Here is a 57,131-nt window from a genome sequence, read left to right as displayed (position 1 = left end):
GCCTGCTGGCGGTGCTGCTGCCAGAAGCGAGTCTTGTCCAGTACCCGGTCGATGCGTGACATCGCCTGCTGCAGGCTGCTGAGCAGGGTTTGCAGGAACCACTCCAGCCAGGCACTGATATCCATCCCGCCGCGCTGGCTGTTTTCCAGTATCCGGTAGTAGCCCGCGCGGTCCTTGAGGATGCTGGAGGACATGGCATAGAAGCGAATAGCCTGGTGTTCGGCCTGGGCCAGAGCCAGGTCAGTGATGGCCCGGGCCAAACGGCCGTTGCCGTCATCAAAGGGGTGCAGGGTGACGAACCAGAAATGCGCGACCCCGGCCCGCAGCAGCGGGTCGAGCCCGGGCAGATGACGGCTGGACTCGAACCATTCCAGGAAGCTCTGCAACTGTTGCTCAAGGCCGGCTCTGGGCGGCGCCTCGAAGTGTACGGTGGGACGATCGAGGCGACCTGACACCACTTGCATCGGTGCCTCCCCGCGCAGTTCGCCGACCCGGATCGGCAGGCTCATCAGGTGCTGCTCTTGCGTGGGAAACAGCCACTGATGCCAACGCATCAGTCGTGCAGGGCTCAGGGGTTGGGCAAAGTGCTGGGTGGCATCCAGGGTCAGCTCCGCCAGGCCTTCGCTGCGTGGGCTGGTGCGGCTTTCCAGAGGGAGCTCCAGGCCCAGTCGCCGCGCCAGGGATGAGCGCACCGAGCCGACATTCAGATGTTCACCTTCGATGGCAGATGAAGTGAGGATGTTCTGCAGCAATGCGTCCAGTTCACTTTGGACGCTCAGTTCCTGGTCCACCACGCCCGACATGCCCAACAAACGGCCTTGAGCCTGAGCGCATTCGCGCAATAGCGGCGCAAGACGCTCGGCCTGCCAGTCGAAGCTGTGCCAGGTAGGGTGTTGCCAGATCCAACGTGGGTGGTCCATGGACGGGCTCTCTGGGGATGAGCCGAATACATGCTCTATTCAGCTCTTGCAGTGAGCCGAATAGAGCATGTATTCGGCTCAGCGTCCAATTAAACCCTGCCTGAATCAGGCGGATGCAGCGTCGGTCTTGAGCGTGCTGCGCCCTGGTTCACCGGGCGGCGGCGCCTGGATCAGCCACTCCCCGGGCACAGCCTCGATGCGTGGATCAAGGGTCGAGGCCTGCACGCTTGGCGGATGCTCGGGCATGGCCACGTGCTGCAACGGCGCGTCGTCGACCCGGAACTCCCCGCTGACCTTGCTCGGTTGTACCCGCCAGGCCAGCAGCAGGGCGAACAGCGAAAACACCATGTACAAGGCGTTGTGGCCATAGAGGTTCATCAGCGCGCCGCTGAGCAGCGGCCCCAGACAGGCGCCGACGCCGTGGGTGGCCAGGAGCATGGCGCTCAGGGCCACACGTTGGGGTTGCTCAATGTGGTCGTTGGCCAGGGCGACCGCCAGCGGGTAGAGGCTGAACAGCAGCAGGCCGCTGAGGCAGGCGAACAGCAGCAAGAAGGTAAACGACAGGCCGAACAGCCCCCACAAAGGCACAGTCACCAGGCACAGGAGCAGCGCGCAGGCGCGGATCAGTCGCGCGCGGTCGAGGCGATCCGAAAGCCAGCCGAGCGGCCACTGGCCGCACAGCCCGGCCAGGATCGCCACGGCGACGAAAGTGCCGGCCTGGGCTGTGTCCAGGCCGCTCAAGGTGATGAACACCGGTGCCAGGGCATAGAACGAACCGACCAGCAGTCCGGTGATGAACACCGTGCTCAGGGCTTGCGGCACCCGGCGCCAGAAAAAGCCGATCTGCAGGGGGGCTGCCACCAGCTTGGCCGGGTGCAGGCGTCGGGTCAGGGCGACGGGTATCAGGCAGGCGGCGAAACACAGGGCGACGATCAGCAAAGGCTTGAAGTCCAGCTCGGGACGCCAGATCAGCACGCTCTGACCCAGCATCAGGCCCAGGGAGACCGCCACCATGTAGCCGGCGAACACTGCGCCGCGCTGCTGGTTGCCCGCCTGCTCGTTGAGCCAGCTTTCGATCACCATGTACTGGTTCATCATCACCAGGCCGGTGATGAAGCGCAGCACCAGCCACAACCACAGATCTTCGAACAGCAGGTGCAGGAGCACGATCATGGTCGCGGCACCCGCGCAGGCGACGTAGGAGCGGATATGGCCCACGGCGGCAATCATCCGATGGCCGAACTTGGCGCCGCAGACCATGCCGGCGTAATAGGCGGCGGTCAGGCCACCGATCCACAGTTCGCCGACCCCGTCGCTGGTCAGGCGCAGGCCGATAAAGCTGAAGAACAGCCCGTTGCCGGCAAGCATCAGGAGGGTGGCGCAGTAGAGCGCGGGGAATGTCAGCAGGTTCAGGTTCATGAGTCGTCAGGTCGGGGCGGTCAAGGACCGGTGTCGTGGGCAAGGTGGGTGTGTTCCAGCAGCCATTGGCGAAAGCGGCGTACGGCGGATGGCGGATTGCGGTGGTGCGGTTGCATCAGGTTCAGGCGCCCGCGGCTGGGCATGCGCTGCGGCAGTGCGCGTTGCAGGCGTCCGGCGGCGAGTTCGTCCTGCAGCAGGCTTTCCCAGCCCAGGGCTACCCCCTGGCCCATCACTGCCGACTGCATCAGCAACTGGTAGCTGTTGGTGCGCAGGGCATGTTGCGGGGAGTGATAGGTCGCGCCCACGGCACTGAACCAGTCGGACCAGGTCAGCCAGTCGTGATAGTGGTCTTCGACAATCAGCAGCCGGTGTTCCTGCAGCAGGTGTTGCGGATCACGAATCGGCCCCTTGCGGCTCAGGTAGTCCGGGCTGCAGACGCAGATCACCTGCTCCCCGGCAAAGACCGGGGTCAGCTCCAGGCCCAGGGGCGCCGGCAACTCGTCCAGGTGATAGAACAGTCCCAGGTCGTACTCGCTGACATCCAGGTGCAGGGGGCTTTCACTGCAGAGGATGCGGATGTCCAGCTCCGGATACAGGCTCTGGAACGCTGGCAGCAGGCGCGCCAGCCAGATCGAGCTGATGGTCGGGGTGCTGGCCAGGGTCAGCTGGCGCTCGGCGCCGCGCCGGCGCAGTTCCGCCGACTCGCGGTCCAGCTCGCGCAGCAGGCGCTGGATGGTGCGAAAGTAGCGCTCGCCCGCCGGGGTCAGGCTGATGCCCAGGTTGTGGCGGTGGAACAGCGGCCGGGCGAGGTTTGCCTCCAGACGCTTGATCTGGCGGCTCACCGCGCTCTGGGTCAGGTTCAGCTCCTGGGCGGCCCGGGTAAAGCTCAAATGACGGGCCACGGCCTCGAAAGGCTGCAGGCAGTTGAGAGGGGGCAGATCGACGTTTCGATGCGACATGCGGGTACCAGTCTACAGGGGCGGGCGCTGTGTCCTGCGTCCCGCCGAGTCTCGGAGATTGGGCATCCTGCCACGCTTTACAGCGTGGATCGGGCGATCCGTTTGTGCCACTGGCGTTGATGAATCTGCCGGCCATCGAGTCGCGCAACCTGGGTGGCGCGCAGGTAGAACCATTGCGCGTCGGCGTGCAGGCCCAGGGAGCTGTCCACTTCCACCGACCAGGTGCCGCGACCGGCCCGGTACTGCCATTGGATATCGGCCCGGGTCGACAGCGGGTCCCAGGGCAGGGTGCGGTACTGCTCGGTGCAGCGCTGGTCGACCCACAGGCCGTGATCGAGCAAGCGCATGGCGCCCAGGTCGTCGTCGATACGCACGCAGACTTCGCCGCTGGCCACGTCTTCGCTGAGGCTGCGCTTGGGGGCGGCGGCGCGGATGATTTCCAGGTTGGCCGGCGGGGCGCTTTGCGGGGCTTCGAACGGACACGCCACGGGTTCGCCGATGAACACCGGCAACTGCACGCTCTGTACCTCGGGCAGCAGGGTCAGGGTGGTCAGCTCCCGGGCCGGCCACAGCAACGGGAAGCTGGCGGTGCTCAACGCCAGGCGCAGGCGATAACCGGCCGGCAGGCGATAACCGACATGGTCGAGGTTGAAGCGAACCTGCAGGGGCGCGCCGGGCTCGGGTGGGCTGGCCACGGCGAAGTCGTCGCGCAGCGACAGGTTCAGGGTGCCATAGGTGATCTGCGCCACCTGACCGTCCGGGGCCACGGCATTGAGCCGGGCGACGATCTGCCCGCAAGGCCGGTCCGAGGTCAGGCGCAGGTCCAGGCGCACATCACCCAGCAAGGCCAGGGGCTCGCTCAAGGGCTGGCTGTCGAAGCACAGCGAGTGGGCGTCATCCCGGCGCTGGTCGGTGGGACCGTCCGGGCCGAACCAGATGGCGCAGTACTCGCCCTGATGCAGGCCGGTGGTTAGGGGCGAGCAGATGCTGCGACTTGCGCTCAGCGCTTGCGCTCCCGCGCTGAGTCCGCTGTCGCTAAGGCTGAAGGTCTGCCACTGGATCTGTGGATCGGGCCAGCCGGCGGTCTGCACCCAGACACCCGGGCGTTCGGCGTAGCTGGCCTTGGGCGGCACGGCGTCCTGCAGGTAGAAGGTGCAGGCGGGCTCGTCCATCACCCCGTTGTCGATGCCCTTGAGCCAGTGGTCCCACCAGCGCTTGGCCTCCTGGAGAAAACCAATGGCCGGGTTGGGCACGGCAAAGTGCGGGTACTTGTGAATCCAGGGGCCGAGCAGGGCTTTCTTCGGGCCATTCAGGTGCTGCATCAGGCGCGGCACGCTGTTCTTGTAGGCATCGCCCCAACCGCCGATGCAGTACACCGCGGCCTTGATCGCCGCGTAGTCCTCGCACACCGAGCCCTGGCGCCAGTAGTCGTCACGGGTCTGATGCTGCAGCCAGGTTTCGGCCAGCATCGGCATGGCGTCCAGGCGTTGCTGCCATTGCGCCTGCCAGTCCGGCACCAGCAGCGGGTCCGGCACGGCGGCGCTGAAGTTGAGCATGGTGGCGGCCCAGCCCTGGTTTTCCATCAACAGGTTGCCACCCTTGTAATGAATGTCGTCGGCGTAGCGGTCGTCAGTGGAGCACAGGGTAATGATGGCTTTCAGTGCTGCGGGTTGATGGGCCGCCACTTGCAGGCCGTTGAAGCCGCCCCAGGAGATGCCCATCATCCCCAGGTTGCCGTCGCACCAGGGTTGGGCGCAGAGCCAGTCGAGCACCTCCAGGGCGTCCTGCTGCTCCTGGGGCAGGTACTCGTCGGCCATCAAGCCCTGGGACTCGCCGTTACCGCGCATGTCCACGCGCACGCAGGCGTAACCCTGGCCCGCCATCCAGGGATGGGTCAGGGCATCGCGCACTGCGGTGCCATCGCGCTTGCGATAGGGCAGGTATTCGAGAATTGCCGGGTAACGCCGGGTGCCGGCATCGGCCGGCAGCCAGATACGCGCAGCCAGTTGGGTGCCGTCACGCAGAGGGATCAGGCAGTGCTCGATCTCGCGGATCGGATGGGGAAAGTCGCGGATGACGTCCATGGGCTACTCCAGTCGATAAAGGGGCCGGCACCGGGCCGAGCGCGGTGGATCACAGCAGGCTGAAGGGGTACTCGGTGACCAGGCGGATGTGGTCGACATCGCCGTTCGAGGTTCCGTTAATGCGGTAGGTGCCCTGGCGCAGGCTCAGGGACAGGTCCTTGGCGACGCCGCTCTGCACCCGGTAGCTCAGGTCGATGTCCCGCTCCCATTGGCGCTCCTTGTCGGCGTAGTAGCGGTAGGGGCTGTCTTTGGGGATCCGCCGGCCGTCGACATGGCTGCCACGGATGTAGCGGGTGCCGAAGGACAGGCCGGGCAGGCCCAGGTGCTCCAGGTCGAGTCGGTAGCCCAGGCTCCAGGAGCGTTCGCCGGGGCCGTTGAAGTCGGCGATCAGCGAGGCGTTGGCCAGGTAGATCGAGCCGTGGAAGCCGCCGCCGCTCAGGGCCAGGTAGTCGAAGGGCTGCTGGCCATGGATGCGTTGGTGGGCCAGGGTCACGGTGTGCGGGCCCTGGTTCAGGGCCAGCGCCGCCGACCAGGCCGTTACGGCGATATCCCCGGCCAGGGCCTTGCCGTCGTCCAGGGAGCGGTAGAGTCGCAGGTCCAGGTTCAGGCTGCGCCGCTCCTCGGCGTCCAGGGGCTGGTCGAGGTTGAGGTTGACGTAGTGCTGGCGCCACAGGTCCTGGTAGCGCGAGCTGTAGAGCCCCAGCTCGACCTGCGGATGCAACTGGTAGGTGCCGCCCAGATAGCTGGCGTCGCCGCCCTCGACCCTGGCGTAGCCGGCGTGGAAGCCGCCCCGATGACCGGTCTGGTTGAAGTCCCGGGAGGCGGTGAAGTGTCCGCCCTCCAGCAACAGGCCTTCCACCTCGCGGCTGCTGAAGGCCAGGCCGGTGGCGGTGGCCGGCATCAGCCGGTTGTCGGCCAGGGCCAGCACCGGGGTCTGTGGCCGCAGGTCGCCGTACTTGAACTCGGTATTGGACAGGCGCATTTTCAGCGCCGCCCCGGCGGTAGCCGATTCCCGGCGGCTGCTGCCGTCGCTGTCGCTGACCAGCATCATGGTGCGCGCCCGGCCACCGCCGCTGTCGAGTCGGGTGGCGAAATAGGCATGGGCATCCAGGCCCCAGCCCAGGGTGCCCTGGGTGTAGCCGGAGGCATAGTCCAGCTGCAGGCCCTGGCCCCACTCGCGGGCATCCAGGTCCAACTGACGATGGTCGTTGTTGCGGTAGTTGTTGCGCACCAGGCCGTTGATTCGGCTGTCTTCGACAAAGCCCCGGGATTGCGCCTGACTGGCGTGGGCCAGCGCGGGGCAGAGCAGCGTCAGGCCCAGGCCGCCAAGGATCAGGAGACGGACGTTCATGGGGTAGGCCCTCGTGGCGAGTGGCTTTCCCCGAGCTCGTCCGCTGGCAGCGGCGGTGTCAGCAAGGACGGGTTTTTCATCCAGATGATCAGTGCGCTGCTGGAGAGCAGGACAATCAGCATGCCCGGCAGGCCGCCCAGGTTGGAGAGCATCTTGACCCCGTCGATGCCGACGTAGGCCACCATCACCCAGGACACGCAGCCGATGATCGCGCCCCAGATCACCTTGAGCAGCGGGCTGCCGTCCAGATCGGAGTCGGCGGTGACCCCGCGACTGCACAGATTGCCGATGACATCGGTGCTGGAGTCGGCAGCAGTAACGAAGGAGATGAAGGCAATGAACAGCAGGAAGGCAATGATCAGGCCGCTCGCCGGCAGCTGCTGGAACACCTGGTACAGCACATGCTCCACCCCTTGCTCGTTGAGCACGCGGTTGAGTACCCCATCACCCTGGGCGTCGAAGTACAGGCTGCTGCCGGAGAAGATGCAGATCCACAGGGCGGTGAACAGCGCCGGGTAGAGCATGGAGATGTGGATGAATTCGCGCACGGTATAGCCACGGCCGATCTTGCCCAGGAACATGGCGCTCACCGGGGCCCAGGCGAACCACACCGACCAGTAGAACACCGTCCAGCTCTGGGGCCAGTTGTCGCCACTGGCCGCGCCGGTGAACAGGCTGCGGCCGAAGAAAGTCTGCAGGTAGGTGCCGAAGGACTCGATGCCGAGGCTGAAGATGTACAGGGTCGGTCCGCAGATCAGGACGAACAGCCCCAGGGCCAGCATGATCCAGGTGTTGAAGGTGGAGAACTTGACGATGCCCTTCTGCAAGCCGCTGGCGGCGGAGAACACGAAGGTGGCGACGATCACCGCGATGATCAGTCCCAGGCGCAGCGGCGTGGTGTCACCGCCGATGTACTGGCTCAGGCCACCGGACAGGGTCAGGGCGCCGGTGCCCAGGGAAGAGGCCATGCCCGCCACCAGGGCGAACATCGCCAGGGGGTCGATCAGTCCGGCATGGCGCTTGACCCATGCCTGGCCGAGCAGAGGTTGCAGCATGGCGCCGATGGAGAAGTGGCCGCGCAGGTTGTAGAAAACCAGGGCGAACACCAGTGAGGGCACCAGATAGATGGCGTAGGGCGTCAGGGTCCAGTGCAGGAACATGCTGGACATGGCGAAGTGCTTGGCCTCGCTGCTGCCGGCTTCGATGTTCAGGCTCGAGGGCGGGCCATACAGGTGATAGAGCGGCTCGGCGGTGGTCCAGAACAGCACGCCGACCGCCAGGGTGGTGCACAGTGCCACCATGAACCAGCGCGGCTTGCTCAGCAGGGGCTTGGCGTCTTCGCCACCGATGCGCACCCGCCCCAGGGGCGAAAAGTAGACGATGGCGGTCAGTACCAGGAGAAAGAAGCTGCCGGCACTGAACAGCCAGGAAAAGTTGTCGAGGATGATCCGGTTGAGCTGCCTGCTCACCGCCAGGAAACCCTGCAGATCAAGGTAGCTGGCGATCACCGCTGCCAGCAGAATCAGAAAGGTGGGCCAGAAGACCCAGGCTCTTAACGGATACTTCATCAGTGAGGCACTCCCGTTGCTTATCTTTTTTATGGCCAGGCGAGGCCGCAATCACAGGGCGCCGCGGTGCAACGCTGCGGCGTTCTTAGATAAGCGTTGAGTGGTGCGCTGTAGCAATCGACTAATGGGTATGGGGTCATTCCCTGAGGGAATGCGCGATGGCCCCTGGCTGCCATGGGCGATGGCCGGGCCGATTGGTGCAACAGGCATTCCAGAGCGCTTGCCGCAGGGTCGATCGGCAGCCGTCGGTGGTTGGCGGCCGGACGCTTGCGAGTGCTGGAGAGAGGGGGCCTCTGGGGCAGATTCGTACTTGAACTAAGGGTTTTTCTTGTCGACTGATGAGGTGCGCAATTAATGGCGTATGGCCACCTTTCTCGGCGCGGATAATGTCGCCGTAGTGGCACCTGCGGGGCGGACTTCAGCAGGGTGTCGATTGCCTTGCAAAATCCCTTTGCGCCAATTGTGCAACAGGCGCCAAGTCGCTAATCTGCGGCCTTTCCAGCGCCCTTTGTCGCCGGGCACTCTTTCTGAATATTTGCAGCCGCGCCGAGGATCTGGCGCCAGGGTTTTCCCATGCATGGCAGGACGCATTACATGCGCGTTTTATCCTCCCTCCTGCTGACCTTGCTGGTGGCCGGGGCGGTGTTCGCCGAACCTTCCGCCGAACTTCAGGAACCCCTGGCCGGCTGGCGCTATTCCGGACTGCTGGACCGTACCGAGCAGGACCGGGTGGCCTATCCGACGCCACCCATCGACCGCGGCATTCAACGCAACCGCACCCTGATCGAGGGCCAGCTCAAGGCGATCGGTCACTTGCGCCAGCCCCATAGCCTGTCGGTCAACGGCAATCCGCTGAACCTCTACACCGACGAACAGGGCCGCTTCGCTCGCCCTTATGCGTTTGGCGCCGGCTCCAACAGCGTCGAAGTGCGCAGCTCCGAGGGCAAGTCCCTCAAGCGCGTGCAATTCTACGAAGCCAATCAGAACAAGACGCCCCCACGCATTCGCGTGGTGCTGGGCTGGGATGATCCCAAGGCCGAGCTGGACATGCACATCATCACCCCCGACGGTCAGCACGCGTTCTTCGGTCATCCCGGTTTGACCAACGGCGGCGGCCTGGACCCGGACGGCGTCGACGGGCCGGGCCCGGAAATGTTCACCATGACCGCGCCGCTGCGGGGCACCTATCTGATCTACGTCAACTACTGGGGCAACTTCGGCGGTGGCGGGTACAACTTCGACGAAGGCAGCAATCAGAACGAGGTGATCACCTCGCAGATCAACCTGATCCTTAACGAAAACACCGTCGATGAGAAACGCGAGACCTTTATCGTGCCCATGCGGGCCATCGGCGACCTGTTGCTGGTCAAGTCTTTCAACTATTGAACATCCCGCACCACGGATGAATTGGGCTTTGTGAATCATGAGCGAAAACACAGCATCCCCGGCGGCCGGCGTTCCCGGCCCTGTTCAACCCGGTAGCAAACGGCGCTGGCCAGCACTGGTCGCGGGCCTGTGTCTGGTCGCCGCCGCAGTCGCGGGTGTGGGCTGCAAGCCCAAGACCCCGGTGGCCGAACTGGCCGGCGACAAGCTGGGCCTGAGTCGCCCCGACGGACTACTGGAAACCCACTCCCTGACGCAACTGCCCAAGGACCTGCTGGCGGTGCCTTTCCTCAAGGAAACCCTGACCGAAGACTTCGTCTTCTATTACCAGGCCCACGCCGACCGCCTGGGCCTGATCGGCAGCCTGCGGCGGATCATCTACGAGCATGACCTGAAATTGCAGGACAACCTGATCGAGCAACTGTTCGACCAGCCGGCGGATGTGGCGCTGTGGCGCGGTGTCGATGGGCGCCTCAAGGATTTCCTGCTGGTGATGGATCGTGGCGGGCTGGCCAAGCTGCTGGAGCCCCTGGCCAAGGTTGCCCTGGACGACACGCAACTGAGCAAGCTGGCTGAGCTGAAGGTCGGCGGCGATGCGGTGACCCTCTACCAGTTGAACTACAACGCCGGTAAATCCCTGGCGTTCGCTTCCCACGGCGACAAACTGGTGGTGCTGTCCAACCCGGCCAAGCTGTATGACCTGAGCAGCGGTGCCGACGATGAGCACGGCGCCGTCTCCACCGCTGCCCTGGAAGCCCTGCTCAACGGTGACAAACTGTTCCCCGAAGCCTTTGGCCTGGAGGCGCGCAAGCCTGAAGTGCAGCAGCGGTTGGCGGTCAACTCCAGTGTCCTGGCCATGGGTTACCAGCGTTTCATCCCCAACTTCGCCGGCCTGCGTTTCGATATGGACGCCCAGGGCTGGCACAGCTACCTGGCCATGCAAGAGCAGGACAACCAGCCGGCCTTCGACTTCAAGCCGATCTGGCAGGCCATGCCCATGGGCGCCAGTGCCTGCGTGGCGTTGCCCCTGGCAGCGGAGCAGCAGAAACCGCTGCTGGTCAAGCTCGGTGCCGAAGAGGCGGTGGCCAGCAGCCTGACTGAATACATGGCCGGCACCGCCGGCCTGTGCTGGTACGCCGACTCGCGGCTGTACACGCCGCTGCTGGTGGCCAGCCTCAAGGACAAGGACAACACCCAGCTCGATGGGGAACTGGGCAAACTGTTCGGTTCCATGGTCGGGGCTCGGGAAAGCAAGGTGCCGGAGCGCATCTTCCCCGTGGTCGAGCAGCAGAACGGCGAGGTACACCAGTGGCAGCGCCAGGTCAGTTCCAACTTCGGCCAGTACCCGGCCAAGGAAGCCAAGGACCCGCAAGCCATCACCGGCCGCGCCTTCATGCAGGTCAGCCTGGCTCGCCATGGCTCGACCCTGGTGTTCTCCCTGGACGACAAGCTGGTGAGCAAGGCCCTGGACACTTTGGATAAGCGCTTCCCGCCCCTGGCCGATGTGGTACCCAAGGATGCACTGATGCCGGTGTACCTGGGCCCGCAATCCCTGGCGCAGTTGATCCAGCAGGAAACCTTCGACAGCTTGCCCCAGGACATGGAGCCGGTGTTCAACAACGCTGCGCAAACCTACCTGGTGCCCAAGCTGCGCACCCTTGGCGGTTACGGCAAGTACGCCCTGACTCTGCCCGAAGGCAGCGAGCCCAACGGTCACTGGCAATGGCTGCCCCTGCAATGGCGCGCACTGTGAGTGCATGGCGCAAAAGCCTGGGCAGTCTCGGCCTGCTGGCCCTGTTGCTGAGCAACGCCGTGGGCGCGACCCAGGCGCCGCCGTTGGACGTGCAGCAGTCCCAGGTGTTTCGCGCCTGGTTCGTGCGCATCGCCCAGGAGCAACTGAGTCAAGGGCCGAGCCCGCGCTGGTACCAGCAGGACTGCGCCGGCCTGGTGCGCTTTGCCGCCAACGAAGCGCTCAAGGCCCACGACAGCAAATGGCTGCGGGCCAATGGCCTGTCCAATCGCTACCTGCCGCCGGAGCTGCAACTGAGCGAAGGCCAGCGTGGCCTGGCCCAGCAGTGGCAGCAGGGCGGCGGCCAGACCGGGCCCTACGTCAACGCCATCAAGCTGATCCAGTTCAACAGCCATCTGGTCAGCCGTGACCTGGGCCAGGCGCGCCCCGGCGACCTGCTGTTCTTCGACCAGGGCGACGACCAGCACCTGATGATCTGGATGGGCCGCAACATCGCCTATCACACCGGCACCACCACCCCCACCGACAACGGCATGCGCTCGGCCAGCGTGCAGCAACTGATGACATGGAAGGACACTCGATGGATACCCGACCCCGCCAACCCCAACTTCATCGGCATCTATCGACTGAACTTCCTCACCCAATGAGCGAATCGCGTATGTGGCGTTTTCTGTTTCGACTGACTGTTGTTCTGACCCTCGCGGCCCCCGCGAGCCTGGTCAATGCCGAAGACTCGGTGCCGTCCAGCGATTACGCGGCGGTCTCCGGCGAGAGTTTCTTCCTCCTGGCCGACAGCAGCTTTGCCAGCGACGAGCAGGCCATGGTGCGCCTTGAGGCCCCGGGTCGGGATTACCGGCGCTTTCGCATGGAGCCCTACGGCGGCGCGGACATCCGGGTGTACCGGATCAACCAGCCGCTGGACTTCCTCAAGCGCCAGAAGAACCTGCACCGGGTGGTCAGTGACGGCCAGTTCAAGGGCGAGGGCCTGTCCAACACCTTGGCCTACCTGTGGGACAACTGGTATCGCAAGTCGCGCCGGGTGATGCAGCGCGCCTTCTCCTACGAGTCACGCAAGCAGGTGACCGAGGAGGTGCCGGAATTGAAGGTCGGCAACTCCATGCTGGCGCCCACGCCCTATGACGCCCAGCCGCAATTCGCCCTGATTCCGGGGCTGCCGCTGGTGACCCAGTTCCGTTATCCGCTGTGGCAGGCCAAGCCGATCCAGCCGCCGGCCGGGGTTGACCTGTCCGGTTCCTCCAGCCAGTTCATCAACGTCGCGCCGGGCAACGTCTACATCCCGCTGGGGCAACTCAAGCCGGGCCTGTACCTGGTGGAAGCCCTGGTGGGCAAGTACCGTGCGACCACGATGGTCTTCGTCTCCAACACCGTGGCGGTGAGCAAGATTGCCGGCGATGAGCTGCTGGTCTGGGCCGCGGGCAAGCATGAAGGCAACTCCGTGCCCAAGGTCAACGTGCTATGGACCGACGGCCTGGGCGTGATGAACAGCGGCGCCACTGACGAACAGGGCCTGGTGCGCCTGAAACACGTCAGCCCCGAGCGCTCCTACGTGATCGGCGAGGACCAGGAAGGCGGGGTATTCGTCTCCGAGAACTTCTATTACGACAGCGAAATCTACGACACCAAACTCTATGCGTTCACCGACCGGCCGCTGTATCGCCCGGGGGATTGGGTATCGCTGAAAATCGTCGGCCGCGAGTTCAAGAACGCCCGGGATTCGGTGCAGCCGGGTGCCGGCACGGTGAATGTCAGCGTGCTGGATGCCGCCGGCACCGCGCTGCAGAACCTGACCCTGAATCTGGATTCCAAGTCCGGCACCCAAGGCCGTTTCCAACTGCCGGAAAATGCCGTGGCCGGTGGTTATGAGTTGCGTTTTGCCTACAAGGACCAGGTCTACAGCAGCGCCTTCCGCGTGGCCGAATACATCAAGCCGCACTTCGAGATTGCCCTGAGCCTGGCCAAGCCGGACTTCAAGACCGGCGAGCCGGTGAAGGGCAACCTGGTGCTGCTCTATCCGGACGGCAAGCCGGTGGCCAATGCGCGCTTGCAACTGAGCCTGCGGGCCCAGCAGCTGTCCATGGTGGACAACGAACTGCAGTACATGGGCCAGTTCCCGGTGGAACTGACCAGTGCCGAGCTGACCACTGACGCCAAGGGCAGTGCCACCCTCGATCTGCCGGCGGCCAGCAAGCCGAGCCGCTACATGCTCACCGTGTTCGCCAGCGACGGCGCGGCCTATCGGGTCAAGACCACCAAGGAAATCCTCATCGAGCGGGGCGCGGCGAGCTTCAGCCTGAGTGCGCCGCAGCGTTTCAGCGCTGCTGGCGACAAGGTGCAATTCAGCTACGTCAACCAGAACGCCGGTGAGCAGAGCCAGAAGGTTTCCCCCAGCCGCTACAGTTGGGTGCGCCTGGAAGACCAGTCCACCGGCGAGGGCAAGCTGGGCGAGGCCGACAAGGGCTTTGCCCTGGCCTTCGAACGTCCCGGCACCTACAACCTGACCCTGAAGGACGAGCACGACCGAGTACTGGGCGGCACCAGCCACTCGGTCACCGGCGAAGGCGTTAAAGCGGTGCCGGGCACCGTGGAAATCGTTCTCGACAAGGCCGAATACAAGACCGGTGACGAAGCCCTGGCGCTGATTACCTTCCCCGAGCCGATCAACGATGCGCTGCTGTCGCTGGAGCGCGACAAGGTCGAAGCCACGGCGCTGCTGTCCAAGGGCGGCGACTGGCTGAAAGTGGAAAAACTCAGCCCGACCCAATACCGCGCCCGGGTGCCGGTGAAGGACAACTTCGCACCGAACCTGACGTTCTCTGTGCTCTACACCAAGGGCGGCGAGTACAGCTTCCAGAATGCCGGGATCAAGGTGCTGACACCGCAGATCGATGTGGCCATCCACACCGACAAGGACAAGTACCAGCCGGGTGACCTGGTCACCGTGGACCTGTCCACCCAGTTCGCCGGCAAGCCGGTGCCGGCGCACCTGACCGTCAGCGTGGTGGACGAGATGGTCTACGCGCTGCAGCCGGAAGTAGCGCCGAGCATCGACCAGTTCTTCTACCACCCTCGGCGCAATAACGTGCGCACCAGCGCCAGCCTGTCGTTCATCAGCTACGACGTGGCCCTGCCGGGCAGCCCGACGGCCCCGGGCAAGGCCAATCGCAGCGAGCGTGGGGTCAAGGTGCTGGAGCGGCCACGTCGTGAAGACGTCGACACCGCCGCCTGGCAGCCGGAGCTGGTGACCGATGGCAGCGGCAAGGCGCGTTTCACCTTCCGCATGCCGGATTCCCTGACCCGCTGGCGCATTACCGCTCGGGCCATCGCCGATGACGGCCAAGTGGGGCAGAAGAAACAGTTCGTTCGTTCCGACAAGGCTCTGTACCTGAAGTGGAGCGGCCCGACCCGCTTCCGCAGTGGCGACAAGCCGGACCTGGGGGTGTTTGCCTTCAGCCAGTCCGAACAACCGGTCAAGGCCGAGCTGGTGATTCATTACGCCGGGGAATCCCAGCGCCTGCCGCTGACCTTGAACAGTGGCATCAACTATGTGGCGCTGCCGGCCATTGCCCCGGGCAATGGCGAGTGGAGCGCCGAGCTGGTGCAGGGCGGCAAGACTGTGGACGCCCTGGCTGTGCGTCTGGTGAGCAGCGCGGCCGGCTGGCAGACGGTGCAAACCCAGAGCCTGGACGTGGTCAGCACCACGACGCCGTTGGGCCTGCCGGCCGATGCCGCAGAGATTCGCCTGCGTCTGGACGACAGCCCGCAAGCGCTGTTCCGTTCGGCCCTGGATGGGTTGCTGGAATACCCCTATGGCGGCGTCGAGCAGACCGCCAGCCAGTTGCTGCCGTTGAGCGTTGCCTACCCGGCGCTGGCCAGTAACCCGCAGATCCGTGATCGGTTGCGCCTGATCATGCAGAACAGCCGCCTGCGCCTGGTGCATATGGCCGGGCCGCAAGCAGCCTTCACCTGGTGGGGCGAAGACGCCGAACCGGATGCGTTCCTCACCGCCTATGCCTATTACGCTGACTGGAATGCCAGCAAGGTCATGGACCTGAACCTGCCGCCGGAACACTGGCAGCGGGTGCTGGAGGTCTATGCCAAGCAGGCCGGCAGCACGCCATTGCTGCAACGGGCGCTGATCCTGTCCTTCGCCCGTGAGATGAACCTGCCGATCAATACCCTGGTCAGGGGACTGATGGACGACCTGGCCAAGGTGGGGGCCGGTCCGGCTGCCAGCATGGATGACGACAGCAGCGACAGCCTGGTGATGGTGGACCCGGATTCGGCCCTCGGCCTGGCCAGCGCCCGGGTGCTGACAGCCGCCCTGGCGCGGAACGCCAAGGTCACGCCGCCACCTGCCTTCGTGGCGCAGTTGGAGGCGGCACAGCAGCAGGTCGACATCAGTTCGCAGCCTTTCGCTCAGGCAATGAATCTGTCCTTGAAGCCTTTCGATCAAGCGACGGCGCGCGCATTGCTGCAACGTCTGCTGCCATCGCAACCGACCCTGGACCGTGCTCTGGCCCTGACCTGGCTGCAGCGTAGCGTGGCCCAGTCGGCACCGGCCGAGGCCCTGAATCCGGGGCAGGGCTGGCAACAGCAGCAGGGCGCCAGCGGCGAACGCTACTGGCAGTGGCAAGGGCCGCAGGTGCCGGCCGTGCTGACCCTGGACAAGGTGCCGGAGCGTCCGCTGCAGGCCTCGGTCAGCTACCTGAGCAAGCTGGACATGGGCACGCCGTCGCCGGTGAACATTACCCGTCGCCTGTTGCGCCTGGTGCCCGGGGATCAAGCCTTCACCTTCAAGCTGGAGCCGGTGGGCAACAAGCCGATCGCCAGTGACGGCCTGTATCTGGACGAAGTGATCATTGCCAACGAGGGCAACCGTCCGCTGCTGTACGGCATGCTGGAAGTGCCGTTGCCGCCGGGCGCCGATGTCGAACGCACCACCTGGGGTATCAAGCTGGCCGGTCCTGCGGGCACTGAAGCGGCATCCCTGGAAAAAGCGCGTTTCGAACCCGGGCAGATGAGTTACGCGGTGCCGCTGGATGCGTTGAACGACAACAGCGAAGTGCGTCTGCGGCATTTGATCCGCTTCTCCCAGAAGGGCCAGTTCAACCTGCCTGCGGCACGTTTCTACCAGGTGTATGCGCCAGAGCATCAGGCCCAGGAACGTACGCCGGCACTGGGTCAGGTCACGGTCAAATAACATGACGCGGTGTTGGGCCTGGTTGTGCCTGTGTCTACTCCCTGGGCTGGTGACAGCCCAGGACGAGCCTCTGCGTCTGGCCTGGAAAACCGCCCCGGACAGCGAGCTGGTGAGCCTGAGCAAGACTCAGGTGCTGGCTCGTGAGCCGTTGCCGCAGGACCTGCAGGCGCCCTTGGGCAGCATCTGGAAACTCTTCGTCTACGCCTGGCTGGTGGATACCGGCGCACAAGAACCGGCCTATGCCTGCCAGGGCAAGTCCAAGGACGAGGTCTATTGCTGCACGGCAGGCGGCAGCATTGCTCGGGATCAGGCCCTGGTTCGCTCCTGTGGTCTGTACTTCGAGCCTCAGCGCTTGCAGCTGTCCAGTGCTGACTGGCGCGCCTACTGGCAAGCGCGCAATGCTCCGAACTGGCTGCAGGACCTGGACCAGTTGCAACCCCAGACCCGGGTTCCGGTGACGCAGCTGTTGCAGGTGCTGGCGCTGCTGCCGGCACGGGATACGGCGCGGCGTGTGCTGCTGGATGTGGTGCTCAATGCCGGTGACGGTGCCGTAGTGGGCGAGGTGGGTGGGCGCCTGCGGGTCAAGACCTGGAGCTGGCTGGCGGATCAGGACCCGCAGTCGCGCCAGGGCGGCTTTGCCGGTTGGCTGGTGGATGGTACGCCGCTGTGGGTGGGCGGGCGCGGTACTAGCCAGCGGGTGCTGAAGGACTACGCCCAGGCCCTGAACCAAGTGCTGCCGGACAATCCGCCTGTGGATAAAGGCCGCTGTGTGGAAGTCAGCCTGTTTTCTCGCTACCCGCTCAAAAGCGTCAGCCAGAAGGGTCAGCCAGCCAGGCCGGGCGCTCTGCAAGGGGATTATCGGGTGGAATTTGCCAACGGCAACCGGCTGGATATCCACAGCGCCGGCGAGTTGTTCCTGCAGCAAGACCCTGCGGCCCAGCGACTGGTGGCGCGCCTGGACCGTGAAGAATATGTGGCCCGTGTGCTGCAACGCGAAGCCAGCAGTGAACCGGCGGAGGCCGCCAAGGCCCTGGCCGTGGCGATCCGCACCTACCTGCTGCAGAACGCCGGACGCAGCGGCGAATGCCTGAGCATCGACGACAGCAGCAATCGCCAGCGGGTCGCGCCGCGCCCGGCGACCGCCCAGGCCCGGGCCATTGCCGCCTGGACCAGCGATCTGGTGCTGGCCGGCACGCAAGTCACCTACCACTCGGACCTGAGTGCGCCGGACAAACTGTCCTGGCAGCAGGCCGTTGAACAGGCGCGCGCTGGCCAGCGTTACGACGCCATCCTGCTGCATGCCTACCCTCGGGCCAGCCTCAGCCGCTGGGACAACCCGGTGGCGTCTTGCGAACCCTTGCCCGCAGCTCAGGAGTGGCTGTTGAACCAGCGTCGGCGCTGGCGCCAGCCGCTGGAGCAAGAGATCGGCTACAACGAAATCAGCCAGTTCGCCGTGTGCCGCCTGAGCTTCGGTCGGCCCTACGTCGACCGCGAACGACAACGCATCTACGTGCGTGGCGTGCTCTCGCTGCAAGACCGCCTCGACCTGACTCACGAATACCTGCACCTGGCCTTTGAAGCTCATCCCAACGGCCAGGATGAAACCTACATCGAAGGGCTCGCCCGTCATCTTTTATTGGAATAGGCCATGAAACTTCCTGCTCCCCCGGTCCTCCTGTTCCTTTGCGGAATGTTCAGCCTGCCCATGGCCCTGGCCGACAGCGGCATCCAGCTCGACACCCCCAAAGGCGGCTGGCGTACCCGCGCTGTCGATGGCGAGCAATACATTCAGGAGGTCAACTACCCGGCCTCTTCGGTGAACACGCCCCAGGGCCAGGCCAATACCGCGCGTATCAGCGGGCAGATCAAAGGCACGCCCAAAGCGAGCAAGGAGCCGGGCCAACTGATCGTCAATGGCGTCAGCATGCCGCTCAAGTTCAATGAACAAGGTGGTTTCGACCGGCCGTATTCCTTCCCCAATGGCAGCAACAGCGTTGAAGTGCGCAGCCCGGACGGCCAGCAGCGCAAGCGCGTGCAGTTCCTCAATACCGGCGGTGGCGTGACTCCGCCCAAGTTGCGGGTGCTACTGTCCTGGGACAGCGACAACACCGACCTCGACCTGCACCTGGTGACCCCAGACGGCGCGCACATCTGGTATGGCGAGCGCGTGGCCCCCAACGGCGCGGCCCTGGATGTGGACGTGACCACCGGCTACGGCCCGGAGATCTTCTCCATGCCGGCGCCGCTCAAGGGCCAGTACCTGGTGTATGTGAACTACTACGGTGGCGGCTATCGCAGTGACGATGAAGACGGCGGCCAGGAAAACGCCGTGCAGCCCCTGACCACGGCCCAGGTCACGGTGATTACCGAGGAGGGCACACCGGATGAGAAGAGCGAATCCTTCATCGTGCCGATGCGCGCCCCCGGAGAGCTGACCCTGGTACGCAGTTTCAGCTATCCATGATCGGGCTCAATCTATCCGCCTGCCCGAGCATTGGTTCATTGCCCTGAGACAATACGATTGCCCGGTGTTTGCCTTGCAATGAATCACCATTCATTGGCAGGGAAATGCGCAACATGGGTAGGTTTCAATCGTGGTTGAAGTGTTGTGTGGTGGCTGGCAGCTGCGCCTGCGGCGTGGTGTTGGCCGCAGGGGCCGACGGGCTGCAGAGGGTCAAGGTTGACCTGGTGGCGCCGCCCCAGGTGCACGCCCATGAACAAGTGGTCAGCGGGCCGCCGAAGGTCGTGCAGTTTCGCATGACTGTGGAAGAGAAAAAGATGCAGGTGGATGACCAGGGCACCACCTTGCAAGCAATGACCTTCAACGGCTCCATGCCCGGCCCGACGCTGGTGGTGCATGAGGGCGACTACGTCGAGCTGACCCTCAGCAACCCGGCCAGCAACAGCATGCCCCACAACATCGACTTCCATGCGGCCACCGGCGCCTTGGGCGGCGCGGCCCTGAATCAGGTACTGCCGGGACAGGAGGTGGTGCTGCGCTTCAAGGCCGATCGCAGCGGCACCTTTGTCTACCATTGTGCGCCGCCGGGCATGGTGCCCTGGCACGTGGTGTCGGGCATGAGCGGGACCTTGATGGTGTTGCCTCGCGAGGGCTTGAAAGACTCCGCCGGCAAGCCCTTGCGCTATGACCGGGCCTACACCATCGGTGAGTTTGACCTGTATATCCCCAAGGATAAGGACGGGCACTACAAGGACTACCCGGACCTGGCCTCCAGCTACCAGGACACCCGTGAAGTGATGCGCACGCTGACGCCGAGCCATGTGGTGTTCAACGGTCGGGTTGGTGCTCTGACCGGGGCCAACGCCCTGACTGCCAAGGTCGGCGAAAGCGTGCTGTTCATCCATTCCCAGGCCAACCGCGACAGCCGTCCGCACCTGATCGGCGGTCATGGCGATTGGGTCTGGACCACCGGCAAGTTCGCCAACGCTCCGCAACGCAACCTGGAGACCTGGTTCATTCCTGGCGGTTCGGCGCTGGCGGCGCTCTACACCTTCAAGCAGCCGGGCACCTACGTGTACCTCAACCACAACCTGATCGAGGCCATGGAGCTGGGGGCGCTGGCGCAGGTCAAGGTCGAGGGGCAGTGGGATGACGACCTGATGACTCTGGTAAAAGCCCCCGGGCCCATCACTTCGGGCAAGTGATAGCAGCCGGTGCTCAAGCCCCGGCACCTGGCATCAGAGGTTCAGGGCGAACTTCAGGTAGTCCGGATACACCTGGCGCCAGTCGTTCTGGAAGGTGTGGCCTTCGGCATGTTCATGGCTCTGGACCTGGTTGCCGGGCTCCAGGGCCTGTTGCGTGGTGGCGGTGAGCTTCTGGTTGCTCTCGTGCTCCTGGGCGCCATGGACAATGACGATGCGCTTGTCCCGGGCCCGGGTTTCGCCGAACGGAATCCGGTAGCCGCCGGGGGACAGCAGCAACGCGCCGCTGTACTGCTGCGGGTATTCGGCGATCAGGTGCGAGGCGTGCTCGGCGCCTTGGGAGAAGCCCATCAGGGCAATGCGCGAGCGGTCGATGCGAGTCTGTTTTTCCAGCTTCTTCAGGGCGGCGTTGACCGCCTCCTGGGTGGTGTCCACCGAATGCTGCTGCCACATGAACTGGTGCTCGTCGCGCTTGAGGGTGCCGTTGATGCCCACCAGCACGGCCTGCTCGCCCACAAGGTCGGTGCGCATATCGACGCCGTCGCTGCCCTCGGTGCCGAATCCCGATAGCCAGACCACCACCGGCCAGCCTGCGGCCGGGGCCTTGCCCTGGGGAACACTGAAGGCCGCAAGGCCGGCATCCTTGGCCTTGGCCGGGTAGTTCTGTTCCGCGGCTCGCAGCAGCTTCTGGTAGGCCGGGGTCTGCTGCAGGGATTGCAGTTCGTCGTCTTCCTTGAGAATCACCAACTGCCAGAAGCCTCGCTCGCGGGCCTGATCGAGGAATTCGGCGGCGCGCTTGTTCTTGTCCATGGCGGCCAGGCTGCCAGCCGCCTGGTAAGAGGCGTAGGCATTCTTCGGGTCGAGGCGGGCGGCGGTCAGGTAGTAGGCGAGGGCACCGGCGTAGTTGTCGTGCTGGCTCTTTTCGTTGTCCCCGGCCTCAATGAAATCCGCCGGCGTGGCCTCGTCCAGGTACAGGTTGGCCATACCGGCCAGGCCTTGCCAACGACCCTTGGCGACGTCCTGTTGCGCATCGGCGTGGGCCCAGGAACCGCTGAGGCTCAGAGCCCCGAACAACGAGAGGAATGACAGGGGCAGGCGTACTGCGGCCGGCAACGACATGACTGAGCGTCCTTTTTCAGTGAAGGAAGTCCCGGGCCGTTGCCCGAAACGGCGCGCAGCTTAGCATGGTGGATCGCCCTGGCGGACGACCCGTGCACTGGCTGGATTCAACGCCCAAACGCCAGAATCAGTCGCTCTGATCGGCGGTGGAAAGCACCTCGTCGATCTTCCAGCAGCCCTTGTCCTTGATCATCCGCACATCGACGATCTGGGTGGTATCCGGGGTGCTGCCCAGCGTCACCTGCTCCTTGGCGCTGGAGCCCTGGATCTGCGGTTCACTGACCTTGATCTGAGTCAGCCACTCGTCCATGTAGTCCTGGGCCTTGAGGAAGTAGTCCTCTTCCAGGCCGTCGGGGCTGGCCATCTGTTTCTTGATCTTGGCGATCAGTGAGTCAGAGACGTATTTCTTCATCTCGGGGACGTTGTCGGTCAGAGGGTCCTTGTCTTCGCTGAAGGTTTGCAGGTACCAGCTGTAGAACGCCTGAGTGGTGGGTTTTGGCGAGCTGGCGCAGTCGGCTAGGGCGACCGACTGATGCATGGCGACCGCTGCCAGCAGCGAGCAGAACAGCATTCTCATGGGGAACCCCTTACGGATGGCGATAGATTTTGTAGGCAGGCTTTTGCACCCGATAGGAGTGACCCGGATAAAAACCGTGCAGTTGCTTGAAGTCTGACACCCAGATGGTGCCGTTGAACATCGCCATGTGGCCGTGGGGGTGCCCGGGAATGGGCTGGATAATGACCACATCGCCTGCTGCGGGCGTCTGGCCGGCCGGTTGCTCGATAAAACCGGCAGAGGTCAATGAAGAGCCGAAATCCTTGGCCGAGTGCTTCCTGTGCAAAATCACCCCACCGCCACCGGCTTCGATCGCTTTGCGGGTATAGGCCGCGCAGCGCCCGGTACTGCCGGCGTGAGCGTGCGCGTTCAAGTGACTGATAGCGGCTTGTTTATTCCACATTCCTTGTTATCCGAGAGTCCTGAAGAGCGGCGATTCTATGCTTGCGCAGGGGGGGCGGAAATACTGGCTAAGTGCCTTTTCTTCGGGCTTTGGGGGGCGTATCACAGTTATCGTTCAGGCCGCTAAAACCGCGTTGAGTCCACTTCGGCAAAGGTTGCCCTGACCATTCAACCTGGCTGTAGCTCAAGGACGTTGCGCGCCGCCGTTTGCACCCGGTTGCGCCCCCGGTCCTTGGCGCCATACAGCGCTTCATCGGCCAGGGAAAGCAGGCGCGGCAGATCGTAGCCTTGGGTTTCACTGGTTACTACGCCAATGCTGACACTGAGCAACCCTGGCTCCAAAAGAGGCAACCGGGCAAATGCCTGGCGAATCCGTTCGGCGACCCGAACGGCGGACTGCTCGTCGGTCGATTCCAGCAGGCAAGCGAACTCTTCACCGCCGATGCGGGCAAACACGTCTTTGCCGCGCAGGTTTTCCGAGAGCACCCGACTGAAGGCGATCAGCGCCTGGTCACCGGTCTGATGGCCAAAGGTGTCGTTCAGGCGCTTGAAATGGTCCAGGTCGCACAGCAGCAAGGCCAACGGCGCACCTCTGCGCTGGCATTCGATCAGCATTTGTTCGCCATGGACCATGAACGCCCGGCGGTTGCCGATGCCCGTCAGGGCGTCGCAGAAGGCCGCGGCCTTGAGGCGCAGTTCGACCCGTTCCTTGACCATGCACAGGGTCACGTAGGCGATGCCGATCACATACAGCATCGATTCGAACAACATGAGCGAGAACAGCGGCACTCCGGCGCCGTAGCCTTTGAACACCTGATCCATGGCCAGGCCCTGGTCAATCACCGCGCGCACGCTGTAGAACACGGTGTGCAGCAGAGTCAGGGCCAGGGCAGGCATATAGGCAACTTCCAACTGCCGACGGCTGCGCCAGAACTCCAGCATGATCAGCAGGCCATAGCCGGCCACCAGCAGCGAATACACCGAGACCCGAACCGTCATCGACTGGTAGAACGCTGGAACCATGCACAGGGCCAGCCAGATGCCGGCCCCGGCGAGCATGCCCGGTGCATGGGGCGGACGTCCGGCGAACACCCGCATGGCCGTCCAGTTGAGACCGGCGCTCAGCAGCAGGACCAGGTTGCCGAGCACCTTGGGTACGAAGTCCATGCCCAGATCGCGCAGGCTTACCAGCAGCATTCCCGCGGCGGCCAGCAGCATCATGCCGCCCAGGTAGGCCAGCGGGCGCTCGCGGGTTTCCTGCCGCCAGGCGTGGAAGGTCAGCAGGCTCATGAGGAAGAAAATGAACACCGAGACGACCAGCAGGGTGGGGATATGCAGGGCCATGTCCGGGGTTCTCGTGAAGTCGCGTCAAGGGCGGGGAAGCAAAGCCGCGGCCGGAAGCGGGCGAATTGCCATCAGTGGGCGCGATTGTAGCGAGAACTTCCGGGCCTTGGTGGATGTTGCTGCAGGAAGTGCCCGGTCTAGCGGAATACGCCGCAGACCGCGTTGCCCTGGTAGCCGTGCGCGATGGGTCCGAGAAACATGAACGGGCCGCAGGCGTAGAAGTCCGAACTGATTTTCCGATTTGTGTACAGCAGCGGCACTTCGACGCCATTGATATCGTCGCCATAGGCGGTGGCGCTGTAGGACTCGCAGACTGGCAGCTTGAGTGGAATCGGCAGGATCACGACCAAGAGGGTGGTGCCACACCACTGGCGTTCGGGCGTGCTCTTTTGCGTGTGGGTGACAACCGGCTTCATGGAGTTGCCGATGAGCTTTTGGTGAGCTTCGGTCTTCGATACTTGCTGGTAGGGCATATCCACCCAGGCCCCCACGCAGCCGCTGAGGCCAAGCGTTGCAAGTGTCGCTATCAGTGCGCCTTTCATGGTCCGCTGCACGGGCCGCGGGAGGACCAGGCCGGGGTTCATGGCCGGTGCTTCGGGCTTGGATTCCAGGGGGGCGGCAAAGCTGTGTAGGTCGTGCATCCTGCACCTGCTGTCGGAGTGGTCAGTTCTTCGCGTGCCCGGCTTGCAGGCATTAAAAAGCCGGCTTGTGGCCGGCTTCTCGGGGACTGGCTTGGTTCATTTTTGGTAAACCGCACCAGCCTTCAAAACGTACACCCAGCTCTTGCGGCTGGCTGTGGGACTGGGCAGGAAAGTCATCCGCTTCGTCGGGCGATCTGACCGCAGGGAGGGTCGATGCGCAAATGTGGGGCGCAGCATACGCATATTCGCCGGCAATTCCCAGTGCGAAGCACTATCCAGAGGCCCTCGGGACGAAAATAGTGCGTGGGAATTTGTTGCCGGGTGCGTGTTTGGTGCGGCCTTGTTGGCTGGCAAGACGGCTGCGATGGGGGAACAGGTACGAAAAAGCCCCGATCACTCGGGGCTTTCTCTTGAAGCTTGTCGCTCGAAGCTTAACGCTGCTTCTCAGCCTTTATAGGCGGCAACCGACTTCAGGATCTCGGCGCGGGCTGCATCGGCATTGCCCCAACCGTCGATCTTCACCCACTTGCCTTTTTCGAGGTCTTTGTAGTTCTCGAAGAAGTGCTTGATCTGTTCCAGCAGCAGGGCTGGCAGGTCGGTGTATTCCTTCACGTCGACATACAGCTGGGACAGCTTGTCGTGAGGAACCGCGATCACTTTGGCATCGCCGCCGCCGTCGTCGGTCATGTTCAGGATGCCCACTGGGCGAGCACGGATCACCGAGCCTGGCGCTACTGGGTACGGGGTCACGACCAGCACGTCGAGGGGGTCGCCGTCGTCAGCCAGGGTGTTGGGGATAAAGCCGTAGTTGGCCGGGTAGAACATGGGGGTGGCCATGAAACGGTCAACGAACAGGCAGTCGCTGTCTTTGTCGATTTCGTACTTGATCGGCGCGTGGTTGGCCGGGATTTCGATAGCGACGTAGATGTCGTTCGGCAGGTCTTTGCCCGCCGGAATCTTGCTGTAGCTCATTGGGCGTTGCCCCCGTTAGTTGACCAAATGACTTGGCCGGATTGACCAAAAAGTGGCGGCGATTATAGACACACTCCGCAACCGATGCTACGTGCCAAGGGTCGTAGAACCTTGGTTGTACTGTCTCGCAGACATGTTCGGGTGGGCCGTGCGACCGGCGGTTTTGCCATCGGTCGGCAGGCGTGGCAGTGGTCTTTCAACTGGCCTTCAGATGAACAACGTATCAGCGCGACAGGACATTAGTGGTGCGTTTGATAGACCGGATCTTCAGCTTGAAGTTGCTGCAGTCGGGCCAATGGATTCTGCCGATAAAACAGCTGCAACTGTTCATAGACTTTCGGATAGGCCGCCACGAGCAAGTCCGGGGCACTGAAGAAGTACTCGCTGGTGACGGCGAAGAACTCCGCCGGGTTTTCCGCCGCGTAGGGATCGATGGCGGTTTCGGCGTCCGGATCATGGTCGAGCTGGCGGTTGAGATCGTCGTAGGCACTTTGCATCACCTGCGCCCAGTCGCTGACCCGCATGTCGCTGTGCAGCGGCGGCAGGCCATTGGCGTCGCCGTTGAGCATGTCCAGCTTGTGGGCCAGTTCGTGGATCACCAGGTTGTAGGCTTCCCAACCGCCACTGGCCAGCACCCCAGGCCAGGCGAGGATAATCGGGCCCTGCTGCCAGGCTTCACCGCTGTGCTCGCCGTCCCATTCATGCTCGATACCGCTGGCATCGCGGTGGCGCTGGGGGCTGAGGAAGTCGTCGGGATAAAGAATGATTTCATGGAAGCCCTGGTACCAGTTCAGGTCGCCCAGGTGCAGCAATGGCAGTTGCGCCTGGGCTGCCAGCAGCAGGCGTTGCTCCTGATGCAGCTCCACGCCGGGCAGGGCGGTGAGGTGCTTGTCATCGAGAAACAGCACGCTGGCTTCCCTGAGCCACTGGTCCTCGGCAACGCTGAGGCCGTCGAGGAAGGGCAGGTGCTGGCGCACCCGCTGCCAGGTTTCATCGCTGACCGGGTGCTTGGCCAGCCGGCGCTTGCGGCGCCAGGCACTGAGGGACCACATGGTGTTTAGCGGGTTTCGGCTTTTTCAGCGCTGCGGCCGAAGCGGCTGCGCAGCACGCCAATGATCATCGGCACCAGGGACAGCAGGATGATGACCACCACCAGCAACGACAGGTTTTTCTTGATGAACGGTACGTTGCCGAAGAAGTAGCCCAGGGTCACCAGGCCGCCGACCCAGAGGATGGTGCCGATCACGCTGAAAGCGAAGAATCGTGGGTAGGGCATGCGGGCCACGCCAGCGACGAACGGTGCGAAGGTGCGGATGATCGGCAGGAAGCGCGCCAGGGTTACGGTCTTGCCACCGTGTTTTTCATAAAAATCATGGGTTTTCTGCAGGTAGTCGCGACGGAAGATCTTCGAATTGGGGTTGCTGAACAGCCGTTCGCCCGCGGTTCGCCCGATCACGTAATTAGTGCTGTCACCGAGGATCGCCGCCAGCATCAGCAGGCCCCCCAGCAGCACCGGGTCCATGCCGCCGCCTGCGGCTACTGCGCCGGCGATGAACAGCAAGGAGTCCCCGGGCAGGAACGGCGTCACCACCAGACCGGTTTCACAGAAAATCACCAGAAACAGGATGGCGTAGATCCAGGGCCCGTAGTTGGTCACCAACATGTCGAGGTAAACGTCGAGATGAAGGAGTAGGTCGATCGGGTTGAAATCCATGGGGGCACCTGTGGTGACAGCCTGGCTCGGCAGGCCTGTGCGATGACTCGGAGAAAGGGACTACAAGGATGTGTAGATTTTCTTACGCGCCGAAAAGGGCGGCCATTATAAAGGCAGAGAGGTGAAATGCGTGTTCAGATTGTAGCGGGGCGTTTCGGCGCGCAAAGCGCGGCAGGCCACCTGGGATCACCCCGGCCTGAGGGACTAAAGCGGCCCGCAGGCCGCTGTCGGTGAGATCAGCTATCGCTGAGAGGCAGGACGTAGTTCTTGAACTCGCTGTCTTCGCGAAAGCCCATGGACTCGTAGGTTTTCTGCGCCACGGCGTTGTTGCTGCTGGTGGACACACGCAGGCGGACGGCGTTGGTTTCCTTGGCCATCTTCTTTGCGGTGCGCATCAGGTTGTCGGCCACCAGCTGGCGCCGGGCATCTTCAGCGACGTAGATGTCGTTGAGAATCCATACGCGCTTGAGCGACAGGGAGGAAAAACTTGGGTACAGCTGGCAAAAACCCAGCAATTTGTTGCTGTCATCATCGGCCAGGGCCAGGTAGATCACCGATTCCTTGCGTCGTAGGCGCTTTTCCAGAAAAGCCCGGGACGAATCCGGATAGGGCAGGGCGCCATAGAACTCGCGGTATTTGACGAATAACGGGGTCAACAGATCCAGGTGCTCGAGGGTTGCTTGAGTAATCCGCATGGTGGCTCTCAACTTCAAGTGGATGTGACGGCACAGGTTGGATGACTCGGGCAGCCGTGTTCCGATGCTGCCCAAAGCGGAAAAAAAGCGCAATCGTCTTGCAAAATCACGCTTGGGGCGGCCCCAGAAGGAAGTTGCCCTTCATGTCTGCCGTTGAGTCGCTGTCCAGAGTCTGCACTTGTGCTTCGTCTTTGAGGTTTACTCCCGACAATTGCCGGCGGCAGGCTTCACGCATCAAGTACAGCAGGCGGTGGGCGGCCATGCCATAGCTCAGGCCTTCCAGGCGCACATTGGAGATGCAGTTGCGATAGGCATCGGTGAGCCCGACTTTCGGCTGGTAGGTGAAGTACAACCCCAGGCTATCGGGAGAACTGAGCCCGGGACGCTCACCGATCAGGATCACAGTCATCTTCGCCCCCAGCAGTTCGCCAATCTCGTCGGCCACCGCTACCCGACCCTGTTCCACCAGGATCACCGGCGACAGCGACCAGCCTTCGGCGGCGGTCTGTTCCTCCATGCGCGCCAGAAAGGGCAGGGTGTGGCGATGTACCGCCAGGGCCGACAGACCATCGGCCACCACCACCGCCAGGTCGACCCCACCGGGATGGGCGCTGGCGTAGTCGCGCAGGCTCTGGGCCGATTCATCACTGAGCCGGCGCCCCAGGTCGGGGCGTTGCAGGTAGCTGTGGCGATCGGTAGCGGCGCTATGGAGCAGCAGGCTGTCACGGCCGCGCTCGGCCAGTTGGGCGCTCAGGCCGGCGTGGTCGAAGGGCAGGTGCACGGCATCCCGGGCCTGGGCGTGGGCGAATTGGAAGTCCAGTTGGGCGCCGGTCGGCAGGCTGGTGCCGGTGCGGCCCAGGGCAATGCGCGCGGGGGTCAGGCGGCGCAGTTCCAGCCAGGGATTTTGCGAGTCGGTCGGATGTTTTTGCATGTGCCTGTTCCTTATCCCAGCTGGGCCAGTGCCTGGCGGAAAGCCGGTGGCAGGTTGTTGCCGAAATGCACCTTGCCGTCGGCCTGGGTGAAGATGCCGGTCCTGGCTAGCCATTGTTCGAACTCAGGGGCAGGTTTCAGGCCCAGGGTCTGGCGAGCATAGAGTGCGTCGTGGAAGGACGTGGTCTGGTAGTTGAGCATGATGTCGTCGGAGCCGGGGATGCCCATGATGAAGTTGATGCCGGCCACGCCCAGCAGGGTCAGCAGGTTGTCCATGTCATCCTGATCGGCTTCGGCGTGGTTGGTGTAGCAGATGTCGCAACCCATGGGCACGCCCAGCAACTTGCCGCAGAAGTGGTCCTCAAGGCCGGCGCGGATGATCTGCTTGCCGTTGTACAGGTACTCGGGACCGATGAACCCCACCACGGTGTTGACCAGGAACGGCTTGAAGTGCCGGGCCACGGCATAGGCGCGGGTTTCACAGGTTTGCTGGTCGATGCCGAAGTGGGCGTTGGCCGAGAGGGCGCTGCCCTGACCGGTCTCGAAGTACATCAGGTTCTGCCCGAGGGTGCCGCGGTTCAGGCTCAGGCCTGCTTCGTAGCCTTCCTGGAGCACGTTGAGGTTGATGCCGAAGCTGGCGTTGGCGGCTTCGGTGCCGGCAATCGACTGGAACACCAGATCCAGGGGGACACCGCGATTGATCGCCTCGATGGAGGTGGTGACGTGGGTCAGCACGCAGGCCTGGGTCGGGATCTCGTAGCGCTGGATGATGGCGTCGAGCATTTCCAGCATGGCGCAGATCGAGGCGATGCTGTCGGTGGCCGGGTTGATGCCGATCATCGCATCGCCGTTGCCGTACAGCAGGCCGTCGAGAATGCTCGCGGCAATACCCGCTGGCTCGTCGGTGGGGTGGTTGGGTTGCAGGCGGGTGGACAGGCGCCCGCGCAGGCCCAGGGTGCCGCGAAACTTTGTCACCACGCGAATCTTCTGCGCCACCAGGATCAGGTCCTGCACACGCATGATCTTCGACACTGCGGCGGCCATTTCCGGGGTCAGGCCCGGCGCCAGGGCCCGCAGGCTCTGCTCGTCGGCGGCGTCACTGAGCAGCCAATCGCGAAAACCGCCAACGGTGAGGTGGCTGACGGTGGCGAAGGCCTGCTTGTCATGGCTGTCGATAATCAGCCGGGTGACTTCGTCGGACTCATAGGGAATCAGCACTTCTTCGAGAAAGTGCTTGAGGGGGATATCCGCCAGGGTCATCTGGGCAGCGACCCGTTCGCCGTCGTTGAGGGCGGCGACACCGGCCAGAAAATCTCCGGAACGGGCCGGGCTGGCCTTGGCCATGACTTCCTTGAGGCTGTCGAAGCGATAGGTCTGAGAACCTACGCTGTGGGAAAATTGGGCCATCTCAGTCTCCGTTTCAACGATGTAGGGGCGTTGCCGAGTGCTGGCGGATCATCAGGATGCCACCTTCTTCAGCAGGTTTTCCAGACGGTTGCCGGCAGCCCGGTGGTGGAGGATGGCAAAGGCCTTTTCCGCCACCAGGCTGCCGCCTTCCAGCGGTGGCAGGCCACCGCTGTAGATGTTCGAAATCACGGTGTATTCGTAGCGAATGTCCGGATTGCCGCTGAACTGGGCGGCGGCGCGGCGGGCCTGGTCGTCCGGCAGGCGGTAGCCCAGGTAGGCGGACATGCTGCGCGAGGCCAGTGCATCGCCGCCGGGACGCTCGCCGATCAGCACGATGATCAGTTGCGGTTGCAGGGCTTCGCCCACCGACTCCGCCAGCTTGACCCGGCCATAGGGCGCGAGGATCGGCTGGCCGATGCGCAGCTCGCGACTCTGCAGACCGTCCATCAGCACCGGCAGCAGCTCGGGAATGTTGTGGTGGATGGCTTCGGCGCTGAGGCCGTCGGAAATCACGATCTGCACGTCGTTGTATTCCGGTTGCAGGCGCCGCAGCACCTCCTCGGTCAGCCGCGCGCCCAACTCCGGGTCCTGCAGGTGGGCCAGCTTGTCCGGGGCGGCGGTGCGCAGTTCCCGCAGGGGAATGGCGCCGATTTCGGCAGGGCGCAGGTCGACGTAGATCGCCTCTCGGGCCACCGCGAGGTTGGCGCGCACGGTCCGCGACACCGCGTTGGCCGGGCGTGGGCCGGCGTTGTCAAAGCCGTAGGTGGCCGGGGTGGATTCGAGCAGGCGCTGGAAGTCGATGTCCGACTCACAGAAGATTCGCGGGTTGCCCCAGTTCGGTCCGCGTTCCACGTTGCCGTGGGCGTCCTCCTGGAAAATCCCCTTGCCCAGGGCCCAGCGCAGGTATTCCGGGGCCGGCGCCAGGTCGTGGACTTCGCGCAGGGTCTGGTTGTCGTGGGCGCTGGTGTCGAAGTAGGCGAGCATGCGGTCGGTGCTCAGGTACACGTCCATGAAGAAGTTGGCGCCGGCGGCAGTCAGCAATTCTGTGGCCATTTGCTGGCCTTCCAGGGTCACCTGGGAGTGCAGGGTGTAGCAGGGCGCCATGCCCATGGGCAGCCCCAGCAGTTTGCCCATGAACTGGTCCTGCAGGCAGGAATAGGTCATCTCGAAGTTGTCGAGGTGGGTTTCCGGGCCGATGAAACCGGTGACGTTGTTCACCATGTACGGCCGATAGCGCCGGGCCAGTCCATAGCACAGGGCTTCGCAGGTGGTCATGTCGATGCCTTCGTGCTTGCCGTAGGTCAGCTCGCTGCCCTGGCCGGTCTCGAAGTACATGAAGTTTTCTGCAACATCGCGCAGCGGGCCGCGCTCGGTCATGGTCTGCCAGGCCTGATCCAGCAACTGCACGGTGACATCGAACTCGTCGGTCAGGGTGCGTTCGGTGCCGGCCAGGCTCTGGAACATGATTTCCACTGGCGCGCCCTGGTCGAGGCAGGCCAGTTGGGTCTTGATGTGGGAGAGCACGCAGATCTGCGTCGGCGCTCCGGTTTCCCTACGCAATTTATCCAGGTGGCGCAGGGTGGCACTGATGTTGTCCACGGTGTCGATGGCCGGGTTGAGGCCGATCAACGCGTCCCCCGAGCCCATGCTCAGGCCGGTGTAGACCAGCAGCGTGATGCCGCTGAGGTTGTCGGTGGGATGGTTGGGCTGTAGCCGCGACGACAGAGTACCGGGCAGGCCCACCAGGGTCCGGGCCTTGGCCGCCGCGCCGCTCTTGAGCTTTTTCGATAGCAGGATCAGTTCATGCACGTCCAGCAGCTTGGCCAGGGCCGCCACCATGACCCCGGTTAGGGCCGTGCCGATACGGCGTATTTCAGTGCCATGGCTGCGCAGCAGGCGATCTTTCAGGGCGCCCAGGGTCAGGTCGGCGATCTCGCCAAAGACGCTGTGGTCGATGTCGTAGTTGACCTGCATGACGCTGTCGATGCGGCCGTGGCGGTCTGTCAGCGGATGCTGGAAGTAGTGATCCAGGGTCAGCTCGGAGAGCACCTTGCGCGCCGCCTCGCGGGTGATTTCATCAGCCGCCGCGAGCCCTGCCACCCGGTCCCCGGCCTTGCTGATGTCGGCGGCACCGAGCACCGCCTTGAGGCTGGCGAAGCCTATCTCGCGGTCCAGCACCCGGGTGCTGTAGGCCCGTTCGGCAAGCGCTTCGGGAAGGCGGATGTGCTGCAGTGCGGTGAGTGACATGGCAAGACGCTCCTTGGCCGGCATCGGCTCAGTGCACGCCGTAGAAGGCGACGGGCACGATGTGCTGGTGGGGTTTTCCCAGGTTGATGAAGTGTGCTGAACGCTCGCGTACTTCATCGATGACGATCAGGTTGCAAGAACTGCGCCCCCAATCCGTGGCGTAGTTGCCCAGGACCTTGCCGACGTTGCTTTCCAACAGCAGCACCAGCGGCCAGTGCGGGGCGGGTCGTGCTTGCTCCAGGGCGCGGGCCAGGCGTGCGCCCAGCTGTCGGATGTCTTCCAGTCGTGGCGCCTGGCCGTTGTCGAGCAATTGCAGGCAAGCGCCGTCGCAGCTGCTCAGTGCCAGGGCCAGGGCGTCGTCCAGTTGCTGCTCGGTGGCATCCATGGGCAGCCGGGCGACGATGGGCAGGTCCTTGAGCGGCAGCACCTCGGGCTGGGGCAGAAACAGGGTGCTGCCGGAAATCTCGGTGTTGTGCAGGGTCAGGCCGTAGACCGTGGCCCGGCCGCGGTTTTCCGGCACCAGCCGGGTGGCCGCCTGCACCAGTCGCGGGTGGCGGGCAATGGCCAGGGCCAGATCGATGCCCAGATCGCCGTAATAGGTGGTGCCGGGCATGGGTTCGCCTTGCAGGTGGCGATAGAGCAGCTCGCCCACACCACCGGAAAAGGTCAGGGCTGGGGCGGCGTTATGTTCGGGGAGGATCAGCGGCAGTTGCTCGGTCAACTGGCCCAGCGGGCTGGCAAAGAACGAGCGATCACCTTCGGCAATGGCTACCAGGGCGTCGACGTACCAGTCGATCACCGCGTCCAGCTCCGCACGGTCGAGGACTTGTCCGGAATTCTTGTGGATTGCCAGGTGATCGAGCAGTGCCTGACCGAACTCCGATACGCCGCTGAGACGATAACTGCCCGGCTCGAACTGCAAGTGCCGGGCCCCGATGAAATGGCAGCCGCTGGCCAGGACGTTGCCATCCAGGCCCCAGGCGGCGTTGGTGGTGCCCCCGCCGATATCCAGGTTGAGTATCGGTTGCCGAGCGTGGAAGCGGCTCAGCGCCGAACAACTGCCCATGAAGGCCAGCCAGGACTCCAGCCCGCCGTCGTCGGCGCGCGTGATCAGGGCGTTGCCGATCAATTGGCCGACCAGTTGCGCCAGGGCCTGGGCGTTGTGCCGCCGCGCCGCCAGACCGGTGATGATCACACCACCGGAAAACAGCTGTTGCGGGCTTACGCCGGCCTGTTCGAGCCAGGTTTCGATCAGGGCCCGGATCGCGGCCTCATCGATGACCTGGTCCTTGAACGGGGTGAACACCGGCTCGCCACGAAACAGCACCCGTGGCTCGTTGAGGGCCATGCGTCCGGTGATGCAGTGGCTGCTCAGGCTGGCCTGGGCGATCAGCGCGCTGCTGGTGGTGGACCCGAAGTCCAGCCCCAGCAGCAGTACCGATGCGCCGCCCGTGATGGCTTGCATGCAGGCGTTCCTCGCCGCGCCGCAGTCAGGCGGTGGCCTTCTGGCCGGCAGGTTCCGGTGTGTCCAGCGCGGTGCCGCCCAGGTACTCGCCCGGGGCGATGATCCCCGCGGCCCGATCCTGGGCTTCCAGTTGCAGCGCCTTGGGCACCGACAGCCAGTAGGCCAGGCCGACGGCGACGAAGCCGGCGCAGAGCTTGCCGATCAGTACCGGCAGGATGATGGTGGGCTGGAAGTTGGCAGTGAAGGACAGGTGGTCCCCCAGCAGGAAGGCGGCGCAGACGCCGAAGGCGATATTCACCACCTTGTCCTTGGGCGGCATGAGGCGCACCAGGCGGAACATGGCGAGGATGTTGGCGATGGTCGCCAGCATGCCGGCGCTGCCCACCGCGCTCAAGCCGATCTTGCCGCCGAGGTTTTCCAGAGGCTTGCCCAGGTATTTGCGCAGCAGGTAGACCATGGGGAAGGCGCCGGCCAGCATGATGCCGATGTAGCCGGCGGTTTCCAGGGCGCGGGTCTGGTCTTGGGCGTCGGCGATGATCGGGTGGAAGCCCCAGCCGCCAAATACCGCGGAGAAGACCCCGGTGAAGTATTCGACGATGGAGAACACCAGCACCAGCTTGATGGCCGCGTCCATGGCGCGGCCGAAGATGATGAAACCCTTGATCATCATGTCCGGCAAAAAGCGCAGGCCCAGGGCCAGGGCCACGACGAAGATCAGGATCGGCAGCAGGTTGGCGAAGATGCTGCCCAGGCCCAGGGCCAGTTGGTAGCTGGCTTCACCGTTGGTGCTCACCAGTTCGCGTACCACCGGGTTGCTGAAGGCCAGGATCAGGCTGGCGATCATCACCCCGACGGGGATGGTGAGGATGCCGGACATGATTCCCAGGGCCATGTACTTGTGATCGCGCTTGTCGAGCATCGCCAGGCCCATGGGGATCGAGAAGACGATGGTGGCGCCGCCCATGAAGCCGGTGATCAAGGCCATCACCAGGGCTTCCTTGCTGGCGGCCAGGGCCGAGGCCAGCTGATAGCCACCCATGTCCGAGGCGATGATCATGGTCGCCGCCAGGGCCGGATCGGCGCCCAGGGAGTTGAAGAACGGACCGAAGACGGTCTCGATGACCACCGTCAGGTAGGGAATGGAAGCCATGATCCCTGCGGCCGGCACAAAGATGTAGCCGGTGGCATGAATGCCTTCCATGAATTCTTTGCCCAAGCCTCGCTCGCTGTCATAGATGGCGGCGAAGGCACCGATTACGGCGCAGAGCATGATGAGGTAGAGCACGTAGTTGCCGATCTGATCCATTGCGTTTGTCCCTTGTTATTGTTTTTCAAGCAGGGTCTGTGCACGACTGGTTTGGCGCAGAACTTCCGACAGCAGTGTCCCGTCCGGCAAGCCTTCGGCACCGGATCAGAGCAGGTGAACAAGTGCGGCAAGGCCGCCAAAAGGCCTCCCGGCGACCTGGGTCGCCGGGAGGGTCGATCAGAAGAAGCCCAGCGGGTTGATGTCGTAGCTCACCAGCAGGTTCTTGGTCTGCTGGTAGTGGTCGAGCATCATCTTGTGGGTTTCACGGCCAACGCCGGACTTCTTGTAGCCACCGAACGCGGCGTGGGCCGGGTACAGGTGGTAGCAGTTGGTCCAGACGCGGCCGGCCTTGATCCCGCGGCCCATGCGATAGGCGCGGTTGATGTCGCGGGTCCAGACCCCGGCACCCAGGCCGAACTCGGTGTCGTTGGCAATCGCCAGGGCTTCGGCTTCGTCCTTGAAGGTGGTGACGCTGACCACCGGGCCAAAGATTTCTTCCTGGAACACGCGCATTTTGTTGGTGCCCTTGAGCAGGGTCGGCTGGATGTAGTAGCCGCTGGACAGGTCACCTTCGAGTTTCTCCACTTTGCCGCCGGTGAGCAGCTGCGCGCCTTCGTTCTTGGCGATGTCGAGGTAGGAGAGGATCTTGTCGAACTGTTGCTCGGAGGCCTGGGCGCCGACCATGGTGTCGGTGTCCAGCGGGTCGCCGCGCTTGATCTGCTCGATCTTCTTCATCACCACTTGCATGAATTCGTCGTAGATCGATTCCTGCACCAGGGCACGGGATGGGCAGGTGCAGACTTCACCCTGGTTGAAGAACGCCAGCACCAGGCCTTCGGCGGCCTTTTCGATGAACTTCGGTTCGGCCTGCATGATGTCTTCGAAGAAGATGTTCGGCGACTTGCCACCCAGTTCCACGGTGGACGGAATGATGTTCTCGGCGGCGCATTTCATGATGTGCGAGCCCACCGGGGTCGAGCCGGTGAAGGCGATCTTGGCGATGCGCTTGCTGGTGGCCAGGGCCTCGCCGGCTTCACGGCCGAAACCTTGCACCACGTTGAGCACGCCCGGTGGCAGCAGGTCGCCGATCACTTCCATCAGTACGGTGATGCCCAGTGGGGTCTGCTCGGCGGGTTTGAGTACCACGCAGTTGCCGGCAGCCAGGGCTGGGGCGAGTTTCCAGGCGGCCATCAGGATCGGGAAGTTCCACGGGATGATCTGCCCGACCACGCCCAGTGGTTCATGGATGTGGTAGGCCACGGTGTTGCCGTCGATTTCCGCGGCGCTGCCTTCCTGGGCCCGCAGGCAACCGGCGAAGTAGCGGAAGTGGTCGGCGGCCAGGGGAATGTCGGCGTTCAGGGTCTCGCGTACCGCCTTGCCGTTGTCCCAGGTTTCGGTGATGGCCAGCAGTTCCAGGTTCTGTTCGATGCGGTCGGCGATCTTCAGCAGGATCAGCGAGCGGGCCTGTACCGAGGTGGCGCCCCAGGCGTCGGCGGCGGCATGGGCGGCGTCCAGCGCCTTGTCGATGTCTTCGGCGGTGGAGCGGGGGAACTCGGCAATCGGCTGGCCATTGACCGGCGAGGTGTTGGTGAAGTACTGGCCTTTGACTGGCGCAACGAATTCGCCGCCGATGTAGTTACCGTACTTGCTCTTGAACGAAACGATAGCGCCTTCAGTACCGGGGTGTGCGTAACGCATGGTGGGTATCTCCTGGCTTTTATGCTTATGGGGGAGGACGCGCTATAGCGCATACCAAGCGTAGAGCAAAGGTCGGGCCAGTGGGGTGCAGGCCATATGAATCAAGGGTTTGCGGATGTTTCGAAGCAGTGCCAACGGCCGCGTGTGACGAATCTGGTACGGCACCGAGTGACAGTTTGTAACCTGGATGGCACAAGCTGTGACTCATGGGTCAAGCCGGCATTGCAATGAAACAGCGGCTGGAGGATGCTGGTTCGCGTGTCGAATCTTGTCGGATAGATCTGATGGTCTGTCCTTCTTTACAGGGCCGATTGCGGCCGGCAGCGGCGCCAGTGTTCCGTCTGAGCGTGACAGCGCATCAGGAGAATAATAAGAAATGCACAGTAGTAATCATCTGAGTCGACATGCCCAGCAGGTGCTGACGGTGGCCCAGGGTAAAGCCCATTTGCAGGGCCCCGGCAGCGATCCTTCCATTGCTCGCTCCTGGCTGCGCTGCCTTGAGGACTATCACCTTGATCCGGCCCAGGCCATGGCTCCCACAGTGCTGGAGCATGGTCGCCTGCTGGAAAGTCGCGAACGCCTGCAGGATGTGCTGCAAATAGCCGGCACCGAGATGGCCAACCTGCACCAGCAGTTGTCCGGCGCGGGCCATGCCGTGCTGCTGACCGATGCCCGGGGGGTGATCCTCAACTGCATCACTGCCCCTAGCGAGCGCAAGATTTTCGAGCACGCCGGTCTCTGGCTGGGCGCCGACTGGAGCGAGGCCCGGGAAGGCACCAACGGCATTGGCACCTGCCTGGTGGAGCGCCAGTCGCTGACCATTCACCAGGGCGAGCACTTCCGTGGCCGGCACACTGGCCTGACCTGCTCGGCGAGCCCGGTGTTCGATCCTCATGGCGAATTGCTGGCGGTGCTGGATGTGTCCTCGGCGCGTCAGGACGTTTCCCGGCAGAGTCAGTTCCACACCATGGCCTTGGTCAATCTCTCGGCGAAAATGATCGAGAGCTGCTATTTCCTGCGTTATTTCGAGAACCAGTGGCTGCTGCGCTTTCATCTGCAGGCGGAGTCTGTGGGGCTGTTCAGTGAGGGCTTGCTGGCGTTTGACGGCGAAGGGCGAATCTGTGCGGTGAACCAGAGCGCCCTGAATCTGCTGGGGCATATTCGCGGTGGCTTGCTGGGTAAACCGGTGGACAGCTTTTTCGACTGTTCCCTGGATGAATTGCTCAGTCGCGCCAGCATCAATGCCAGCGCCAGTTGGCCCTTGCGTACTCGGGATGGGCGGCGTCTGTTTGCCTTGTTGCGCGGTCAGCCGCACCCGGTATCGCAACCTGCGCCGCGGGTGCCGGCTGGTGTTACGCCGCCGCGCACTTCAAGCATCTGCCTTGGGGATGAAGGGCTGCAGAATGATTTTCGCCGGGCCTCGCGGGTGTTCGAGCGTGATGTGCCGCTGTTGATCAATGGTGAAACCGGCTCCGGCAAGGAGGCTTTCGCCAAGGCCGTGCACCAGGGCAGTGCCCGTTCGGATAAAACCTTTGTCGCCCTCAATTGCGCGGCGATTCCGGAGAGCCTGATCGAGAGCGAACTCTTCGGTTATCGCGGCGGCAGCTTTACCGGGGCGCGCAAGGAGGGCATGCGCGGCAAGTTGCAGCAGGCCGATGGCGGCACCTTGTTCCTCGATGAAATCGGCGATATGCCCCTGGCCCTGCAGACGCGTTTGCTGCGGGTGTTGGAAGATCGCCTGGTGGTGCCGATTGGCGGTGAGCCGCAATCGGTCAACGTGCGGATCATCAGCGCCACCCACCGGGATCTGCTGGAGCGGGTACGCGACGGCAGTTTCCGTGAGGATCTGTATTACCGGCTCAATGGTCTTGAGATCGCGCTGCCGGCCCTGCGTGAGCGCAGCGACAAATCCCAGTTGCTGGACTTTCTCCTGGCCGAAGAGGCGGGCGGGCAACCGGTGGTGCTGGACGAAGCGGCGCGTCAGAGCCTGTTGAGTTATTCCTGGCCGGGAAACGTGCGGCAATTGCGCAACGTCCTGCGAACCCTGGCGGCCTTGTGTGAAAACGGCCGCATTGGTCTGGAAGACCTGCCGCCGCTGATCCGCAACAGCCGCCCGGCGCCGGTTGCCGAGCCGGTTGCCGAAGCGCAGGAGCGCCCCCTGGAGGACGCCGAGCGGGTTGCGCTACTGGCAGCCCTGGAGCAACAGCGCTGGCACATGACCCATACCGCCGAACAGCTGGGGGTCAGCCGCAACACCCTCTATAGAAAGCTGCGCAAACACGGTATTGCGCGTTAAACCGCACCTGTGACTGCCGGTACAGGGCCGCTTGCCTTGTGCCAGCGGCGGCAAACGCAACAGCCTCCCGGTCAGCTAATGGGTGCGATTTGCAGCCCTCTAGGCTAACCTGCGCCGATGTTTTATGAGGTCGACTATGCACATCCATATTCTCGGTATCTGCGGCACTTTCATGGGCTCGATGGCGGTTCTGGCTAAAGAACTGGGCCATCACGTCACCGGCTCCGACGCTAACGTCTATCCCCCCATGAGCACCCAGCTGCAAGCCCAGGGCATCGAGCTGACTCAAGGCTATGACCCGGCCCAGCTGGACCCGGCTCCGGATCTGGTGGTGATCGGCAATGCCATGTCCCGGGGCAACCCGGCCGTGGAGTATGTGCTGAACAAAGGCCTGCCCTATGTTTCCGGCCCGCAGTGGTTGGCGGACCATGTCCTGCAAGGGCGCTGGGTCTTGGCGGTAGCCGGCACCCACGGCAAGACCACCACCAGCAGCATGCTGGCCTGGGTACTGGAGCATGCCGGCATGAGCCCGGGCTTCCTGATTGGTGGGGTGCCGCAGAATTTCGCCGTTTCGGCCCGCCTGGGCGGCACACCGTTCTTCGTGATCGAGGCCGATGAGTACGACAGCGCGTTCTTCGACAAGCGCTCGAAGTTCGTCCACTACCGCCCGCGCACGGCGATCCTCAATAACCTTGAGTTCGACCATGCGGACATCTTCCCTGACCTGGCAGCCATCGAGCGGCAGTTCCACCATCTGGTGCGGACCATCCCCAGCGAAGGCCTGGTGATTCATCCCACCACCGAACCGGCCTTGCAGCGGGTCATCGAGATGGGCTGCTGGACGCCGGTGCAGACCACCGGTGCCGGTGGTCAGTGGCAGGTCAAGTTGCTCAGTGCCGACGGTTCGGCCTTTGAAGTGATGTTCGAGGGTGTGAGCCAGGGTGTGGTGGAGTGGGAACTGACCGGGCAGCACAACGTGGCCAATGCCCTGGCGACGCTGGCCGCTGCTCGTCATGTTGGCGTGGTGCCGTCGATGGGCATTGCTGGCCTGAGTGCGTTCAAGAGCGTGAAGCGCCGCATGGAGAAGGTCGCCGAAGTGCATGGCGTGACCATCTACGATGACTTCGCCCACCACCCGACGGCCATCGCCACCACCCTGGACGGCCTGCGCAAGCGGGTCGGCGACGCACCGGTGATTGCCATCATCGAGCCGCGCTCCAACTCCATGAAGCTTGGCGCCCACCGTGATGGGCTGCCGGAAAGCGTCAACCAGGCCGATCAGGTGATCTGGTACGCACCGGCCAACCTGGGCTGGGACCTGGCGGCAACGGCGGCCTTGTGTTCGGTGCCATCGATTGTCAGCGACTCTCTGGAAGGCATCATCGAACGGGTGAAAAGCCAGGCCAAGCCGGGCACCCAGGTGGTGATCATGAGTAACGGCGGCTTCGGCGGCCTGCACGGCAAACTGGCCGAGGCACTGCAATGAGCAACGGCCCGGAACGCATCACCCTGGCCATGACCGGTGCCTCGGGCGCCCAGTACGGTTTGCGCCTGCTGGATTGCCTGGTGCGTGAGGATCGGGAAGTGCACTTCCTGATCTCAAAGGCTGCGCAGTTGGTCATGGCCACGGAAACCGATGTCACCCTGCCGCCCAAGCCGCAGATGATGCAGGCCTTTCTCACCGAGTACACCGGTGCGGCGGCGGGGCAGATCCGGGTGTACGGCAAGGAAGACTGGATGTCGCCGGTGGCCTCGGGTTCCGGCTCGCCGGCGGCGATGGTGGTGGTGCCTTGCTCCACCGGCACCTTGTCGGCGATTGCTACCGGGGCTTGCAACAACCTGATCGAGAGGGCTGCTGACGTGACCCTCAAGGAGCGCCGGCAGTTGATTCTGGTGCCTCGCGAGGCTCCCTACTCCAGCATTCATCTGGAGCACATGCTCAAGTTGTCGAACATGGGTGTGACTATCCTGCCGGCCTCGCCGGGTTTCTATCATCAGCCGCAGACCATCGATGACCTGGTGGACTTCGTCGTGGCGCGGATTCTCAATCTGCTGAACATCCCCCAGGACATGTTGCCGCGCTGGGGCGAGCATCATTTGAGCAGCGATGAATAAATCCCTGCTGATGCTGCTGGCTGCCCTGCAGCTGGGGGGCTGTGCCACGGTCCGCACCTTGAACGCCGCACAACCTGGGGCGCCGGTGGTGTATTCGGGGACGCGCCTGGATCTTTATGCCATGCAGGGTGGTTGCTGTGCCATGGACCGCTTTGGCGCCGAGGCACCGAGCTATCCGGGAGTAGACCTGCCGGCCAGTGCCCTGCTCGATACGCTATTGCTGCCGTTGTCGGTGCTGACAGTGTTGGGGGTGGGGTTTCAGGCAACGGGTGGGTTGTAGTGTTCGTCGGCAAGCCGGCTCCTGCAGCTATGTGCAGGAACCGGCTTGCCGGCGAGTGTTTCATTTACCTAGCTTGCGCAACTCATCGGATTCGACGACCCGAGTGCCGCTTTGCTCTTCCAGGGCCAACCGCCACATGGCGCGTGCCAACTGGCAGGCCTCGATGCCGTGGTACTTGCCCGGGATCAGTCGCGACAACGGGCCGGCCAGTTGTTCGGTCAGGCGCGGTTCGATCCGGTCTCCCAGCAGCAGTGACGGCCGGCAAATGGTCAGCTGTGGCCAGCCCTGCTGTTTAAGGGCCTCTTCCATTTCACCTTTGACCCGGTTGTAGAAAATCGATGACTTGGGGTCGGCGCCCAGGGCGCTGACCACTATCAGGTGCCGCGCGCCCATTTCCAGGGCGCGTTTGCCGAAGGCCACCACCATGTCCAGGTCCACGGCGCGAAAGGCCGCTTCGGAACCTGCCTGCTTGATGGTGGTGCCCAGGCAGCAGAAGGCGATCTCCACCTTGCCGCTCAGTTGCGGCAGGAATACCGCCGGATCGCCGACGGGGTTCTCCAGGCGTGGGTGCTTGCTTAGCGGGCGTCTGCTGGGTGCCAGAACACGAATGATGGTGGGCTCGTTGAGCAGGCGATCGAGTAGATGCTCTCCGGTTAGTCCGGAGGCGCCGGCGAGCAGGATATGCTGAGGCGTCAAGTACATAGTCATTCCCCCTTGATACTGTTTCAGCTTAGTTGCTCTGTGCTTCCTTGCTGCCTATAGAGACACTTTGCAGCGCTTTTCGTGCCTGCTGTTTGCGCAATTGTTGCCAATGCGCGATGACGCCTTTGGGGGCCCAGATCTGTGGTTCTGACGCTTCGAAACCATCGGCCTGTTCACGTTCGGCCACTGTCGCCCGGGCCAGCTTGAAGGCGTGCTCCAGGTCATCGGTCTGGTTCAGTGCCTGGGCGAATAAAGCATCGCCGAAGTAGGTGAAGTCGGCTTCTTCGGAACAGCCGAAAGACACCCGGTCGGCCTGGGAGGCGGTCATGATCAGGGTTCGTTCGTCCTTGAGCGCAGGGATGAAACCGCCCGAGTAGCAGGACGAGATGACAATGATCTTGTCGCGGTTTTTCAGGGGGGCCAAGGCAATGGCCAGTTCATCGGCTGGTAGGTCGGTCAACTCCATGCGCGGCTGATCCAGCACCAGTTCGTGCTCGCTGGTGCCATGGCTGGTGAGGTAGATGAACACCAGGTCCTCGGGGCCGCTGCGTTCGGCCAGGGTCTGTGCGGCGCGGCGCAGGTTCTCACGGGTGGCCATGGGCCGGTTCATCAGGTGGTCCCGGTGGTTGACCAGGCGGATCTGACCGTGGGCGCCGAAGCGGCTCGCGAGCATGTTGCTGACGTAGTCGGCTTCGCGCAGGAAGACGCTCTGCTTGCCGTCGCCGGCCAGGGTCAGGCTATAGAGTTCGATGGTCGGGCTGGAGGCAGGCACCGCATCGAGGGCCTCCTTGAGCAGGCGACCCTGGACCAGCAGAGCAGTTTCCAATGGGTCAGGCAGTAGTTTGCCGTCGGCGTCGCGAACCCGCATGCCATTGCTCCAGACACCGCTTTGCACACTGCCATCGCGCAGCACCAGCACACCGTGGCCCTGGTAGTTGTCGCTGTCGAAGCCGCCGATGTAGAAGCTGCCGTCACTGAGGTTCAGTCGTCCTTCGCCGCTGAAGCGCCAGTCGCTGAAGGTGCCGACATAATGGCTGCCATCGGCGCCGATCAGCTCGCCCTTGCCACCCAGGGCACCTTCCTTGAACTGGCCGATCCAGACGTCGCCGTCGGAGTTTTCGTAGCGGCCCTTGCCATTGAGCTGGTTGTGTTTGAAACCACCGACATAAATGTCGCCTTCGGCGCTGTTGAAGGTGCCGTTGCCTTCCAGTTGGCCGTTGACGAAGTTGCCGCTGAACTGGTTGCCGCTGGCATCGCTGCGCTGGCCTTCGCCATTGGGCTTGCCCTTGGCGAATTGCCCCTGGTACTGGCTGCCGTCCTCCAGTTCCAGGCGGCCCAGGCCCGAGTACAGGTCGGCCTTGAACTCGCCGCGATAGGTCATGCCGTCTTCTTTTAGGGTGCCTTCGCCGTCCCGGCGGCCTAGTTTGAAGCCGCCGCTGTAGCTGCTGTCCTTGGTGGTCAGGGTGCCTTGTCCGTGGAACAGCCCTTGCTGGAACTGGCCGCGATAGACCTCGCCATTGCTGCCATGCCATTCGCCCTGGCCATGCCATTGGCCCTTGTCGAACTGGCCGGCGTACCAGCTGCCGTTGGGGTAGTCGATGCGTCCCTGTCCCTGGAGCAGGCCATTGACCAGGTCGCCGCGATAGCGCCCGCCGTCGGGCAGTCGGGCATCGGGCGGCAACAGCGATTCGCCGTCTCCGCAAGCGCTGAGCAAGAGAGTCAAGACCAGGGGTACAAGTGGGCGCATAACGGGTTCCGGATAATTAGGGGACCGAGTATGCCGCAGCGGTGTGACTTATATATAGAGAGGTTGAGCGAAACAGCATGAGCTGTTTCGCATCAGGGACATTTCAGACGAAGCAGAGCGAAAGAGGCTCAGCGATATAGGCAGGTTTTTCCTCGCCGTCGATTTCCAGGGTGGCCGTGGCCTTGAGCAGCCATTGGCCGGGCTTCTTCTCGGTGACGTCGGTCAGTTCGACCTTGAGACGCACCTTGGAGTCGACTTTCACCGGCTGGATGAAGCGCACGCTGTCCAGGCCATAGTTGACCACCATCTTCAGGCCCTCGGGCAGCACGAGGATGTCTTCCATCAGTTTGGGGATCAGCGACAGGGTCAGGAACCCATGGGCGATGGTGGTGCCGAACGGCGTTTTCGCTGCCTTGACCGGGTCCACGTGAATGAACTGGAAGTCGCCAGTGGCTTCGGCGAACAGGTTGATACGCTCCTGGTCAATGGTGAGCCACGCGGAACGTCCGAGTTCCTTCCCGACATAATCTTTGAGCTCTGCAACAGGAACATAGGGCATTGAGACTCTCCTTGGTTCAACGATTTTTTAGTATTCGACCCAGTGCTTTGTGGTCTGAAGTATCCACTTTAGATCATCATGGCGATCCTTCCCGGTAAACATCCATGCTTTTGGCGAATGCCGGTTCATAGCGCCTGCGTGCTTATAATGCGCCACGGGATCTGGCTGGAGAGGCGGTATGTTGTTACGCGGTTTGACATGGCTGGTGCTGTTCCAATTGCTCGGCACGGCGCTCAATCATCTGCTGTTGCCCGTACTTCCCGGGCCGATCATCGGCCTGTTGTTGCTGCTGGTTTTTCTGGTGGTGCGCGGCGAAGTGGGCGAGCCGTTGAACCTGGCAGCCAGCAGTTTGCTGCGATACCTGCCGCTGTTACTGGTGCCGCCTGCGGTCGGAGTGATGGTCTATGCCCGGGATATTGCCGCGGACTTCTGGGCGATCAGTGGCGCGCTGGTGCTGTCTCTGGTGATCTCCATGGCCTTTGTCGGTGTGCTGATGCAGCGTCTGGTCAAGCGCCAGTCCCGCCGGGAGGACAGTCAATGAGTGTTGATTGGCAAGGCGCCTGGGCGGCGGTGATTCACCATCCGCTGTTCGGCATCGGCATCACCCTGGGCGCCTACCAGTTGGTGCTGGCGGCCTTTGAGAAAACTCGCTGGATGTTCCTGCAGCCGGTACTGGTGTCCATGCTGCTGGTGATCGGTGTGCTGCTCGGCTGTGGTTTGAGTTATGCGGAGTACCGCAAGAGCACCGAGATTCTGAGCATTCTGCTGGGCCCTGCCACGGTGGCCCTGGCGGTGCCCCTGTACCTCAACTTGCGGCGCATCCGCCAATTGTTCTGGCCGATATTGACTACGCTGGTGGTGGGCGGGGTGCTGGCCACCAGCCTGGGGGTACTGCTGGGGTGGTGGTTCGGTGCTGAGCACATGATCCTCATGACCATGGCACCCAAGTCGGTGACTTCGCCGATCGCTATGCTGGTGGCCGAGCAGATTGGTGGCGTCGCGGCTCTGGCGGCGGTGTTCGTGCTGATTACCGGGGTGATCGGGGCGATCTTCGGCCCGAGTATCCTCGACCGCCTGGGCGTTCATGGGCCTGAGGCGCGAGGCATGGCCCTGGGCATGACCGCCCATGCGGTGGGCACTTCGGTGGCCTTGCAGGAGAGTGAGGAGTGCGGCGCCTTTGCGGCGCTGGCCATGAGTCTGATGGGCGTGGCCACGGCGGTACTGCTGCCGTTGGCGGTGTCTTTGCTGGTTTAAGGATGGGTGTATGAGCCTGGCGCTGTTTCCTTTGAATACCGTGCTGTTCCCTGACTGCATCCTCGATCTGCAGATTTTCGAGGCGCGTTACCTGGACATGATCGGCCGCTGCATGAAGCAGGGTTGCGGCTTCGGAGTGGTGTGCATCCTGGAGGGCGAGGAGGTCGGTACGGCCGCGCCAGGTTATGCCCTGGTGGGTTGCGAAGCACTGATTACCGACTTTCACCAGCAGGACAATGGACTGCTGGGAATCAGGGTCAAGGGTGGTCGACGCTTCCGCGTGCTGGAGAGCGAAGTGCAGAAAGACCAACTGACGGTGGCCCAGGTCCAGTGGCTGGCGGAGGCTGCGGAGCAACCATTGCAGGATGAGGACGCAGACCTGATCGCGCTGCTCAAGGCTCTGGCCGAGCATCCGATGGTGGAGGCCCTGGACATGGGCAGCGAGGCCCAGGGGCAATTGTCCCTGGCCAATCAGCTGGCCTACCTGTTGCCCTTTTCCGAGCAGGACAAGATCGACCTGCTGCAACTGGATGATCCGCAGCAGCGTCTCGATGCCATCCAGCAACTGCTGGATGAACTGCAGGGCGAACTCTTCGCCTGAGTCCTGAACCTCTAGCGGCAGCTACGGGTTGCCGCTTGCACGCTTAATAGGCGTATCGCAGCAGGGCGTGAGGCAGATGCCGTGTCGCCATGAACCCGCACATCAACAGCATGACTGGCAGTAGCAGCCACCAGACCTTGGCCGACATCGGCTTGAGCGATTCTTGCCATTGAATCAGGGTCAGGCTGGCGGCGCAGACACAGGTCGCGAGCATGGCGCCGGCGAGAATGTCGGTTGGCCAATGGGCCCCCAAGTAGACCCGGGACAAGGCAATGGATGCCGCCGGCAGGCAGCCCAGCAGCAGCCAGGTCAGGCGCATTCGTGGTGGCTGGCCACGGCCTGCCAATACCGCCAGGGTCAGGAACAGGGCGAAGGAGCCAGAAGAGTGCCCGCTGGGCATGCTGAAACTGGTGAGGGGCTCGGTCAGGACCTCGGGACGCACCCGTGCAAAGAACCATTTGCTGCCAGTGTTGGCCAGTGCGGTGCACATCAGGGTGGCGCCGGCGAATACGGCGTGACGCCATTGGCGCAGGGCCAGAAGTAGCAGGGTCAGTACCGCGCTGATGATGAACATGGCGCGAAACTCGCCGATCTGGGTGACCATCACCATGATCTTGTCCAGGGTCGGGTTCCGGTGTTCCTGCACCAGGGCGATCAGCCCCTGGTCGAACTGCGTGAGATAGGGGTAACCGATGAACAGCCCTGCCAGGATCAACAGACTCAGGCCGGACATCAGCAGGGTAGCCCGACGATGGCGGCGCAGGCTGCTGGCGACGCTCAAGCCGATCAGTATTGCGAGGCTGCCGGCCACGACACCGGCTTGTGGCCAGAAGCCTTCGGGCAGCGGCAGGCGAATCGCCGCACCCGTGGCCCAGCCTGGCAGCAGGTAAGCCACCGACCAGCCCGCGGCTGCCAGCAGGCTGACGGCGAAAAATCGTACAAATGGCATGTCGAACATGCCAGCAACCATTGGCAACATTGGCCGCAGCGGGCCGATGAAGCGTCCTACCAGCAGACTGGCGATGCCGTAACGCTGAAAATAGGCTTCGGCGCCGTTGATCCATTCCGGATGATGGCGCAGTCCTGGCAGGCGCCGGATGCTCTGGTGAAAGTGACGCCCCAGCAGGTAGGACACCACGTCCCCGAGCAAACCGCCGAACAACCCCAGAAGCAGGGTTTCTCCCAGTGACAGCGCGCCGTTGCCCGCCAGCACGGCAATCGCGAACAGCAGCACCGTTCCCGGAACAATCAGGCCGGCAATGGCCAGGCACTCCACGCAGGCCACAATAAATACAGCGGCGGCTAGCCACTGCGGGTTGGTGGTCAGCCAGGCGGTCACGCTGTCGAGCCATGGGCCCATAATTTCAACTCCATTGTCAGTGTCTGGCGGGTACGGGGTTGCGCTAATCAGTCGAGGATCAGGTAGTCGCGACCTTCGACTTGGCCACGGCGCAGCGGGTTCCGTGTGCAGTAGGGCGCATAGGCGGCATCGACGAAGCGGTACATCAGGTGTTCGTCACGACCGTGGGGGATACCCAGGCGGGTGGTCTGGATGATGTGCGGCACGGCGCTGCCGACGTCCTCGACGAAAAGGGTTTCGTGATCGAAGCGCTTTGCATCCCAGACTGGGACTTTCAAGCCCATGGCCTTGCATAGCAGGGTCTGGCCGGCGCAGAGCTTTTGCGAGGGGCGCGGCCGGCCGCTGGCGTCCGGGTTGTTCAGCAGCATCTGCGCCAGGCTGGCCGGGCCGGAGACGGCGTCGACCCAGGGATAGGCGGACTTGATCAGTACCGCATTGCCGGGGCCCTGAGCGCTGAAGTTCAGCGAGTCGCCACCGCGTGCGTAATACATATAGATGTGGCCGCCATCGAGAAACAAAGCCTTACGTTTTTCTGTGTAGCCGAGGGAGGCGTGGCTGCCTTTTTCCTCGCAGTAATAGGCTTCGGTTTCGATAATGCGCGCGGATAACCACAGCTCGCCGACTTTATGGCGAATGACTTTGCCCAGCAGTTCACGGGCCAAAAGCTCGGCGTCACGGTCGAAAAAGCCGTCAGGCAAGGCTTTGGGCGGGTTCGCAGAGGTCAGGATGGACATGGTGACGAGGGTTATGGCGGAAAAAGTGACGTAATGGTAACAACTCCAGGCTTAATTCAGGCTGAACTGCGGGTATTTACACTCCATTTCGACCATCCGCCCGTGACCGCTGTCCGTGAACGGGCGCGACAGCTATAATCAGCCGCTTTCCTCTTTGCCAAGACCACACCAGACCATGACTGAGTCCGTTCTTGACTACATGACCCGTTTGGGTCGCGCTGCCCGCCAAGCTTCCCGGGTGATCGCCCGTGCCACCACTGCGCAGAAGAACCGTGCGCTGTTGGCGGCTGCCGATGCCTTGGACGCTGCGCGACCGGAGCTGACCGCAGCCAACGAGCAGGACCTGGCCAACGGCCGGGCCAATGGTCTGGAACCGGCTCTGCTGGATCGTCTGGCGCTGACTCCGGCGCGTATCGATGAAATGATCGAAGGCCTGCGTCAGGTGGCCAAACTGCCTGACCCCATCGGTGAAATTCGCGATATGCGCTACCTGCCTTCGGGCATCCAGGTGGGCAAGATGCGCGTGCCCCTGGGAGTGATCGGCATCATTTACGAGTCCCGTCCGAACGTGACCATCGATGCTGCCAGCCTGTGTCTGAAGTCTGGCAACGCCACCATCCTGCGGGGTGGTTCCGAGGCCATTCATTCCAACCGTGCCATTGCCATCTGTATTCAGCAGGGATTGGCGGCTGCCGATTTGCCGCCTCACGTGGTGCAAGTGGTGGAAACCACCGATCGCGCCGCGGTGGGCGCGCTGATCACCATGCCCGAATTTGTCGACGTAATTGTGCCTCGTGGCGGCAAGAGCCTGATCGAGCGGGTCAGCCGCGACGCCAAAGTGCCGGTGATCAAGCACCTGGATGGCGTCTGCCACGTGTATATCGATGTGGCGGCGGACCTGGACAAGGCGATTCGTATTGCCGATAACGCCAAGACCCAGCGCTACGCGCCGTGCAACACCATGGAAACCCTGCTGGTTCACGCCGCCATTGCCGAGCGCGTATTGCCGCCATTGGCTGCGATCTATCGCGACAAGGGCGTCGAGTTGCGTGGCTGCGAGCAAACCCGAGGAATTCTTGGCGCCGATGTGCTGCAAGCGACCGAAGAAGACTGGCGCACCGAGTACACCGCGCCGATCCTCTCGATCCGGGTGCTGGACAACCTGGAACAGGCCATCGAGCACATCAACACCTACGGCTCGCACCATACTGACTCCATCGTCACCGAGAACTTCAGTGACGCTCGGCGCTTCCTCAATGAAGTGGACTCCAGTTCGGTCATGGTCAATGCCTCTACGCGCTTTGCCGACGGTTTCGAATATGGCCTGGGCGCTGAGATCGGCATTTCCACCGACAAGCTGCACGCCCGTGGCCCGGTGGGCCTGGAAGGCTTGACCAGCGAGAAGTATGTGGTTTTCGGCGACGGTCACGTGCGCACTTGATGGGCAAACGTATCGGTCTGCTGGGCGGCACCTTCGATCCAGTGCATATCGGCCACTTGCGTGGTGCGCTGGAGGTGGCTGAATCCATGCAACTCGATGAGCTGCGCCTGACACCCAGTGCCAGGCCGCCGCATCGGGATACACCGCAGGTGTCGGCGCTCGATCGTCTGGCGATGGTCGAATATGCGGTGGCGGGCGTTTCACCCCTGGTGGTGGACGACCGTGAGCTGAAACGGGACAAGCCGTCCTACACCATCGACACCCTGGAGCAGATGCGGGCCGAGTTGGCCGCGGATGACCAGTTGTTTCTGTTACTGGGCTGGGACGCGTTTTGCGGCCTGCCCACCTGGCATCGTTGGGAAGAATTACTCCAGCATTGCCACATCCTGGTGCTGCAACGCCCGGATGCCGACAGCGAGCCACCGGATGCCTTGCGCAACCTGTTGGCGGCGCGCTCGGTGAGCGACCCACTGGCCCTGCAAGGGCCGGGGGGACACATTGCATTCGTCTGGCAGACGCCGCTTGCGGTGTCCGCCACCCAGATCCGTCAACTGCTGGCCAGCGGTAAGTCGGTACGTTTCCTGGTGCCTGACGCGGTCCTGGCCTATATCGATGCTCACGGACTTTACCGTGCGCCGAACTGAAGGAACGCTGCCGGCCTGTGCTGAGCGGCGCTCCAAACATACGAGCTGAACGAGTTTTATATGACTAACCAAGTAATGAAAGGCGAAGATCTGGTCAAGGTGGCTGTTGCCGCGCTGGAAGACGTCAAGGCCCAGGATGTCCTGGTGATCGATGTTCGCGACAAGCAAAGCATCACTGACTACATGATCATCGCCACTGGTACCTCCAATCGCCAGATCGGCGCGATGCTGGAAAAGGTCCGCGAAATGGTCAAGGCCCAGGGCGTGCGTCCGCTGGGTGAAGAAGGCAAGGGCGACAGCGACTGGGTGCTGCTGGACCTGGACGATGTGATCGTGCACATGATGACTGCCTCGGCTCGTCAGTTCTATGACCTTGAGCGTCTGTGGCAGGGCGCCGAGCAGAGCCGCGCGGCCGATGGCAAGCACCACAGCCCGGAGCATGGCCACGAGCACTTCACCAAGCTCAACAAAGACCAGCAATAAGGGACAGTTGTGCGCCTGCGTCTGATCGCTGTTGGTTCACGCATGCCCAAGTGGGTGGAAGAGGGTTGGCACGAGTATGCCAAGCGTCTGCCCTCCGAGCTGGCGCTGGAACTGGTGGAAATTCCGCTCAATACCCGGGGCAAGAACGCCGACGTGGCTCGCTTTATCCGTCAGGAAGGCGAAGCCATGCTGGCCAAGGTCGGGCATAACGAGCGCATCGTCACCCTCGAGGTGCACGGCAAACCCTGGAGCACCGAGCAGTTGGCGGTGGAACTGGATCGTTGGCGTCTCGATTCGCGCACCGTGAATTTCATGGTCGGCGGCCCGGAAGGGCTGGCGCCGGAAGTCTGTGCGCGAGCGGATCAGCGCTGGTCGCTGTCACCGCTGACCTTGCCGCACCCGCTGGTGCGGATTCTCATCGGTGAACAGCTGTATCGCGCCTGGACCGTGTTGTCCGGGCACCCTTACCACAAGTAGCCCGCGCCCCTAATGTCCCAGCCGATCCGCATCAAGGACCACGAAAAAGACGCCCGTCTGGTGCGTAGCCGGGTCGTGTTCGGCGCCATTATGGTGGTCTGCCTGATTGGCGTGCTGATTGCCCGGCTGTATTACCTGCAGGTGATTCAGTACGACTATCACTCCACACTGTCGGAGAACAATCGGGTGCATGTGCAGCCGATTCCTCCGACTCGCGGACTGATTTTCGACCGCAATGGCGTGGTAGTTGCTGATAACCGGCCCAGTTTCAGCCTGAGCATGACCCGCGAACGTTCCGGCAACTGGCAGCAGGTCCTCGATGTGATTGTCGAGGTGCTGGAACTGACCCCGGAAGACCGGGTGCTGTTCGAAAAGCGCATGAAACAGGGGCGGCGCCCTTTCGAACCGGTGCCGATCCTGTTCGAGTTGACGGAAGAGCAGATAGCCCGCATTGCGGTGAACCAGTTCCGTCTGCCCGGGGTGGAAGTGGTTGCGCAACTGGTCCGGCACTACCCGCAGGGCGCGCACTTTGCGCACTCCGTGGGCTATATGGGACGGATCAACGAGAAAGAGCTGAAGTCCCTGGACCCGGTGAACTACAGCGGCACCCACCATATCGGCAAGACTGGCATCGAACGTTTCTACGAGCCGGAATTGCATGGCCAGGTGGGTTACGAGGAAGTTGAAACCAACGCCCGTGGCCGAGTGCTGCGGGTGCTCAAGCGCACCGATCCGATTCCCGGCAAGGACATTGTCCTGAGCCTGGATATCAAGTTGCAGGAGGCCGCGGAGCTGGCTCTGGGCGGCCGCCGCGGTGCGGTGGTGGCGCTGGACCCGAGCACCGGTGAGGTTCTGGCGATGGTCAGCCAGCCAAGTTTCGATCCGAACCTGTTCGTCACCGGTATCAGCTTCAAGGCTTATGCCGAATTGCGTGATTCCATTGATCGGCCGCTGTTCAACCGGGTGCTGCGCGGTCTGTATCCACCGGGTTCGACCATCAAGCCGGCGGTGGCGATTGCCGGGCTGGATGCCGGGGTGGTGACGGCCTCGTCCCGCGTCTACGACCCGGGCTACTACCAACTGCCCAACTACGATCACAAGTACCGCAACTGGAACCGAAGCGGTGACGGTTATGTCGACCTGGACACCGCGATCATGCGGTCCAACGACACCTATTTCTATGACCTGGCCCACAAGCTGGGGATCGATCGGCTCTCGGCCTACATGACCAAGTTCGGCATCGGCCAGAAGGTCTCCCTGGACATGTTCGAGGAATCCCCCGGGCTGATGCCGACCCGCGAGTGGAAGCGTGCCACCCGGCGTCAGGCCTGGTTCCCGGGAGAAACCCTGATTCTCGGGATCGGCCAGGGCTACATGCAGTCGACGCCGTTGCAACTGGCTCAGGCGACCGCTCTGGTTGCCAGCAAGGGCAAGTGGAACCGACCACACCTGGCCAAGAGCATCGAAGGCGAGAAGCCGGTGGATCACAACCCGATGCCGGACATCGTCCTGCGCGACCCGTCGGACTGGATGAGGGTCAATCACGGCATGCAGCAGGTGATGCACGGCGCCCGCGGCACTGCGCGCAAGGCTGCGGTTGGTTCGCAGTACCGGATTGCCGGCAAGAGTGGTACCGCCCAGGTGGTGGCGATCAAGCAGGGCGAGAAATACGACCGCTCCAAGGTTCAGGAGCGCCATCGCGACCACGCGCTGTTTGTCGGCTTCGCCCCGGCGGAAAACCCCAAGATCGTGGTTTCGGTCATGGTCGAGAACGGCGAGTCGGGCTCCGGCGTCGCGGCTCCCGTGGTGCGCCAGGTGATGGATGCCTGGCTTCTCGGCCAGGACGGCCAGCTCAAGCCTGAGTTCGCCAGCCCTATCAGCGCGGAGGCTACGGCCCGTGAAGAGTAATTTTGACCGCATCCTCTCCAGTGAGGATGTGATGCGCCGTCGTGCGACGCTGTTGCAGCGCCTGCATATCGATGGTCCCTTGCTGGTGTTGCTGCTGACGCTGGCCGCCGGCAGCCTGTTCGTGCTGTATTCCGCCAGTGGCAAGAGTTGGGATCTGCTGGCCAAGCAGGCCACGTCCTTCGGTATCGGCTTGGTGTCGATGATTGTCATCGCCCAGTTCGAGCCACGTTTCATGGCGCGCTGGGTGCCTCTGGGCTATGTGTTCGGCGTGGTGTTGCTGGTGGTGGTGGACGTCATGGGTCACAACGCCATGGGCGCGACCCGCTGGATCAACATTCCCGGGGTGATTCGCTTCCAGCCGTCGGAGTTCATGAAGATCATCATGCCGGCGACCATCGCCTGGTACTTGTCCAAGCGCACCTTGCCGCCGCATCTCAAGCATGTGGGGATCAGCCTGATACTGATCGGCATTCCGTTCATCCTGATCGTGCGTCAGCCGGACCTGGGCACCGCCCTGCTGATCCTGGCCGGTGGCGCCTTCGTGCTGTTCATGGGGGGGCTGCGCTGGCGCTGGATTCTGAGTGTGCTGGCGGCCGCAGTGCCGGTGGCCATCGCCATGTGGTTTTTCATCATGCATGACTACCAGAAACAGCGAATCCTGACTTTTCTCGACCCCGAGAGCGACCCCCTGGGCACGGGCTGGAACATTATCCAGTCCAAGGCGGCCATCGGTTCCGGCGGGGTTTTCGGCAAGGGTTGGCTGTTGGGTACGCAGTCGCACCTGGACTTTTTGCCGGAGAGCCACACCGACTTCATTATTGCGGTCATGGGCGAGGAGTTCGGCCTGGTGGGCATTTGTGCGCTGCTGCTGATCTACCTGCTGTTGATCGGGCGCGGGTTGGTGATCACCGCTCAGGCGCAGACGCTGTTCGGCAAGTTGCTCGCAGGCAGCCTGACCATGACGTTTTTTGTTTACGTTTTCGTCAACATCGGTATGGTCAGTGGCTTGTTGCCGGTAGTGGGGGTTCCGTTGCCGTTCATTAGCTACGGAGGAACTTCGCTGGTGACGCTACTGTCAGCGTTTGGGGTTTTGATGTCGATCCATACCCATCGCAAGTGGATCGCGCAGGTTTGATTAAGGTGAAGAATTCAATGCAAGTAATGCGTGGCTGGGCTGCTCGGCATGCGCCGTGGGTCGGCCTGGTAAGCATCCTTGGTGCAGCGCAACCCGCGTTCGCCGGTGATTACGAAGGTTCGCCGCAAGTGGCCGAATTCGTTGGCGAAATGACCCGGGACTATGGTTTTGCCGGGGAACAGCTGATGGGGGTGTTCCGCGAGGCCGAGCGCAAGCAATCGATTCTTGACGCCATTTCCCGGCCGGCCGAGCGGGTCAAGCAGTGGAAAGAATACCGGCCGATGTTCATCACCGACGCGCGCATTGCCCGCGGTGTGGATTTCTGGCGTCAGCATGAGGCGGTTCTGGCTCGCGCCGAGCAGGAATATGGCGTACCGGCCCAGGTCATAGTGTCGATTATCGGTGTTGAGACCTTTTTTGGGCGTAATACCGGCAATTACCGGGTGATCGATGCGTTATCTACCCTGGGCTTCGATTATCCGCCCCGTGCCGAATTCTTCCGTAAGGAACTGCGTGAGTTCCTGCTGCTGGTCCGTGAAGAGCAACTTGATCCCTTGAGCCTCAAGGGCTCCTACGCGGGAGCCATGGGGCTGCCGCAGTTCATGCCGAGCAGTTTTCGCGCCTATGCGGTGGACTTCGACGGTGATGGCCACATCAATATCTGGACCAACCCGGACGATGCCATCGGCAGCGTTGCCAGCTACTTCAAGCGTCATGGCTGGGTGGCCGGCGAGCCGGTGGTGAGTCGCGCCGACGTGCGTGGCGATCGCGTGGACGAAGGCTTGACCACAGGGATAGAGCCGACCAAGACGGTCGGGGAGTTGCGGGCCCTGGGCTGGTCGAGTCATGATGCGCTGCGCGATGATCTGCCGGTCACCGCTTTCCGTCTGGAAGGTGACAGTGGCCCGGAATACTGGATGGGCCTGAAGAACTTTTACGCGATCACTCGCTATAACCGCAGCGTGATGTATGCCATGGCCGTACATCAGTTGTCTGAACAACTGGTCCAAGCACGGGGCGTCAAGTAATGCTGGCAATGCCAATCCGCAAACCCCTGAAGCTGGTGGCTTTTGCCGCGTTGTCCTTGTTGTTGGTCAGTTGCTCGACGAGCCGCTCGCCGCAGCAGAAGTCCACGAGTGGCGTGCGCGCCATGCCGGGCCTGGACGTCAACCGTGCGCACAAGGATGGCGCGCCCTGGTGGGACGTCGACGTCTCGCGCATTCCCGATGCGACCCCGACCCTGCACACCGGCCCGTACAAGGCCAACCCCTATACGGTACTGGGCAAAACCTATTTCCCCATCCAGGAGTCCAAGAACTACGTGGCCTCCGGTACGGCGTCCTGGTACGGCACCAAGTTCCATGGTCAGAACACCGCCAATGGCGAGGTCTATGACCTGTACGGTATGAGTGCCGCACACAAGACCCTGCCCTTGCCCAGTTACGTGAAGGTCACCAACCTGGACAACAATCGCAGCGTGATCCTGCGGGTCAACGATCGTGGTCCGTTCTACTCCGACCGCATCATCGACCTGTCCTACGCGGCTGCAAAGAAGCTCGGTTATGCCGAGACCGGCACCGCTCGGGTCAAGGTCGAAGGCATCGATCCGCAGCAGTGGTGGGCCCAGCGTGGCCGTCCGGCGCCGTTGATGCTCAATGAGCCGCAAGTGGCGCAAAATAGCGCGCCGGTGATCACGGCTTCGGCCGGTACTGTCGAGCAATGGACGCCGCCGCCCCAGCAACACGCTGCCGCAGTGGTTCCCGTACAAGTTAAAAACACTCCTGCAGCCGCCTCAGGCCAGTATCTGCAGGTGGGGGCCTTCGCCAACCCGGACGCTGCGGAGCTGTTGAGGTCTAAATTGAGCAGCATGGTGAGCGCCCCGGTGTTCATCAGCTCGATCGTACGTAATCAGCAGACGCTGCATCGGGTACGCCTGGGGCCATTCGGCACGCCGGGTGAGGCTCAGCAAGCGCAGAACAGTGTGCGCTTGGCTAACCTTGGCCAGCCCAGTGTGGTGACTGCCGAGTAAGAAGATTGAAGGTCCGCTTGCGGTATTGGGGGGCGGACCCTGGTTGTTGGCTCGTCGAACAACAAAAGCCCGGCAAGGGTCAGTGAGTGAACAACTGAACACGCGACAGCCCTTTAGAAGGCTGTCTGAAATAGTTTTGCCCTCGGGCAAGTTTCCATTAGCAACTTCGAGAGACGGATGAACATCACCACCTTTGCCAAACGCCTGTGCCTGCTTGTCCCGCTGATCATCACGCCCGCCGCCTGGGCGGTCGAAGCGATGCCGTCGCCACCGCAACTGGCCGCCAAATCCTATGTGCTCATGGACGCCAGCAGCGGTAACGTGCTGGTAGAGAACAATGGTGACCAGCGCCTGCCACCGGCCAGTCTGACCAAGCTGATGACCGCCTACATCGCGACCCTGGAAATCCGTCGCGGCCAGATCGGCGAGAACGATCCGGTAACCGTCAGCGAGAATGCCTGGCGTACCGGCGGGTCGCGGATGTTCATCAAGGTGGGTTCGCAAGTCACCGTCAGCGACTTGCTGCACGGCATCATCATTCAGTCGGGCAAC

General features: G+C 63.0%; 49 protein-coding genes (2 of these 49 only partly in view). 23 read left to right on the top strand and 26 right to left on the bottom strand.

Features of this window, described 5'->3' with window-relative positions; all coding sequences use genetic code 11:
• The 6 genes from WIN67_RS27310 to WIN67_RS27285 all read right to left on the bottom strand — a co-directional run.
• Positions 1-920 carry the 5' portion of a Fic family protein gene (locus tag WIN67_RS27310; protein WP_339070300.1) on the bottom strand. It extends 244 nt beyond the left edge of the window, so only the first 920 of its 1,164 coding nucleotides appear in the window; it begins with the start codon at positions 918-920; the stop codon falls past the left edge of the window.
• Between the two features lie 105 nt (positions 921-1,025).
• A complete protein-coding gene (locus WIN67_RS27305; RefSeq protein ID WP_110652022.1) occupies positions 1,026-2,339 on the bottom strand; it encodes an MFS transporter in 1,314 nt (437 codons plus the stop codon).
• 20 nt (positions 2,340-2,359) lie between these two features.
• Positions 2,360-3,298: a LysR substrate-binding domain-containing protein gene (locus WIN67_RS27300; protein ID WP_110652023.1), complete on the bottom strand. Its 939-nt coding sequence runs from the start codon at positions 3,296-3,298 to the stop codon at positions 2,360-2,362.
• A 77-nt stretch (positions 3,299-3,375) separates the two neighbouring features.
• A complete protein-coding gene (locus WIN67_RS27295; protein WP_339070299.1) occupies positions 3,376-5,382 on the bottom strand; it encodes a CocE/NonD family hydrolase in 2,007 nt (668 codons plus the stop codon).
• A 49-nt stretch (positions 5,383-5,431) separates the two neighbouring features.
• Positions 5,432-6,733: an OprD family outer membrane porin gene (locus WIN67_RS27290; protein WP_339070298.1), complete on the bottom strand. Its 1,302-nt coding sequence runs from the start codon at positions 6,731-6,733 to the stop codon at positions 5,432-5,434.
• On the bottom strand, positions 6,730-8,301 hold the full coding sequence (locus tag WIN67_RS27285; RefSeq protein WP_339070296.1) for a BCCT family transporter: 1,572 nt from the start codon (positions 8,299-8,301) through the stop codon (positions 6,730-6,732). Before WIN67_RS27285 ends, WIN67_RS27290 begins: the two co-directional genes overlap by 4 nt.
• 594 nt (positions 8,302-8,895) lie before the next feature.
• Here WIN67_RS27285 and WIN67_RS27280 point away from each other — a divergent pair.
• The 7 genes from WIN67_RS27280 to nirK all read left to right on the top strand — a co-directional run bounded on the left by WIN67_RS27280 (position 8,896) and on the right by nirK (position 20,321).
• The gene (locus tag WIN67_RS27280) at positions 8,896-9,687 is read left to right on the top strand and encodes a YfaP family protein (protein ID WP_102882364.1); all 792 of its coding nucleotides are present in this window, start codon (positions 8,896-8,898) and stop codon (positions 9,685-9,687) included.
• Between the two features lie 37 nt (positions 9,688-9,724).
• Positions 9,725-11,437, top strand: a complete 1,713-nt coding sequence (locus WIN67_RS27275) for a DUF2138 domain-containing protein (protein WP_339070295.1) — start codon at positions 9,725-9,727, stop codon at positions 11,435-11,437.
• Positions 11,422-12,081, top strand: a complete 660-nt coding sequence (locus WIN67_RS27270; RefSeq protein ID WP_306408601.1) for a DUF1175 domain-containing protein — start codon at positions 11,422-11,424, stop codon at positions 12,079-12,081. Before WIN67_RS27275 ends, WIN67_RS27270 begins: the two co-directional genes overlap by 16 nt.
• Positions 12,078-16,655 carry an alpha-2-macroglobulin gene (locus WIN67_RS27265; protein WP_339070294.1) on the top strand — a complete coding sequence of 1,526 codons (4,578 nt, stop codon included), beginning with the start codon at positions 12,078-12,080 and terminating at the stop codon, positions 16,653-16,655. The genes WIN67_RS27270 and WIN67_RS27265 overlap by 4 nt, the downstream gene beginning before the upstream one ends.
• 1 nt (position 16,656) lies before the next feature.
• Positions 16,657-18,300 carry a DUF2300 domain-containing protein gene (locus tag WIN67_RS27260; protein WP_339070292.1) on the top strand — a complete coding sequence of 548 codons (1,644 nt, stop codon included), beginning with the start codon at positions 16,657-16,659 and terminating at the stop codon, positions 18,298-18,300.
• Positions 18,301-18,303: 3 nt separating this feature from the next.
• On the top strand, positions 18,304-19,119 hold the full coding sequence (locus tag WIN67_RS27255) for a YfaP family protein (RefSeq protein WP_110596258.1): 816 nt from the start codon (positions 18,304-18,306) through the stop codon (positions 19,117-19,119).
• Positions 19,120-19,232: 113 nt separating this feature from the next.
• Positions 19,233-20,321, top strand: a complete 1,089-nt coding sequence (nirK, locus tag WIN67_RS27250) for a copper-containing nitrite reductase (protein ID WP_339070290.1) — start codon at positions 19,233-19,235, stop codon at positions 20,319-20,321.
• A 33-nt stretch (positions 20,322-20,354) separates the two neighbouring features.
• Here the strand turns inward: nirK and WIN67_RS27245 are convergent, their stop codons facing one another.
• The 15 genes from WIN67_RS27245 to WIN67_RS27175 form a co-directional block, all read right to left on the bottom strand.
• On the bottom strand, positions 20,355-21,437 hold the full coding sequence (locus WIN67_RS27245; RefSeq protein ID WP_339070289.1) for a dienelactone hydrolase family protein: 1,083 nt from the start codon (positions 21,435-21,437) through the stop codon (positions 20,355-20,357).
• 127 nt (positions 21,438-21,564) lie between these two features.
• Positions 21,565-22,014 (bottom strand): DUF3828 domain-containing protein, encoded by a 450-nt coding sequence (locus WIN67_RS27240; RefSeq protein ID WP_339070288.1) that lies wholly within the window; start codon positions 22,012-22,014, stop codon positions 21,565-21,567.
• A 10-nt stretch (positions 22,015-22,024) separates the two neighbouring features.
• On the bottom strand, positions 22,025-22,396 hold the full coding sequence (locus tag WIN67_RS27235) for a cytoplasmic protein (protein WP_102882356.1): 372 nt from the start codon (positions 22,394-22,396) through the stop codon (positions 22,025-22,027).
• A 167-nt stretch (positions 22,397-22,563) separates the two neighbouring features.
• The gene (locus WIN67_RS27230; RefSeq protein WP_339070287.1) at positions 22,564-23,739 is read right to left on the bottom strand and encodes a GGDEF domain-containing protein; all 1,176 of its coding nucleotides are present in this window, start codon (positions 23,737-23,739) and stop codon (positions 22,564-22,566) included.
• 137 nt (positions 23,740-23,876) lie between these two features.
• Positions 23,877-24,380, bottom strand: coding sequence for a hypothetical protein (locus WIN67_RS27225; RefSeq protein WP_249735514.1), 504 nt, complete (start codon positions 24,378-24,380; stop codon positions 23,877-23,879).
• Between the two features lie 444 nt (positions 24,381-24,824).
• Positions 24,825-25,352, bottom strand: coding sequence for an inorganic diphosphatase (gene ppa, locus WIN67_RS27220; RefSeq protein ID WP_011063696.1), 528 nt, complete (start codon positions 25,350-25,352; stop codon positions 24,825-24,827).
• Between the two features lie 239 nt (positions 25,353-25,591).
• Complete coding sequence (locus WIN67_RS27215) at positions 25,592-26,404, bottom strand: zinc-dependent peptidase (RefSeq protein ID WP_110652032.1); 813 nt, start codon at positions 26,402-26,404, stop codon at positions 25,592-25,594.
• Positions 26,405-26,409: 5 nt separating this feature from the next.
• Positions 26,410-27,066 (bottom strand): DedA family protein, encoded by a 657-nt coding sequence (locus WIN67_RS27210; protein WP_102882346.1) that lies wholly within the window; start codon positions 27,064-27,066, stop codon positions 26,410-26,412.
• Between the two features lie 236 nt (positions 27,067-27,302).
• Positions 27,303-27,761 (bottom strand): GNAT family N-acetyltransferase, encoded by a 459-nt coding sequence (locus tag WIN67_RS27205; RefSeq protein ID WP_102865325.1) that lies wholly within the window; start codon positions 27,759-27,761, stop codon positions 27,303-27,305.
• A gap of 106 nt (positions 27,762-27,867) precedes the next feature.
• The gene (gene eutC / locus WIN67_RS27200) at positions 27,868-28,692 is read right to left on the bottom strand and encodes an ethanolamine ammonia-lyase subunit EutC (protein WP_102865326.1); all 825 of its coding nucleotides are present in this window, start codon (positions 28,690-28,692) and stop codon (positions 27,868-27,870) included.
• 11 nt (positions 28,693-28,703) lie between these two features.
• Complete coding sequence (locus WIN67_RS27195; RefSeq protein WP_102882345.1) at positions 28,704-30,098, bottom strand: ethanolamine ammonia-lyase subunit EutB; 1,395 nt, start codon at positions 30,096-30,098, stop codon at positions 28,704-28,706.
• 51 nt (positions 30,099-30,149) lie between these two features.
• Positions 30,150-32,345, bottom strand: coding sequence for an ethanolamine ammonia-lyase (locus WIN67_RS27190; RefSeq protein WP_123390328.1), 2,196 nt, complete (start codon positions 32,343-32,345; stop codon positions 30,150-30,152).
• Positions 32,346-32,373: 28 nt separating this feature from the next.
• A complete protein-coding gene (locus WIN67_RS27185; protein ID WP_339070286.1) occupies positions 32,374-33,810 on the bottom strand; it encodes an ethanolamine ammonia-lyase reactivating factor EutA in 1,437 nt (478 codons plus the stop codon).
• Between the two features lie 25 nt (positions 33,811-33,835).
• On the bottom strand, positions 33,836-35,116 hold the full coding sequence (gene eutH, locus WIN67_RS27180) for an ethanolamine utilization protein EutH (RefSeq protein ID WP_213665088.1): 1,281 nt from the start codon (positions 35,114-35,116) through the stop codon (positions 33,836-33,838).
• Between the two features lie 177 nt (positions 35,117-35,293).
• Complete coding sequence (locus WIN67_RS27175) at positions 35,294-36,814, bottom strand: aldehyde dehydrogenase family protein (RefSeq protein WP_011063687.1); 1,521 nt, start codon at positions 36,812-36,814, stop codon at positions 35,294-35,296.
• A gap of 376 nt (positions 36,815-37,190) precedes the next feature.
• Here WIN67_RS27175 and WIN67_RS27170 point away from each other — a divergent pair, with 376 nt between their 5' ends.
• The 4 genes from WIN67_RS27170 (at position 37,191) to WIN67_RS27155 (ending at position 41,505) form a co-directional block, all read left to right on the top strand.
• Positions 37,191-39,110, top strand: coding sequence for a sigma-54-dependent Fis family transcriptional regulator (locus WIN67_RS27170; RefSeq protein ID WP_102882341.1), 1,920 nt, complete (start codon positions 37,191-37,193; stop codon positions 39,108-39,110).
• 136 nt (positions 39,111-39,246) lie between these two features.
• The gene (gene mpl / locus WIN67_RS27165) at positions 39,247-40,596 is read left to right on the top strand and encodes a UDP-N-acetylmuramate:L-alanyl-gamma-D-glutamyl-meso-diaminopimelate ligase (RefSeq protein ID WP_102882340.1); all 1,350 of its coding nucleotides are present in this window, start codon (positions 39,247-39,249) and stop codon (positions 40,594-40,596) included.
• Positions 40,593-41,225 (top strand): flavin prenyltransferase UbiX, encoded by a 633-nt coding sequence (gene ubiX / locus WIN67_RS27160; RefSeq protein ID WP_102865334.1) that lies wholly within the window; start codon positions 40,593-40,595, stop codon positions 41,223-41,225. Before mpl ends, ubiX begins: the two co-directional genes overlap by 4 nt.
• The gene (locus tag WIN67_RS27155) at positions 41,218-41,505 is read left to right on the top strand and encodes a YceK/YidQ family lipoprotein (RefSeq protein ID WP_102865335.1); all 288 of its coding nucleotides are present in this window, start codon (positions 41,218-41,220) and stop codon (positions 41,503-41,505) included. The genes ubiX and WIN67_RS27155 overlap by 8 nt, the downstream gene beginning before the upstream one ends.
• Positions 41,506-41,565: 60 nt before the next feature.
• Here the strand turns inward: WIN67_RS27155 and WIN67_RS27150 are convergent, their stop codons facing one another.
• The 3 genes from WIN67_RS27150 to WIN67_RS27140 all read right to left on the bottom strand — a co-directional run bounded on the left by WIN67_RS27150 (position 41,566) and on the right by WIN67_RS27140 (position 44,513).
• Positions 41,566-42,207 (bottom strand): oxidoreductase, encoded by a 642-nt coding sequence (locus tag WIN67_RS27150; protein WP_102865336.1) that lies wholly within the window; start codon positions 42,205-42,207, stop codon positions 41,566-41,568.
• 28 nt (positions 42,208-42,235) lie between these two features.
• Positions 42,236-43,954: a C13 family peptidase gene (locus WIN67_RS27145; RefSeq protein WP_102882339.1), complete on the bottom strand. Its 1,719-nt coding sequence runs from the start codon at positions 43,952-43,954 to the stop codon at positions 42,236-42,238.
• Positions 43,955-44,057: 103 nt separating this feature from the next.
• The gene (locus WIN67_RS27140; protein WP_102865338.1) at positions 44,058-44,513 is read right to left on the bottom strand and encodes a MaoC family dehydratase; all 456 of its coding nucleotides are present in this window, start codon (positions 44,511-44,513) and stop codon (positions 44,058-44,060) included.
• A 178-nt stretch (positions 44,514-44,691) separates the two neighbouring features.
• On the opposite strand from WIN67_RS27140, the gene WIN67_RS27135 reads away from it, so the two are divergent.
• From WIN67_RS27135 to WIN67_RS27125, 3 genes are read left to right on the top strand one after another with little or no spacing between them, the layout of a single operon-like run.
• Positions 44,692-45,054 carry a CidA/LrgA family protein gene (locus WIN67_RS27135; protein ID WP_110596251.1) on the top strand — a complete coding sequence of 121 codons (363 nt, stop codon included), beginning with the start codon at positions 44,692-44,694 and terminating at the stop codon, positions 45,052-45,054.
• Positions 45,051-45,767: an LrgB family protein gene (locus WIN67_RS27130; RefSeq protein ID WP_102882337.1), complete on the top strand. Its 717-nt coding sequence runs from the start codon at positions 45,051-45,053 to the stop codon at positions 45,765-45,767. Before WIN67_RS27135 ends, WIN67_RS27130 begins: the two co-directional genes overlap by 4 nt.
• A gap of 10 nt (positions 45,768-45,777) precedes the next feature.
• Positions 45,778-46,368, top strand: a complete 591-nt coding sequence (locus tag WIN67_RS27125) for an LON peptidase substrate-binding domain-containing protein (RefSeq protein ID WP_102865341.1) — start codon at positions 45,778-45,780, stop codon at positions 46,366-46,368.
• A 43-nt stretch (positions 46,369-46,411) separates the two neighbouring features.
• On the opposite strand, the gene WIN67_RS27120 is transcribed toward WIN67_RS27125, so the two are convergent.
• Both WIN67_RS27120 and WIN67_RS27115 read right to left on the bottom strand, forming a co-directional pair.
• Positions 46,412-47,728 (bottom strand): bifunctional DedA family/phosphatase PAP2 family protein, encoded by a 1,317-nt coding sequence (locus WIN67_RS27120; RefSeq protein WP_102882336.1) that lies wholly within the window; start codon positions 47,726-47,728, stop codon positions 46,412-46,414.
• A 47-nt stretch (positions 47,729-47,775) separates the two neighbouring features.
• Positions 47,776-48,462, bottom strand: coding sequence for a DNA-3-methyladenine glycosylase (locus WIN67_RS27115; protein WP_102882335.1), 687 nt, complete (start codon positions 48,460-48,462; stop codon positions 47,776-47,778).
• Positions 48,463-48,637: 175 nt separating this feature from the next.
• On the opposite strand from WIN67_RS27115, the gene WIN67_RS27110 reads away from it, so the two are divergent.
• From WIN67_RS27110 to WIN67_RS27070, 9 genes are all read left to right on the top strand, one after another.
• Positions 48,638-49,903, top strand: a complete 1,266-nt coding sequence (locus WIN67_RS27110) for a glutamate-5-semialdehyde dehydrogenase (protein WP_339070283.1) — start codon at positions 48,638-48,640, stop codon at positions 49,901-49,903.
• On the top strand, positions 49,903-50,547 hold the full coding sequence (nadD, locus tag WIN67_RS27105) for a nicotinate-nucleotide adenylyltransferase (protein ID WP_102865345.1): 645 nt from the start codon (positions 49,903-49,905) through the stop codon (positions 50,545-50,547). Before WIN67_RS27110 ends, nadD begins: the two co-directional genes overlap by 1 nt.
• Positions 50,548-50,607: 60 nt before the next feature.
• Complete coding sequence (gene rsfS, locus WIN67_RS27100; protein WP_015637171.1) at positions 50,608-51,030, top strand: ribosome silencing factor; 423 nt, start codon at positions 50,608-50,610, stop codon at positions 51,028-51,030.
• 9 nt (positions 51,031-51,039) lie between these two features.
• Positions 51,040-51,507 (top strand): 23S rRNA (pseudouridine(1915)-N(3))-methyltransferase RlmH, encoded by a 468-nt coding sequence (rlmH, locus tag WIN67_RS27095; protein WP_011063671.1) that lies wholly within the window; start codon positions 51,040-51,042, stop codon positions 51,505-51,507.
• Between the two features lie 12 nt (positions 51,508-51,519).
• Positions 51,520-53,415, top strand: coding sequence for a penicillin-binding protein 2 (gene mrdA, locus WIN67_RS27090; RefSeq protein ID WP_102865346.1), 1,896 nt, complete (start codon positions 51,520-51,522; stop codon positions 53,413-53,415).
• Positions 53,416-53,446: 31 nt separating this feature from the next.
• A complete protein-coding gene (gene rodA, locus WIN67_RS27085; protein WP_102865347.1) occupies positions 53,447-54,550 on the top strand; it encodes a rod shape-determining protein RodA in 1,104 nt (367 codons plus the stop codon).
• Positions 54,551-54,555: 5 nt separating this feature from the next.
• Positions 54,556-55,578 carry a lytic murein transglycosylase B gene (gene mltB, locus WIN67_RS27080; protein WP_371826211.1) on the top strand — a complete coding sequence of 341 codons (1,023 nt, stop codon included), beginning with the start codon at positions 54,556-54,558 and terminating at the stop codon, positions 55,576-55,578.
• Positions 55,578-56,579, top strand: a complete 1,002-nt coding sequence (locus WIN67_RS27075; protein ID WP_110596248.1) for a septal ring lytic transglycosylase RlpA family protein — start codon at positions 55,578-55,580, stop codon at positions 56,577-56,579. Before mltB ends, WIN67_RS27075 begins: the two co-directional genes overlap by 1 nt.
• Positions 56,580-56,756: 177 nt before the next feature.
• A protein-coding gene (locus tag WIN67_RS27070) for a D-alanyl-D-alanine carboxypeptidase family protein (RefSeq protein ID WP_110596247.1) crosses the window boundary here: on the top strand, positions 56,757-57,131 show its start. 783 nt of this gene lie beyond the right edge of the window; the window shows 375 of its 1,158 coding nt (coding positions 1-375); the start codon lies at positions 56,757-56,759; its stop codon lies off the right edge, out of view.

The sequence above is a fragment of the Pseudomonas idahonensis genome (assembly GCF_037903935.1).
Lineage (GTDB): Bacteria > Pseudomonadota > Gammaproteobacteria > Pseudomonadales > Pseudomonadaceae > Aquipseudomonas > Aquipseudomonas danubii.
This window is presented reverse-complemented; position numbering and strand designations above follow the sequence as displayed.

Coding starts and splice junctions, on each gene's coding strand:
- WIN67_RS27305 (WP_110652022.1), bottom strand. CDS start 2,339: ATGAACCTGAACCTGCTGACATTCCCCGCGCTCTACTGCGCCACCCTC.
- WIN67_RS27300 (WP_110652023.1), bottom strand. CDS start 3,298: ATGTCGCATCGAAACGTCGATCTGCCCCCTCTCAACTGCCTGCAGCCT.
- WIN67_RS27295 (WP_339070299.1), bottom strand. CDS start 5,382: ATGGACGTCATCCGCGACTTTCCCCATCCGATCCGCGAGATCGAGCAC.
- WIN67_RS27290 (WP_339070298.1), bottom strand. CDS start 6,733: ATGAACGTCCGTCTCCTGATCCTTGGCGGCCTGGGCCTGACGCTGCTC.
- WIN67_RS27285 (WP_339070296.1), bottom strand. CDS start 8,301: ATGAAGTATCCGTTAAGAGCCTGGGTCTTCTGGCCCACCTTTCTGATT.
- WIN67_RS27280 (WP_102882364.1), top strand. CDS start 8,896: ATGCGCGTTTTATCCTCCCTCCTGCTGACCTTGCTGGTGGCCGGGGCG.
- WIN67_RS27275 (WP_339070295.1), top strand. CDS start 9,725: ATGAGCGAAAACACAGCATCCCCGGCGGCCGGCGTTCCCGGCCCTGTT.
- WIN67_RS27270 (WP_306408601.1), top strand. CDS start 11,422: ATGGCGCGCACTGTGAGTGCATGGCGCAAAAGCCTGGGCAGTCTCGGC.
- WIN67_RS27265 (WP_339070294.1), top strand. CDS start 12,078: ATGAGCGAATCGCGTATGTGGCGTTTTCTGTTTCGACTGACTGTTGTT.
- WIN67_RS27260 (WP_339070292.1), top strand. CDS start 16,657: ATGACGCGGTGTTGGGCCTGGTTGTGCCTGTGTCTACTCCCTGGGCTG.
- WIN67_RS27255 (WP_110596258.1), top strand. CDS start 18,304: ATGAAACTTCCTGCTCCCCCGGTCCTCCTGTTCCTTTGCGGAATGTTC.
- nirK (WP_339070290.1), top strand. CDS start 19,233: ATGGGTAGGTTTCAATCGTGGTTGAAGTGTTGTGTGGTGGCTGGCAGC.
- WIN67_RS27245 (WP_339070289.1), bottom strand. CDS start 21,437: ATGTCGTTGCCGGCCGCAGTACGCCTGCCCCTGTCATTCCTCTCGTTG.
- WIN67_RS27240 (WP_339070288.1), bottom strand. CDS start 22,014: ATGAGAATGCTGTTCTGCTCGCTGCTGGCAGCGGTCGCCATGCATCAG.
- WIN67_RS27235 (WP_102882356.1), bottom strand. CDS start 22,396: ATGTGGAATAAACAAGCCGCTATCAGTCACTTGAACGCGCACGCTCAC.
- WIN67_RS27230 (WP_339070287.1), bottom strand. CDS start 23,739: ATGGCCCTGCATATCCCCACCCTGCTGGTCGTCTCGGTGTTCATTTTC.
- WIN67_RS27225 (WP_249735514.1), bottom strand. CDS start 24,380: ATGCACGACCTACACAGCTTTGCCGCCCCCCTGGAATCCAAGCCCGAA.
- ppa (WP_011063696.1), bottom strand. CDS start 25,352: ATGAGCTACAGCAAGATTCCGGCGGGCAAAGACCTGCCGAACGACATC.
- WIN67_RS27215 (WP_110652032.1), bottom strand. CDS start 26,404: ATGTGGTCCCTCAGTGCCTGGCGCCGCAAGCGCCGGCTGGCCAAGCAC.
- WIN67_RS27210 (WP_102882346.1), bottom strand. CDS start 27,066: ATGGATTTCAACCCGATCGACCTACTCCTTCATCTCGACGTTTACCTC.
- WIN67_RS27205 (WP_102865325.1), bottom strand. CDS start 27,761: ATGCGGATTACTCAAGCAACCCTCGAGCACCTGGATCTGTTGACCCCG.
- eutC (WP_102865326.1), bottom strand. CDS start 28,692: ATGCAAAAACATCCGACCGACTCGCAAAATCCCTGGCTGGAACTGCGC.
- WIN67_RS27195 (WP_102882345.1), bottom strand. CDS start 30,098: ATGGCCCAATTTTCCCACAGCGTAGGTTCTCAGACCTATCGCTTCGAC.
- WIN67_RS27190 (WP_123390328.1), bottom strand. CDS start 32,345: ATGTCACTCACCGCACTGCAGCACATCCGCCTTCCCGAAGCGCTTGCC.
- WIN67_RS27185 (WP_339070286.1), bottom strand. CDS start 33,810: ATGCAAGCCATCACGGGCGGCGCATCGGTACTGCTGCTGGGGCTGGAC.
- eutH (WP_213665088.1), bottom strand. CDS start 35,116: ATGGATCAGATCGGCAACTACGTGCTCTACCTCATCATGCTCTGCGCC.
- WIN67_RS27175 (WP_011063687.1), bottom strand. CDS start 36,814: ATGCGTTACGCACACCCCGGTACTGAAGGCGCTATCGTTTCGTTCAAG.
- WIN67_RS27170 (WP_102882341.1), top strand. CDS start 37,191: ATGCACAGTAGTAATCATCTGAGTCGACATGCCCAGCAGGTGCTGACG.
- mpl (WP_102882340.1), top strand. CDS start 39,247: ATGCACATCCATATTCTCGGTATCTGCGGCACTTTCATGGGCTCGATG.
- ubiX (WP_102865334.1), top strand. CDS start 40,593: ATGAGCAACGGCCCGGAACGCATCACCCTGGCCATGACCGGTGCCTCG.
- WIN67_RS27155 (WP_102865335.1), top strand. CDS start 41,218: ATGAATAAATCCCTGCTGATGCTGCTGGCTGCCCTGCAGCTGGGGGGC.
- WIN67_RS27150 (WP_102865336.1), bottom strand. CDS start 42,207: ATGTACTTGACGCCTCAGCATATCCTGCTCGCCGGCGCCTCCGGACTA.
- WIN67_RS27145 (WP_102882339.1), bottom strand. CDS start 43,954: ATGCGCCCACTTGTACCCCTGGTCTTGACTCTCTTGCTCAGCGCTTGC.
- WIN67_RS27140 (WP_102865338.1), bottom strand. CDS start 44,513: ATGCCCTATGTTCCTGTTGCAGAGCTCAAAGATTATGTCGGGAAGGAA.
- WIN67_RS27135 (WP_110596251.1), top strand. CDS start 44,692: ATGTTGTTACGCGGTTTGACATGGCTGGTGCTGTTCCAATTGCTCGGC.
- WIN67_RS27130 (WP_102882337.1), top strand. CDS start 45,051: ATGAGTGTTGATTGGCAAGGCGCCTGGGCGGCGGTGATTCACCATCCG.
- WIN67_RS27125 (WP_102865341.1), top strand. CDS start 45,778: ATGAGCCTGGCGCTGTTTCCTTTGAATACCGTGCTGTTCCCTGACTGC.
- WIN67_RS27120 (WP_102882336.1), bottom strand. CDS start 47,728: ATGGGCCCATGGCTCGACAGCGTGACCGCCTGGCTGACCACCAACCCG.
- WIN67_RS27115 (WP_102882335.1), bottom strand. CDS start 48,462: ATGTCCATCCTGACCTCTGCGAACCCGCCCAAAGCCTTGCCTGACGGC.
- WIN67_RS27110 (WP_339070283.1), top strand. CDS start 48,638: ATGACTGAGTCCGTTCTTGACTACATGACCCGTTTGGGTCGCGCTGCC.
- nadD (WP_102865345.1), top strand. CDS start 49,903: ATGGGCAAACGTATCGGTCTGCTGGGCGGCACCTTCGATCCAGTGCAT.
- rsfS (WP_015637171.1), top strand. CDS start 50,608: ATGACTAACCAAGTAATGAAAGGCGAAGATCTGGTCAAGGTGGCTGTT.
- mrdA (WP_102865346.1), top strand. CDS start 51,520: ATGTCCCAGCCGATCCGCATCAAGGACCACGAAAAAGACGCCCGTCTG.
- rodA (WP_102865347.1), top strand. CDS start 53,447: ATGCGCCGTCGTGCGACGCTGTTGCAGCGCCTGCATATCGATGGTCCC.
- WIN67_RS27075 (WP_110596248.1), top strand. CDS start 55,578: ATGCTGGCAATGCCAATCCGCAAACCCCTGAAGCTGGTGGCTTTTGCC.